This window comes from Mycolicibacterium helvum, from assembly GCF_010731895.1.
Lineage (GTDB): Bacteria > Actinomycetota > Actinomycetes > Mycobacteriales > Mycobacteriaceae > Mycobacterium > Mycobacterium helvum.
On record NZ_AP022596.1, the window covers coordinates 2,928,311 to 2,985,423 of the forward strand.

Annotated in this window: 55 protein-coding genes and 2 pseudogenes (1 of these 57 cut by a window edge); 24 read left to right on the forward strand and 33 right to left on the reverse strand. The window is 66.7% G+C overall.

Annotation, left to right across the window (positions count from 1 at the left end):
• Positions 1–383, forward strand: partial view of a GlxA family transcriptional regulator gene (locus G6N38_RS13670; RefSeq protein ID WP_163748176.1) — the final stretch only. It extends 577 nt beyond the left edge of the window; the window shows 383 of its 960 coding nt (coding positions 578–960); its start codon lies beyond the left edge, outside the window; its stop codon occupies positions 381–383.
• Here G6N38_RS13670 and G6N38_RS13675 read toward each other — a convergent pair.
• Positions 380–1,273, reverse strand: a complete 894-nt coding sequence (locus G6N38_RS13675; protein ID WP_163748179.1) for an iron-sulfur binding domain-containing protein — start codon at positions 1,271–1,273, stop codon at positions 380–382. The two genes, G6N38_RS13670 and G6N38_RS13675, sit on opposite strands and share 4 nt — an antisense overlap.
• A gap of 37 nt (positions 1,274–1,310) precedes the next feature.
• Here G6N38_RS13675 and G6N38_RS13680 point away from each other — a divergent pair, with 37 nt between their 5' ends.
• Complete coding sequence (locus G6N38_RS13680) at positions 1,311–1,928, forward strand: carbonic anhydrase (RefSeq protein ID WP_163748181.1); 618 nt, start codon at positions 1,311–1,313, stop codon at positions 1,926–1,928.
• An 80-nt stretch (positions 1,929–2,008) separates the two neighbouring features.
• The gene (locus G6N38_RS13685; RefSeq protein ID WP_163748185.1) at positions 2,009–2,794 is read left to right on the forward strand and encodes a hypothetical protein; all 786 of its coding nucleotides are present in this window, start codon (positions 2,009–2,011) and stop codon (positions 2,792–2,794) included.
• A 40-nt stretch (positions 2,795–2,834) separates the two neighbouring features.
• Here the strand turns inward: G6N38_RS13685 and disA are convergent, their stop codons facing one another.
• The 3 genes from disA to G6N38_RS13700 form a co-directional block, all read right to left on the reverse strand.
• Positions 2,835–3,935, reverse strand: coding sequence for a DNA integrity scanning diadenylate cyclase DisA (gene disA, locus G6N38_RS13690; protein ID WP_179968563.1), 1,101 nt, complete (start codon positions 3,933–3,935; stop codon positions 2,835–2,837).
• 2 nt (positions 3,936–3,937) lie between these two features.
• Entirely contained in the window at positions 3,938–5,386 is a 1,449-nt protein-coding gene (radA, locus tag G6N38_RS13695) for a DNA repair protein RadA (protein WP_163748190.1), read from the reverse strand.
• A gap of 68 nt (positions 5,387–5,454) precedes the next feature.
• Positions 5,455–6,009 (reverse strand): copper chaperone PCu(A)C domain-containing protein, encoded by a 555-nt coding sequence (locus tag G6N38_RS13700; RefSeq protein ID WP_163748193.1) that lies wholly within the window; start codon positions 6,007–6,009, stop codon positions 5,455–5,457.
• A 294-nt stretch (positions 6,010–6,303) separates the two neighbouring features.
• Between G6N38_RS13700 and carD the strand changes: the two genes are divergently transcribed.
• From carD to rlmB, 5 genes are read left to right on the forward strand one after another with little or no spacing between them, the layout of a single operon-like run.
• Positions 6,304–6,792, forward strand: coding sequence for an RNA polymerase-binding transcription factor CarD (carD, locus tag G6N38_RS13705; RefSeq protein WP_108052422.1), 489 nt, complete (start codon positions 6,304–6,306; stop codon positions 6,790–6,792).
• Between the two features lie 5 nt (positions 6,793–6,797).
• The gene (gene ispD / locus G6N38_RS13710) at positions 6,798–7,472 is read left to right on the forward strand and encodes a 2-C-methyl-D-erythritol 4-phosphate cytidylyltransferase (protein WP_407662989.1); all 675 of its coding nucleotides are present in this window, start codon (positions 6,798–6,800) and stop codon (positions 7,470–7,472) included.
• Complete coding sequence (gene ispF / locus G6N38_RS13715) at positions 7,469–7,969, forward strand: 2-C-methyl-D-erythritol 2,4-cyclodiphosphate synthase (protein ID WP_163748200.1); 501 nt, start codon at positions 7,469–7,471, stop codon at positions 7,967–7,969. Before ispD ends, ispF begins: the two co-directional genes overlap by 4 nt.
• 19 nt (positions 7,970–7,988) lie before the next feature.
• On the forward strand, positions 7,989–9,395 hold the full coding sequence (gene cysS, locus G6N38_RS13720; RefSeq protein WP_163748203.1) for a cysteine--tRNA ligase: 1,407 nt from the start codon (positions 7,989–7,991) through the stop codon (positions 9,393–9,395).
• The gene (rlmB, locus tag G6N38_RS13725) at positions 9,396–10,337 is read left to right on the forward strand and encodes a 23S rRNA (guanosine(2251)-2'-O)-methyltransferase RlmB (RefSeq protein ID WP_163748206.1); all 942 of its coding nucleotides are present in this window, start codon (positions 9,396–9,398) and stop codon (positions 10,335–10,337) included.
• A 9-nt stretch (positions 10,338–10,346) separates the two neighbouring features.
• Here the strand turns inward: rlmB and G6N38_RS13730 are convergent, their stop codons facing one another.
• From G6N38_RS13730 to G6N38_RS13755, 6 genes are all read right to left on the reverse strand, one after another.
• Complete coding sequence (locus tag G6N38_RS13730; protein WP_246227903.1) at positions 10,347–11,585, reverse strand: SLC13 family permease; 1,239 nt, start codon at positions 11,583–11,585, stop codon at positions 10,347–10,349.
• A 7-nt stretch (positions 11,586–11,592) separates the two neighbouring features.
• Positions 11,593–12,513: an MBL fold metallo-hydrolase gene (locus tag G6N38_RS13735; protein ID WP_163748211.1), complete on the reverse strand. Its 921-nt coding sequence runs from the start codon at positions 12,511–12,513 to the stop codon at positions 11,593–11,595.
• Positions 12,513–13,271: a LamB/YcsF family protein gene (locus tag G6N38_RS13740; protein ID WP_163748214.1), complete on the reverse strand. Its 759-nt coding sequence runs from the start codon at positions 13,269–13,271 to the stop codon at positions 12,513–12,515. Before G6N38_RS13740 ends, G6N38_RS13735 begins: the two co-directional genes overlap by 1 nt.
• 127 nt (positions 13,272–13,398) lie before the next feature.
• Positions 13,399–14,265 (reverse strand): metal ABC transporter permease, encoded by an 867-nt coding sequence (locus tag G6N38_RS13745; RefSeq protein ID WP_163748217.1) that lies wholly within the window; start codon positions 14,263–14,265, stop codon positions 13,399–13,401.
• The gene (locus tag G6N38_RS13750) at positions 14,258–15,073 is read right to left on the reverse strand and encodes a metal ABC transporter ATP-binding protein (RefSeq protein ID WP_163748220.1); all 816 of its coding nucleotides are present in this window, start codon (positions 15,071–15,073) and stop codon (positions 14,258–14,260) included. The genes G6N38_RS13745 and G6N38_RS13750 overlap by 8 nt, the downstream gene beginning before the upstream one ends.
• Before the next feature lie 9 nt (positions 15,074–15,082).
• The gene (locus G6N38_RS13755; RefSeq protein ID WP_163748222.1) at positions 15,083–16,000 is read right to left on the reverse strand and encodes a metal ABC transporter solute-binding protein, Zn/Mn family; all 918 of its coding nucleotides are present in this window, start codon (positions 15,998–16,000) and stop codon (positions 15,083–15,085) included.
• Between the two features lie 109 nt (positions 16,001–16,109).
• Here G6N38_RS13755 and G6N38_RS13760 point away from each other — a divergent pair, with 109 nt between their 5' ends.
• The gene (locus G6N38_RS13760) at positions 16,110–17,210 is read left to right on the forward strand and encodes an Rv3575c family transcriptional regulator (RefSeq protein ID WP_163748225.1); all 1,101 of its coding nucleotides are present in this window, start codon (positions 16,110–16,112) and stop codon (positions 17,208–17,210) included.
• On the opposite strand, the gene otsB is transcribed toward G6N38_RS13760, so the two are convergent.
• Entirely contained in the window at positions 17,207–17,965 is a 759-nt protein-coding gene (gene otsB / locus G6N38_RS13765) for a trehalose-phosphatase (RefSeq protein ID WP_163748243.1), read from the reverse strand. The two genes, G6N38_RS13760 and otsB, sit on opposite strands and share 4 nt — an antisense overlap.
• A gap of 6 nt (positions 17,966–17,971) precedes the next feature.
• Complete coding sequence (gene kstR / locus G6N38_RS13770) at positions 17,972–18,637, reverse strand: cholesterol catabolism transcriptional regulator KstR (protein WP_163748255.1); 666 nt, start codon at positions 18,635–18,637, stop codon at positions 17,972–17,974.
• Positions 18,638–18,847: 210 nt separating this feature from the next.
• On the opposite strand from kstR, the gene G6N38_RS13775 reads away from it, so the two are divergent.
• Positions 18,848–20,953: an acyl-CoA dehydrogenase family protein gene (locus G6N38_RS13775; RefSeq protein ID WP_163748258.1), complete on the forward strand. Its 2,106-nt coding sequence runs from the start codon at positions 18,848–18,850 to the stop codon at positions 20,951–20,953.
• 94 nt (positions 20,954–21,047) lie between these two features.
• Here G6N38_RS13775 and G6N38_RS13780 read toward each other — a convergent pair whose 3' ends face one another.
• Positions 21,048–22,115: a ferredoxin--NADP reductase gene (locus tag G6N38_RS13780; RefSeq protein WP_163748259.1), complete on the reverse strand. Its 1,068-nt coding sequence runs from the start codon at positions 22,113–22,115 to the stop codon at positions 21,048–21,050.
• A 146-nt stretch (positions 22,116–22,261) separates the two neighbouring features.
• On the opposite strand from G6N38_RS13780, the gene hsaA reads away from it, so the two are divergent.
• The 4 genes from hsaA to hsaB are packed head-to-tail and all read left to right on the forward strand — an operon-like array spanning position 22,262 to position 25,815.
• A complete protein-coding gene (gene hsaA / locus G6N38_RS13785) occupies positions 22,262–23,446 on the forward strand; it encodes a 3-hydroxy-9,10-secoandrosta-1,3,5(10)-triene-9,17-dione monooxygenase oxygenase subunit (RefSeq protein ID WP_163748261.1) in 1,185 nt (394 codons plus the stop codon).
• A gap of 12 nt (positions 23,447–23,458) precedes the next feature.
• Complete coding sequence (gene hsaD, locus G6N38_RS13790; RefSeq protein ID WP_163748263.1) at positions 23,459–24,349, forward strand: 4,5:9,10-diseco-3-hydroxy-5,9,17-trioxoandrosta-1(10),2-diene-4-oate hydrolase; 891 nt, start codon at positions 23,459–23,461, stop codon at positions 24,347–24,349.
• Entirely contained in the window at positions 24,346–25,245 is a 900-nt protein-coding gene (gene hsaC, locus G6N38_RS13795) for an iron-dependent extradiol dioxygenase HsaC (protein ID WP_163748265.1), read from the forward strand. Before hsaD ends, hsaC begins: the two co-directional genes overlap by 4 nt.
• Before the next feature lie 3 nt (positions 25,246–25,248).
• Complete coding sequence (gene hsaB, locus G6N38_RS13800; RefSeq protein ID WP_163748267.1) at positions 25,249–25,815, forward strand: 3-hydroxy-9,10-secoandrosta-1,3,5(10)-triene-9,17-dione monooxygenase reductase subunit; 567 nt, start codon at positions 25,249–25,251, stop codon at positions 25,813–25,815.
• A gap of 3 nt (positions 25,816–25,818) precedes the next feature.
• On the opposite strand, the gene G6N38_RS13805 is transcribed toward hsaB, so the two are convergent.
• The 9 genes and pseudogenes from G6N38_RS13805 to fadD3 form a co-directional block, all read right to left on the reverse strand.
• Positions 25,819–26,586: an alpha/beta fold hydrolase gene (locus G6N38_RS13805; RefSeq protein WP_163748270.1), complete on the reverse strand. Its 768-nt coding sequence runs from the start codon at positions 26,584–26,586 to the stop codon at positions 25,819–25,821.
• 44 nt (positions 26,587–26,630) lie between these two features.
• Positions 26,631–27,794, reverse strand: coding sequence for a pyridoxal phosphate-dependent aminotransferase (locus G6N38_RS13810; RefSeq protein ID WP_163748273.1), 1,164 nt, complete (start codon positions 27,792–27,794; stop codon positions 26,631–26,633).
• A gap of 5 nt (positions 27,795–27,799) precedes the next feature.
• The gene (locus G6N38_RS30445) at positions 27,800–28,147 is read right to left on the reverse strand and encodes a hypothetical protein (protein ID WP_197748128.1); all 348 of its coding nucleotides are present in this window, start codon (positions 28,145–28,147) and stop codon (positions 27,800–27,802) included.
• A 48-nt stretch (positions 28,148–28,195) separates the two neighbouring features.
• Positions 28,196–28,252 (reverse strand): annotated as a pseudogene (locus G6N38_RS31200) (hypothetical protein); the annotation flags it as partial.
• A gap of 140 nt (positions 28,253–28,392) precedes the next feature.
• Positions 28,393–28,686: pseudogene (locus tag G6N38_RS31205) on the reverse strand (patatin-like phospholipase family protein); the annotation flags it as partial.
• A gap of 9 nt (positions 28,687–28,695) precedes the next feature.
• Positions 28,696–29,655: an acyl-CoA dehydrogenase IpdE2 gene (gene ipdE2, locus G6N38_RS13820; RefSeq protein WP_163748276.1), complete on the reverse strand. Its 960-nt coding sequence runs from the start codon at positions 29,653–29,655 to the stop codon at positions 28,696–28,698.
• Positions 29,652–30,620 (reverse strand): acyl-CoA dehydrogenase family protein, encoded by a 969-nt coding sequence (locus G6N38_RS13825; protein ID WP_163748279.1) that lies wholly within the window; start codon positions 30,618–30,620, stop codon positions 29,652–29,654. Before G6N38_RS13825 ends, ipdE2 begins: the two co-directional genes overlap by 4 nt.
• Positions 30,617–31,771, reverse strand: a complete 1,155-nt coding sequence (locus tag G6N38_RS13830; protein WP_163748282.1) for an acyl-CoA dehydrogenase family protein — start codon at positions 31,769–31,771, stop codon at positions 30,617–30,619. The genes G6N38_RS13825 and G6N38_RS13830 overlap by 4 nt, the downstream gene beginning before the upstream one ends.
• Positions 31,771–33,369 (reverse strand): 3-((3aS,4S,7aS)-7a-methyl-1,5-dioxo-octahydro-1H-inden-4-yl)propanoate--CoA ligase FadD3, encoded by a 1,599-nt coding sequence (gene fadD3 / locus G6N38_RS13835; RefSeq protein WP_281357908.1) that lies wholly within the window; start codon positions 33,367–33,369, stop codon positions 31,771–31,773. Before fadD3 ends, G6N38_RS13830 begins: the two co-directional genes overlap by 1 nt.
• 78 nt (positions 33,370–33,447) lie before the next feature.
• On the opposite strand from fadD3, the gene ipdE1 reads away from it, so the two are divergent.
• Genes ipdE1 through fadA6 form a run of 4 tightly spaced genes read left to right on the forward strand, consistent with a single transcriptional unit; the run spans position 33,448 to position 37,169 of the window.
• Positions 33,448–34,626 (forward strand): acyl-CoA dehydrogenase IpdE1, encoded by a 1,179-nt coding sequence (gene ipdE1 / locus G6N38_RS13840; protein WP_163748286.1) that lies wholly within the window; start codon positions 33,448–33,450, stop codon positions 34,624–34,626.
• Positions 34,626–35,417: a (5R,7aS)-5-hydroxy-7a-methyl-1-oxo-2,3,5,6,7,7a-hexahydro-1H-indene-carboxyl-CoA reductase gene (ipdF, locus tag G6N38_RS13845; RefSeq protein ID WP_163748289.1), complete on the forward strand. Its 792-nt coding sequence runs from the start codon at positions 34,626–34,628 to the stop codon at positions 35,415–35,417. The genes ipdE1 and ipdF overlap by 1 nt, the downstream gene beginning before the upstream one ends.
• Positions 35,414–36,010: a TetR family transcriptional regulator KstR2 gene (kstR2, locus tag G6N38_RS13850; RefSeq protein WP_163748292.1), complete on the forward strand. Its 597-nt coding sequence runs from the start codon at positions 35,414–35,416 to the stop codon at positions 36,008–36,010. Before ipdF ends, kstR2 begins: the two co-directional genes overlap by 4 nt.
• A gap of 10 nt (positions 36,011–36,020) precedes the next feature.
• Positions 36,021–37,169 (forward strand): steroid 3-ketoacyl-CoA thiolase FadA6, encoded by a 1,149-nt coding sequence (fadA6, locus tag G6N38_RS13855; RefSeq protein ID WP_163748295.1) that lies wholly within the window; start codon positions 36,021–36,023, stop codon positions 37,167–37,169.
• A gap of 71 nt (positions 37,170–37,240) precedes the next feature.
• Here fadA6 and G6N38_RS13860 read toward each other — a convergent pair whose 3' ends face one another.
• Genes G6N38_RS13860 through G6N38_RS13870 form a run of 3 tightly spaced genes read right to left on the reverse strand, consistent with a single transcriptional unit; the run spans position 37,241 to position 41,435 of the window.
• Positions 37,241–38,812 (reverse strand): diol dehydratase reactivase ATPase-like domain-containing protein, encoded by a 1,572-nt coding sequence (locus G6N38_RS13860; RefSeq protein WP_163748297.1) that lies wholly within the window; start codon positions 38,810–38,812, stop codon positions 37,241–37,243.
• On the reverse strand, positions 38,809–39,168 hold the full coding sequence (locus G6N38_RS13865; RefSeq protein WP_163748300.1) for a diol dehydratase small subunit: 360 nt from the start codon (positions 39,166–39,168) through the stop codon (positions 38,809–38,811). Before G6N38_RS13865 ends, G6N38_RS13860 begins: the two co-directional genes overlap by 4 nt.
• Entirely contained in the window at positions 39,165–41,435 is a 2,271-nt protein-coding gene (locus G6N38_RS13870; protein WP_163748303.1) for a propanediol/glycerol family dehydratase large subunit, read from the reverse strand. Before G6N38_RS13870 ends, G6N38_RS13865 begins: the two co-directional genes overlap by 4 nt.
• Positions 41,436–41,655: 220 nt before the next feature.
• On the opposite strand from G6N38_RS13870, the gene G6N38_RS13875 reads away from it, so the two are divergent.
• Both G6N38_RS13875 and G6N38_RS13880 read left to right on the forward strand, forming a co-directional pair.
• The gene (locus G6N38_RS13875) at positions 41,656–43,098 is read left to right on the forward strand and encodes an APC family permease (protein ID WP_246227905.1); all 1,443 of its coding nucleotides are present in this window, start codon (positions 41,656–41,658) and stop codon (positions 43,096–43,098) included.
• 120 nt (positions 43,099–43,218) lie between these two features.
• On the forward strand, positions 43,219–44,289 hold the full coding sequence (locus G6N38_RS13880) for a PucR family transcriptional regulator (RefSeq protein ID WP_246227906.1): 1,071 nt from the start codon (positions 43,219–43,221) through the stop codon (positions 44,287–44,289).
• A 21-nt stretch (positions 44,290–44,310) separates the two neighbouring features.
• On the opposite strand, the gene G6N38_RS13885 is transcribed toward G6N38_RS13880, so the two are convergent.
• Genes G6N38_RS13885 through echA20 form a run of 7 tightly spaced genes read right to left on the reverse strand, consistent with a single transcriptional unit; the run spans position 44,311 to position 50,480 of the window.
• Positions 44,311–45,423: an NDMA-dependent alcohol dehydrogenase gene (locus G6N38_RS13885; RefSeq protein WP_163748306.1), complete on the reverse strand. Its 1,113-nt coding sequence runs from the start codon at positions 45,421–45,423 to the stop codon at positions 44,311–44,313.
• 49 nt (positions 45,424–45,472) lie between these two features.
• Complete coding sequence (locus tag G6N38_RS13890; RefSeq protein ID WP_163748309.1) at positions 45,473–46,327, reverse strand: hypothetical protein; 855 nt, start codon at positions 46,325–46,327, stop codon at positions 45,473–45,475.
• Entirely contained in the window at positions 46,324–46,956 is a 633-nt protein-coding gene (locus tag G6N38_RS13895; protein WP_163748312.1) for a SatD family protein, read from the reverse strand. The genes G6N38_RS13890 and G6N38_RS13895 overlap by 4 nt, the downstream gene beginning before the upstream one ends.
• A 43-nt stretch (positions 46,957–46,999) precedes the next feature.
• A complete protein-coding gene (ipdC, locus tag G6N38_RS13900) occupies positions 47,000–48,064 on the reverse strand; it encodes a (3aS,4S,5R,7aS)-5-hydroxy-7a-methyl-1-oxo-octahydro-1H-indene-4-carboxyl-CoA dehydrogenase (RefSeq protein ID WP_163748315.1) in 1,065 nt (354 codons plus the stop codon).
• A gap of 4 nt (positions 48,065–48,068) precedes the next feature.
• Positions 48,069–48,815 (reverse strand): cholesterol ring-cleaving hydrolase subunit IpdB, encoded by a 747-nt coding sequence (gene ipdB / locus G6N38_RS13905; RefSeq protein WP_163748318.1) that lies wholly within the window; start codon positions 48,813–48,815, stop codon positions 48,069–48,071.
• Complete coding sequence (gene ipdA / locus G6N38_RS13910; protein ID WP_163748320.1) at positions 48,812–49,690, reverse strand: cholesterol ring-cleaving hydrolase subunit IpdA; 879 nt, start codon at positions 49,688–49,690, stop codon at positions 48,812–48,814. Before ipdA ends, ipdB begins: the two co-directional genes overlap by 4 nt.
• Before the next feature lie 34 nt (positions 49,691–49,724).
• Positions 49,725–50,480 (reverse strand): (7aS)-7a-methyl-1,5-dioxo-2,3,5,6,7,7a-hexahydro-1H-indene-carboxyl-CoA hydrolase, encoded by a 756-nt coding sequence (gene echA20 / locus G6N38_RS13915; protein WP_163748323.1) that lies wholly within the window; start codon positions 50,478–50,480, stop codon positions 49,725–49,727.
• A gap of 68 nt (positions 50,481–50,548) precedes the next feature.
• On the opposite strand from echA20, the gene G6N38_RS13920 reads away from it, so the two are divergent.
• Complete coding sequence (locus G6N38_RS13920; RefSeq protein WP_163748326.1) at positions 50,549–51,328, forward strand: SDR family oxidoreductase; 780 nt, start codon at positions 50,549–50,551, stop codon at positions 51,326–51,328.
• A 13-nt stretch (positions 51,329–51,341) separates the two neighbouring features.
• Positions 51,342–52,247 (forward strand): SDR family oxidoreductase, encoded by a 906-nt coding sequence (locus G6N38_RS13925; RefSeq protein ID WP_163748329.1) that lies wholly within the window; start codon positions 51,342–51,344, stop codon positions 52,245–52,247.
• Positions 52,248–52,278: 31 nt separating this feature from the next.
• Here G6N38_RS13925 and G6N38_RS13930 read toward each other — a convergent pair whose 3' ends face one another.
• A complete protein-coding gene (locus G6N38_RS13930) occupies positions 52,279–53,928 on the reverse strand; it encodes an amidohydrolase (RefSeq protein ID WP_163748332.1) in 1,650 nt (549 codons plus the stop codon).
• Positions 53,929–54,164: 236 nt separating this feature from the next.
• Between G6N38_RS13930 and G6N38_RS13935 the strand changes: the two genes are divergently transcribed.
• Together G6N38_RS13935 and G6N38_RS13940 are read left to right on the forward strand one after the other, a co-directional pair.
• Entirely contained in the window at positions 54,165–55,508 is a 1,344-nt protein-coding gene (locus tag G6N38_RS13935; protein WP_246227908.1) for a purine-cytosine permease family protein, read from the forward strand.
• Positions 55,505–57,073: a GMC family oxidoreductase gene (locus G6N38_RS13940; RefSeq protein WP_163748339.1), complete on the forward strand. Its 1,569-nt coding sequence runs from the start codon at positions 55,505–55,507 to the stop codon at positions 57,071–57,073. Before G6N38_RS13935 ends, G6N38_RS13940 begins: the two co-directional genes overlap by 4 nt.
• Positions 57,074–57,113 lie beyond the last annotated feature (40 nt).

Genomic DNA, 57,113 nt, shown 5'->3' on the forward strand with positions numbered 1-57,113 from the left:
CGCAACGCGACGGCGGTCAGCGCCAGTACATCGAGCAACCGATACCAGTGCGATGTTCGGAAGGCTTTGCTCCACAACTGGATTGGATACTGTCCAATCTCGACAAGCCGCATACGGTGGCCAGCATGGCCCGGCGGGCCAACATGTCAGCGCGCACATTCGCCCGGCGCTTCGTCGAAGAGGCCGGCACCACACCGATGCAGTGGGTCACCGATCAGCGGGTGCTCTACGCCCGCCGGATGCTCGAGGAAACCGATCTGGATGTCGACCGCATCGCCGAGCGGGCCGGTTTCGGCACCGCCACGCTGCTACGGCACCATTTCCGCCGGATCGTCGGCGTCACGCCGTCGGACTACCGGCGCCGCTTCGCTCGTTCGGCCTAATCGGCGGGCCCTGCATTGTCGCCTTCGCCTGCAAGCGCGAACCGGCCGTCGGCCGTCTGCTCCACCAGCCCGTCCACCAGCAGCGAGTCCAGTGCGCGGTCCCGCTGCGCGGTGTCGGTCAGCCAGACCACATCGAGCTGTTCCCGCAGGACGGGCGAAGAACTGCCCCGCAGTACGTCGAGCAGTCGCCCGCGCACCTGCCGATCGGTACCCGCATAGCGTTGCGACGGGCGCGGCGCGGTGGTGGCTGGTGGGTATCCAGCCGCCCGCCATGCGCAGACGCTGAGCGGGCAGACGCCGCATTTGGGCGACCGAGCCGTGCACACAGTCGCGCCGAGTTCCATCAGTGCAGCGGAAAACACCGGAGCTGTTTGATCATTGGGCAACAGTGCGGCCACGTCGGCGAGGTCACGGACGGCGGACGGATTGCCGGCCTCGGCCAGTCCGTGCACCGCGCGGGCGACCACCCGGCGCACGTTGGTATCCACCACGGGCACGCTCTGTCCATAGGCGAAGCAGGCGACGGCGCGGGCGGTGTAGGCGCCGACTCCTGGCAGGGTCAGCAGGACGTCGACGTCGTCGGGCACCCGGTCGTCGTGTTCGGTGGCGATCGCGATGGCGCATTCGTGCAGCCGCTTGGCCCGGCGCGGGTAGCCCAGCTTGCCCCACGCCCGCAGCACGTCGGCAGCGCTTGCGGCGGCCGTCGCCGACGGTGTCGGCCAGCGCGCCACCCAGTCCAGCCAGATCGGTGCGACCCGGGCGACCGGGGTTTGCTGCAGCATGAACTCGCTGACCAGGATCTGCCACGCCGTCACATCGGGCTCACGCCACGGCAGGTCGCGGCGTTCGCGCTCATACCAGTCGACGAGCTCAGCACAAATGGAACTCATATCGTTTTGCGGTGAAAGAGAGTGCAGAATGTGGACCATGCCGAACACCAGTCCCGTAACCGCTTGGAAGGCACTCAAGGAGGGTAACGAGCGATTCGTCGCCGGCCGGCCCGAGCATCCGAGCCAGGGCATCGAGGACCGGGCGAGGCTGGCTGGTGAGCAGCGCCCGACGGCCGTCGTCTTCGGTTGCGCCGACAGCCGTGTTGCCGCGGAGATCATCTTCGACCAGGGCCTCGGTGACATGTTCGTGGTGCGCACCGCGGGTCATGTCATCGACTCCGCTGTGCTCGGCTCGATCGAGTACGCGGTCGGCGTGCTCAACGTGCCGTTGATCGCCGTACTCGGACACGACAGCTGTGGCGCGGTGAAAGCAACCCTGTCCGCTCTCGACGAGGGGGCGGTGCCGGGCGGCTATATCCGTGATCTGGTCGAGCGCGTCACGCCGTCGATTCTGCTGGGCCGCCGCGACGGGCTGACCCGCGTCGACGAGTTCGAGGCCCGCCATGTGATCGAGACCGGAACCCAGCTGCTGGGCCGGTCCGTCCTCATCGCCGAGCGGGTCGCGGCCGGGAGTCTGGCGATCGTCGGGCTCACGTATCACCTGGCCGACGGCAAGGTTGCGCTGCGTGATCACCTCGGCGATATCGGCGAATAACCACTTTTTCAGCTAGCGAACAAGGCGACACGCCGGGCGGGGTCGGACAACTCGCGGTGACCTGGGCTTACCGTGAGAACGTGCTGGATCTCGAACCGCGTGGACCTCTACCCTCGCAAATCTATTGGCGACGCCGTGGCCTTGCGATCGGCATCGTCGCTGTGGTCGCTGCCATCGTTGTCGGAATTGCCTTCGTGATCTTCAGCGGTGGCTCCGACTCGAAGAGCACCGTCAAGACCACCACCGCGGCGGGGTCGCAAAATCCTCAGCCGGAGAACAAGACTCCCGTCGTCGCGCCGCCGGCCCCGGCCGCTGGCCCGGTCGTGGCCGCGCCGATGGCAACTCCGACCGAGGCCGTCATGCCGCCGCCGGTTCTCAAGGAAGGCGATGACTGCCCGGATTCCAACCTGGCGGTCAAGGGCATCACCAACCAGCCGCAGTACGTCATCGGCGATCAGCCGAAGTTCACCATGGTCGTGACCAATATCGGCTTGGTGGCCTGCAAGCGTGACGTGGGCGCGGCCGTGCTGGCCGCCTACGTCTACTCGCTGGACGGCCACCGGCTCTGGTCCAACCTGGACTGCGCGCCGTCCAACGAGACGCTGGTCAAGACCTTCAACCCGGGCGAGCAGGTGACCACCGAGGTCACTTGGACCGGGATGGGCTCGGCACCGCAATGCCCGCTTCCGCGCCAGCCGATCGGTCCGGGCACCTACAACCTGATGGTTCAGTTGGGCAATCTGCGGTCGGCGACGGTGCCGTTCATCCTCGCCGACGCGCCCGCACCCGGTGCCGCGCCGGCTGCCGGTGAGCAGCCGCCTGCTGGGGCTCCTGGCGAGGCGCCGCCACCCGCTCCCGCCGGGTAGACAGCTCCACGCCTGTCACGTTGAGTTCGCCTTCAGTGCGTTAGACCAGGCGATCGGCGATCGTCGACTCGGCCAGCTGCGACAAACCCTCGCGAACGTGCCGTGCCCACATGGCACCGATGCCCTCGACGGACTGCAGGTCGGTGGCGCTGGCGGCCAGCAAGCCCTGTAGCGAGCCGAAGCGCCGCACCAGAAGATCGACATGGGCGAACTGCAAACGTGGGATGCCGGCCATCGCCCGATAGCCACGCGCACTCAGCGCGGAGTCCTGCGCATCAGCAGTCGAGGGGTACCCGAACACCCGCGACAGCGCGGTGAAGTCCAGCAGCTCGGTGTCCGACAGCGAGTCCAGTTCGGCCAGCGTCGAGGCCACCTGAGACTTGGACGGCGGGTCGGGGTTGGCGTGATAGTCGCGCATGATCAGCTCGCGAGCTGTGTCGTTGCCGCCGAGCAACTCCTCGAGCTGCAGTCGCAACTGCCGACCGTCAGTCCCGAGTTCGACTGCGTCATAATCGATTTCGAGTCCGATGCGGCGCACCATCTCCAGCCGCTGCACCACCGTCATGACGTCACGCAGGGTGACGAAGTCCTCGATCTCGGCGGTGGACAGCTGCCGGGACACCTCGTCGAGGCGGGCCTTGTAGCGTTCCAGCGTCGCGATCGCCTGGTTGGCTCGCGACAGGATGGTGGCCGAGTCGGCGACGACGTGACGCTCCCCGGACACATAGACGGTGACGATGTTCATCGAGTGGCTGACCGAGACCACCGGGTAGCCGGTCTGGATCGCGGCGCGCTCGGCTGAGCGGTGCCGGGTTCCGGATTCGTCGGTGGGGATGGTCGGATCCGGGACCAGCTGTACGTTGGCCCGCACGATCCGGCTGCCGTCGGTGGACAGCACGACGGCGCCATCCATCTTGGACAGCTCACGCAGCCGGGTCGGGGCGAACCGCACGTCCAGCGAAAACCCACCGTCGCAGATCGCTTCGACCCGCTCGTCGTAGCCGAGCAGGATGAGCGCGCCGGTGCGACCGCGCAGGATCCGCTCCAAGCCATCGCGCAGGGCGGTGCCCGGCGCTAGCCGCCCGATCGTCTCGCGCAGCGTGGCGCCAGTCGGCTGGGCCGAGCCGTTGCGGTTGGCGATGCTCACAGCCACTTATTGTCCACGTCGCCGAGGTCGTTACTCGACCCCTCCCGCCTAAGCTGCGTCACGACCTTGTCATAAGGCCGCTTGGCGATCGTCAGCATCGTGCGCAACGCGTCCCCGATGGTGGCCGACTCGATGGCTTTGAAGCCCTTGGGTACCGCGCCACATCCGGCCGGCACCAGGGCCTCGGTGAAGCCAAGGCGTGCCGCCTCGGCAAGCCTGCGGTCCATACCCGTGACCCGTCGCAGATCACCGGCTAGACCCACCTCGCCGATCACCACGGTCGTGGCGGGCAGTGGAAGGTCGGCATAGGCCGACGCCATCGCCATCGCGACCGCCAGATCCGACGACGGATCCATCAGTCGCATCCCACCGACGGTGGACAGGTAGATATCAGTCGCGCTGACTTTCAGGTTCGCTCGGCGCTCGAGCACGGCGGCGATCATCGCCGCGCGTGAACTGTCCACGCCGCTGACCGCGCGCCGCTGCGGCGCGTTCTCGGGGCGGTAGGCCAGCAGGGCCTGGATCTCGCCGATCAGTGGGCGCTTACCGTCTAGCGCCACCGTCACCGCGGTGCCGGGAACTGGGTTGGGGCGGTCGTCGAGGAACAACCCGGAAGGATCGGAGACGCATTGAATACCGTTGTCGTGCAACAGGAAACAACCGACCTCGTCGGAGGCGCCGAACCGGTTCTTGACACCGCGGACCATCCGGAGACTCGTATTGCGGTCGCCTTCGAAGTGCAAGACCACGTCCACCAGGTGTTCCAGCGAACGGGGTCCGGCGATCGCGCCATCCTTGGTGACGTGGCCGACCAACACCAGCGCCACTGACGTGGACTTGGCCACCGCGGTCAGCGCCGTCGTCACCGCCCGCACCTGGGTCACCCCGCCCACCACACCGTCGGTGTCGCCGGCCGTCATCGTCTGCACCGAGTCGACCACCACGAGGCTGGGTTGCACCGCCTCGATATGACCGAGCACTGTCCCGATGTCGGATTCGGCGGCCAGGAACACCTCGTCGTGGGTGCAGCCGGTGCGTTCGGCGCGCATCCGGATCTGGCCGGCCGACTCCTCACCGGACACGTACAGCGCGCGGCGTCCCGATTGCGCCCATCGGTGTACCACCTCGAGCAGCAAGGTGGACTTCCCGACCCCGGGATCGCCGGCCAGCAGGCTCACCGAGCCGGGCACCACCCCGCCGCCGAGTACCCGGTCGAGCTCGTCCACTCCGGTGGGGAAGTGGCGGGTGCGGTCCGGATTGATGGAACTGATCGGTACGGCGGGTGAGGACGGCACCACCGTGCGCTGCGCTGCGCCGCCGGCGCTAGCCGAACCGGCGACCTCGTCGACGGTTCCCCAGGTCCCGCACTCTGGGCAGCGGCCGACCCACTTGGTCATGACATGGCGGCACTCTGAACAGCGGTACTGCGAACGTGCCTTGGCCACGCGGTGACGCTATCGGGTGGGTATGACAGATCGGCGGATTAACTGGGTTAAACCGGCCGTGTCAGTGCCTAGTGATGGCCGCCGACGGGATCGCCGTCTTGTCGCTCTGCGCCGCCGGCCGAGATCGGCACCGCGACGGTGGTCTGGCCGGCCTTCTCGAAGTCGAACGTGAACTGGTAAGTCAGCCCGTTGGTGATCGGCTGGCTGAGCGTTACTTCGGCCTTGGTCGGCTCCGTGCTACCCAGCGGAGTGGCGTCGGCCTGGCCGTCGGCGCTGCCCACGATCAGGGAGCCGCCCGCCGGAATGGCGGTGGCGCCGGTGACCGCGACCGTGCCCACCTCGGAGCTGATGTTGACCAGCTTGTCGTTGGTGTCCGGGGAGATGTTTGCCGCCGCGAAGATCAACTCGACCGTGCGACCGGGCTTGAGGGCGTCACCGGTCTGCACTGCCTGGATATGGATATTGCGCAGGGCAATGTTGGCGACATTGGCAGTGGAGCCGTTGACGGCCGACTCTTGGTCGGCGGTCTGCGAGATCTGACCCGAACCACAGCCCGTCAGAATCAGGCCGCAGGCGGCAAGGCCAGCGGATGCAGCCACGAGGCGCTTCTTCAAGCGGTTCACAACAGCCTCCTGCTCGGCCTGTGTTGGCGGCGCAGGCGCGCCGCCGCGGTTCGACTATGCACAGTAGTAGGTAGCGTCGCCGCGCGGTAGCTGAGGGTTCGTGGTGCGGTGGCCGAAGTCGGTGACAGGGCTCGGGACGGGGTGTGCTGGGGGCCCAAAAAGGCCCGCGTGTTGCACGCTTTCGTCACCCTGTCAACCCCCACTCTTCACCTATGGTGCCCCTGACCTGCATCGTTGTTCCGCGCGCTGTCGGCCTCCGTGCTAACATTGCAGTGTGAAAGGGGCTCGAAACTGATGATTTTCAAGGTCGGAGACACCGTTGTCTATCCACACCACGGTGCTGCATTGATCGAAGCGATCGAAACCCGGACCATCAAGGGCGAACAGAAAGAATACCTCGTCTTGAAGGTCGCCCAGGGAGACCTGACCGTTCGAGTTCCAGCGGAAAACGCCGAATACGTCGGTGTCCGTGACGTTGTCGGGCAGGAGGGCCTGGACAAGGTCTTCCAGGTCTTGCGCGCCCCGCACACCGAGGAGCCGACCAACTGGTCGCGCCGCTACAAGGCCAACCTCGAGAAACTGGCATCCGGCGACGTCAACAAGGTCGCGGAGGTTGTCCGCGACCTGTGGCGCCGGGATCAGGAGCGCGGTCTGTCCGCTGGCGAGAAGCGCATGCTGGCCAAGGCTCGGCAGATCCTCGTGGGCGAACTCGCCCTGGCCGAGAACACTGATGACGCCAAGGCCGAGATCATCCTCGATGAGGTTCTCGCCGCCGCGTCCTGACTGCCCTGAGGGGTTCGGTGTCGGACACGGTCGCGGTCGTCACGGCCGCCGGTTCCGGTGAACGGCTGGGTGCGGGTATTCCGAAAGCATTCGTGGATCTCGATGGTCAAACCATGCTCGAACGCGCTGTCGACGGATTGCTGAGATCCGGCGTCGTCGACCGCGTGGTCGTCGCCGCTCCCGCCGATCGGGTAGATGAAACCAAACTGATGCTCGACGGTCGTGCGACGGTCGTCGAGGGGGGCCCTGAGCGCCCGGAAACCGTGCGTCGTGCGTTGGACGCCATCGGGGATCCGGAATTCGTTCTCGTCCACGACGCTGCCCGGCCGCTGACACCCGTCGAACAGATCCAGCGGGTGGTCGCCGCCCTGCGGGATGGCCTGCGTGCGGTCATCCCCGTGCTGCCGGTCACCGACACCATCAAAGCCGTCGATGCCAACGGCGTGGTGCTCGGCACCCCCGAGCGATCAGGTCTGCGCGCCGTCCAGACCCCGCAGGGATTCGAGACCGCACTGCTGCGCCGCGCCTACGAACGGTCAGGCGGCGCCACCGTTACCGACGACGCCTCCCTGGTGGAGTACCTGGGCACCCCGGTGTACACCGTCGACGGCGACACCATGGCCTTCAAGATCACCACGCCGCTGGATCTCCAGCTGGCGCTGGCTCTGCTGCACGCATGATGATCCCTCGTGTCGGGCTGGGTACCGACGTCCATCCGATCGAGCCCGGCCGGCCGTGCTGGCTGCTGGCCCTGTTGTTCGACGGCGCCGACGGCTGCTCAGGACACTCCGATGGCGACGTCGCGGTCCATGCGCTGTGCGACGCGCTGCTCTCCGCCGCCGGTCTGGGCGACCTGGGGACGGTGTTCGGGGTGGACCAGCCGCAGTGGCGCGGCGCGACCGGCGCGAAGATGCTGGACCACGTCCGCGATCTGCTCGCTGCCGCCGACTACACGGTGGGCAACGCGACCGTCCAGGTCATCGCCAACCGGCCGAAGGTCGGCCCGCGCAGGGAAGAGGCTCAGCGCGTGCTCTCCGAGCTGCTGGGCGCGCCGGTATCGGTGTCGGCGACCACGACTGATGGTCTCGGGTTGACCGGTCGCGGCGAGGGAATGGCGGCGATTGCCACCGCATTGGTAGTCCCTGGATCAGCCTCGGTGCCAAATAACCCCGAATAGGCCGGTAAGCTGGCGCGTCGTGACCTCAACCGGCCTGCGGCTCCACGACACCTACAGCGGTGCCGTGCGCGAATTCGTGCCGCTGCGCCCCGGCCACGCCTCGATCTATCTCTGCGGTGCCACGGTGCAAGGCTTGCCGCACATCGGCCATGTGCGCAGTGGCGTCGCCTTCGACGTGCTGCGCCGCTGGTTGATGGCCAAGGGGTTCGACGTCGCATTTATCCGCAACGTCACCGACATCGACGACAAGATCCTCACCAAGGCTGCGGACGCCGGCCGGCCGTGGTGGGAGTGGGCGGCGACCCATGAGCGCGAGTTCAGCGCGGCTTACGACGCACTGGGTGTACTGCCGCCTTCGGCGGAGCCCCGCGCGACCGGTCACATCACCCAGATCGTCGACTTGATCGAGCGCCTGGTGGACAACGGCCATGCCTACACCGGATCCGGCGATGTCTACTTCGACGTCCTGAGTTTCCCGGACTACGGCAAGCTTTCCGGGCACAAGATCGACGACGTACACCAGGGTGAGGGTGCAGGCACCGGCAAGAGAGACCAGCGTGACTTCACCCTGTGGAAAGGCGCCAAGCCCGGCGAGCCGTCCTGGCCAACGCCGTGGGGGCGCGGCCGGCCGGGATGGCACTCCGAATGTGTGGCGATGGCCCACGAGTACCTCGGTGCCGATTTCGACATTCACTGCGGTGGAATGGATTTGGTGTTCCCGCACCATGAGAACGAGATCGCCCAGGCGCGTGCCGCCGGTGACGGCTTTGCCCAGTACTGGCTGCACAATGGCTGGGTCACCATGGGTGGCGAGAAGATGAGCAAGTCTCTGGGCAATGTTCTGTCGATACCAGCGGTGCTGCAACGGGTTCGGCCCGCCGAGTTGCGCTATTACCTGGGCAGCGCGCATTACCGGTCGATGCTGGAATTCTCCGAGAACGCCCTGCAGGATGCGGTGAAGGCCTACACCGGGATCGAGGAATTCCTGCACCGGGTGCGCACTCGGGTCGGAGCTGTGCTGCCGAGCACCTGGACCGAGAAGTTCGCCGCCGCACTCGACGACGACCTGGCCGTGCCGGCCGCACTGGCCGAGGTGCACGCGGCGCGCGCCGACGGCAACCGGGCACTGGAGTCGGGTGACCACGAGACGGCGCTGGCCAAGGCCGGCGAGATCCGTTCCATGATGGGCATTCTCGGCTGCGATCCGCTCGACGAGCGCTGGCAGACCCGCGACGAGACGTCGGCGGCACTGGGTGCCGTGGACGTGCTGGTGCGTGCGGAGCTGAACCGCCGCGACGGGGCTCGCCAGACTCGAGACTGGGCTCTGGCGGACGAGATCCGTGACCGGCTCAAGGAAGCCGGCGTCGAGGTCACCGATACCTCCGACGGACCACAATGGGCGCTACGCGACGAAAGCAGCAAGTAAATGGCTGGAAACTCCAAGCGCCGTGGTGCAATCCGCAAGGAAGGCACCAAGAAGGGCCCGACAGTCGGCTCCGGTGGCCAACGCAGGCGAGGCGTGGAAGGCCGCGGCGCCACCCCGCCGGCCCACATGCGGACCAACCATCCGGCGGCCCGACGCGCCGCCTTGGCCGCCAAGCACGCGCGTAAACCCAGCAAGCCCACCGACGAGACCGAGATGGTCCTCGGTCGTAACCCCGTGCTGGAGTGCCTGCGCGCGCACGCCCCGGCCAACGCGTTGTACGTGGTGCTGGGTGCCGAGGCCGACGAGCGGATGACCGAGTCGGTCACGCTGGCCGCTGACCGCGGCATCGCGATCCTCGAAGTACCGCGCAGTGACCTGGACCGATTGAGCGCCAACGGTTTACACCAGGGCATCGCCCTGCAGGTGCCGCCATACGACTACGCCCATCCCGATGATCTGCTGGCCTCTGCCACGTCCGATATCGAGCCGGCGTTGCTGGTCGCGTTGGACAACATCTCCGACCCGCGCAATCTGGGCGCGATCATCCGGTCGGTGGCGGCCTTTGCCGGCCACGGTGTACTGATCCCGCAGCGGCGCTCGGCGTCGGTGACGGCCGTGGCGTGGCGCACCAGTGCCGGCGCGGCTGCCCGTGTTCGGGTAGCACGCGCGACCAACCTGAATCGCACGCTCAAGGAATGGGCCGACGCTGGTCTGCAGATCGTCGGACTCGACGCCGAAGGTGATACCACGATCGACGAGTTCGACGCGTCCGGGCCGCTGGTGGTCGTCGTCGGCTCGGAGGGCAAGGGGCTCTCGCGGCTGGTGCGGCAGAATTGCGATGCGGTGCTGTCGATTCCGATGGCTGGACCCACCGAATCGTTGAATGCGTCGGTGGCTGCCGGCGTCGTGCTGGCTGAAGTCGCCCGCCAGCGCCGGCACTGATCACGCCGGCTATACGCCGATCAGCTCGACCCCGGCCCATAACGCGACTACGGCAACCACCAGGCAGGCGGGAACCGTCAGCGCACCCAGCCAGGTGAATTCGCGCGCGCTGGTCGGCTCACCCTGCCCAAGCAGCACTCGGCGCCACAACAAATTGGACAGTGACCCGACGTAGGTCAGGTTCGGCCCGATGTTGACCCCGATCAGCACCGCAAGTACCGCGGCCGGCCCGGAGCCGGCGACCAGCGGAAGCAGCACCAGCACGGCGGGCAGATTGTTGACGAGGTTGGACAACAGTGCGGCCACCGCCGCGATGCCGAGCAGGGCGGCCAGCCCGCCGCCGGCGGGCAAGACGTCCGCGGCGGCGTGGTCGAGGCCGTTGACCATCACCGCCTTGACGACTACGGCCAGCGCCAATACGAAGAGCAGAAACGGCAGGTGCAGCGAGCGGGTGATCACGCCAATTGTGCTGCGCCGCCGGACCAATGACCGCACGCCGAGCACCACCGCACCGGCCAGCGCTGCCCACGCAGGTGACAATCCGAGGAACGATGTCACCGCGAACCCGACCAGCGTCAGCCCAAGCACGACGAGAACGAACACCGGCCGTTCCGCCGCCGGGGGCGGGGTTTCGGCCCGCACGTCGGTGAGGTCGCGCCGAAACACCAGTCGCAGCACCAGGTATTCGACCGCGACCGCGGCCACCCACGGTGCGGCCATCAACACGCTGAACCGGGTGAACGACAGCCCGGCGGCGCTGAACGCCAGAAGATTGGTCAGGTTGGACACCGGCAGCAGCAACGAGGCGGAGTTGGACAGGTGCGCGGTGGCGTACAGATGCGGGCGGGCCGGCACCCGCATCGTCCGCGCGGTGGCCAGTACCACCGGGGTCAGCAGCACGACCGTCGCGTCCAGACTCAGGATCGCCGTCGTCGCGGCCGCGATCAGGAACACCTGACCGAGTAAGCGGCGCGGTTTACCGTTGCTGCCCCGGGCCATCCATGTGCCCGCCGCCTGGAACAGTCCCTCGTCGTCGCAGAGGCGGGCCAGCACCAGCACCGCGGCCAGGAACCCGACCACCGGAAGCATCCGGGTCACTTCGGCAATCGCGTCAGCGTTGGACACCGCACCGACGCCGACGACCACGGCGGCCGCCGGAACGGCGATCACCGCCTCCGACCAGCCCGCTGGCCGGACGACCGCGGAGACCAGCACGACCGCCAATGCGACCAGAGCGACGATTAGCACGAGGCGATCAGATCCACGGGTCGGCGCGTTGCCACACCGTCGGCAGGTGCAGGCCGACCCCGTCGCGCTCGCCCAGCCTCGACAACACGCGCATCGACACGTCGAGGTCGTCGCCCGCATACGGCAGCGCAACCATCGGTTCGGTGAGCGGGCGGAAGAAGTCGTCCCAGTGGATGAGCACCACCTGGCGCGCGCCGACGGCGGCCACCGTCTGCTCCCAGTAGTGCTCGATGTAGTCCTGCGGCTGTACACCGAGCTGACCGATGCCGAGGTAGACGATGTCGGCCCGGCTGCCATCGAGGGCGCCGGGCAGGAAGCCCGCACTGCCCTGGATCAACAGCCGGCGATCACTGGGGGTGTGCTGGATCAGCGTCGACCATGCCTCACCACAGCGGAATGCCGAGGCCTTCACCGGGGGGACGACCGGTGCGGTGATCGAGCCGGGGAAGCGGTCAGGCGGGCAGTGGTGCGATTCGATCAGCGTCACGCCGAACGGCCCCAGCGTCAGCTCCTCACCCGAGGTTACGACGACGATCTGGTCAGACGAAAGTCCTTGGCCGCGAGCGATGTTGGCAGCCGACTCGCCGCCGATCAGCCGCGCTCCGGTGCGGGCGGCGACAAGCGGAGAGTCCATGGCGTGGTCGTAATGGGTGTGCACCGGTAGCACCGCGGCGAGCCGGTTGATCTTGGCCCGGTTCAGGCAGTAGTCGATGCGCGATTCCGACGGGGTCAACCGCCGCAGCCCGACGTCGAGCAGTGTGGGGCGGGAGAAGAAGCCGTCGGTCAGCAGCGCCGAGGTGCCGTCGTCGACCAGCAGTGTCGATACTCCGAGCCAGGTGATCGACAGTGCAGTGTCCTGGTCGGCGTCGGGCAGATCGAAATGGTTGCGGTAGTTGGCGATATCGGGTCTGCCGAATTTGAGCCGCATCAGGCGAATGCCGTCAGTTCGATGCCGTCTCGCAGCAAGCGGTCGCGGACCGCTGTGGCGATCTCCACCGCGCCCGGCGAATCTCCGTGTACACAAATCGATTCCACTCGAACGTCAATGCTCGATCCGTCGACCGCCGGTACCTGTCCGCTCTGCACCATCCGGCCCACCCGCTCGGCGATCTGCTCGGGGTCGCGCAGCACGGCTCCTGCTTCGTGGCGGGGCACCAGCGTCCCGTCCGGGCGATAGGCGCGGTCGGCGAACGCCTCGGCGACGGTGCGTAATCCCAGTCGTTGGGCTTCTTCGAAGAACACCGAACCGGCCAGGTTCAGCACCGGCAGACCGGGGTCGACGGCATGCACCGCCTCAGCGACCGCGCGGGCTTGCTCGCGGTGGGTGACGACAGTGTTGTACAGCGCGCCATGGGGTTTGACGTAGCCGACGTCGGATCCGGCGACGCGGGCCAGGGCCTGTAGCGCACCGATCTGGTAGATCACCTCGGCGGTCAACTCGGCCGGCGCGACATCGATGAAGCGGCGGCCGAACCCGGCGAGGTCGCGGTAGCTCACCTGAGCGCCGATGCGCACACCGCGCTCGGCGGCGGCTCGGGAGGTGCGTGCCAGGCCAGCGGGATCTCCGGCGTGGAATCCGCAGGCCAGGTTGGCGCTGGTCACGATGTCGAGCATGGCGGTGTCGTCACCGAGTTCCCACACCCCGAAGCCTTCGCCCAGGTCTGCGTTCAAGTCGACTGACGGCACGCGTCCAGCCTAGGCGAGTCGACCGATGCCGCCGAGGGACGAGGCGGAGGAGGAGCGAGCGGTCCAGCCTAGGCGAGTCGACCGATGCCGCCGAGGGACGAGGCGGAGGAGGAGCGAGCGGTCCAGCCTAGGCGGCGGCGGGGTCGTGGTGGCGGCGGCTGACGGCCCAACACACCAGATAGATCACGAACGAGATCGTCGTGACGAACACCGACACCGGCACCCCGGGTGCCAGTGAGAGCACGATGCCGAGCACCGCGGACAACTCGGCGAAGACCACCGACGCCGCGATCACCGCGACCGGTGAACTGAACACCCGGGCCGCCGCGGCGGCCGGGGTGATGAGCAGCGACATCACCAGCAGCGCCCCCACGATCTGTACGCCCTGTGCGGCCACCACGCCGACCAGCGCCGCGAACACGATGCCCAGCGCCCGCACCGGAACCCCGCGCGCGGCGGCCACTTCCGGGTCGGCGGTGGCGAACAGCAGCGGCCGATAACTGACGGCCAGGACGCCGGTCACCAGCACCGTCACCGCCACCAGCAGCGCCAGTCCCGAATAGCCGACGCCGACGATCTGACCGGTCAGCAGGGCGAAGCTGGTGCCGGCGCGGCCCGGATACAGGTGGATGAACAGCACGGCCAAGCCCAGCCCAAATGCCAGCACGACGCCGATCGCCGAATCACGTTCCCGGGCCCGCTGGCCCAGGATGCCGAACAGGACCGCGGCCAGCGCGCTGCCGACCAGCCCGCCGAGCCCGACGTTGAACCCGGCCAGCAGGGCGAACGCCGCGCCGGTCAGCGACAACTCGCTGGAGCCGTGGACGGCGAACGACATCTGACGCATCACGATGAACGGCCCGATCAGCCCGGCCACCAGGGCCAGTAGTGCGGCCGCGATCAGGGCCTGCTGCACGAACCCCCGCCCCAGCAGATCGGCGGTGATGTCGAAGGCGAACAGATGATCCAGCAGGTGGGCGAATCGGTCATTCATGGGTGTGTCCATAGGGGTGGCCGGAGTGGTCGAGGTGCTCGCCGACCACCACGTAGCGATCGCCGACCTGCACCACCTGGATGTCGGCCTGGTAGAGCTCCGACAGGGTCTCCGAGGTCATCACCTCAGCGACGGTGCCGATCCGGAATCGCCCGTTGACCAGGTAGAGCACCCGGTCGACGTATGGCACCACCGGATTGATCTCGTGCGTCACGAACATCACCGCCGTGCCTGCTTGGCGGCGCCGGTCGATCAGCTGGGCGACCAACCGGGCGCTGGCCGGATCGAGGTTGAGCAGCGGTTCGTCGCACAGCAGCAACGACGGATCGCTGGCCAGTGCCTGGGCGATGCGCAGGCGCTGCAACTCGCCGCCCGACATCACGCCGATCGGGACTTTGGCCAGCTTGGTTGCCCGCACCTGAGCCAGCGCCCGCTCGACGATCTCGCGGCGGCGATTCCGCTCTTTTCGGGTCAGCGGCGCGATGCCCCAGTGATGGCCATCCACGCCGAGGCGCACGAGGTCGCGGCCGCGCAGGCTCAGCCCCCGGTCGACCGATCGATGCTGGGGCACGTAGCCGATACGCTCGCTGCCCGCCTCGATCGGGCGGCCCTCGATGGTGGCGGTGCCCGCACTCAGCGGCAGCTGCCCGAGCAGCACCTTGAACAGGGACGTTTTACCGGTTCCGTTGGGGCCGAGGATGGCGATGAACTCACCGGGGGCCACCTTCAGGTCGAGGTGGTCCCACAGGACCCGGTCCCCGAAGGCGAGCCGGGCACTCGACAAACACACGATCTCGTCGGCACCCACAAGCAGTGATTATCGGTTCTGCTGGAGTGCGACGGTCAACCGGTCGGCGGTATCGCGCTGCCAGGCCAGATAGTCCTCGCCCTCGGGCAGTGTCTCGGTGACGCCGACGACCGGGATTCCGGCGCTCTGGGCGGCCGCCTGGACCTGCTTGGTCACTTCGGTGACGGTCTGTTCGTTGAAGACCACCGCGGCGACTTGCCGGGCCTTGATGAGGTCCAGCATCGCGGCCACGTCGACGGGGGCGGGGTCGGTGTCCTGTTCGGCGGCGCTGGCGAACCCCGCCGGTGTCTTGTCTGTCAGACCGGCTGCCACCAGCAGGTAGTGGGCGACGGGCTCGGTGGCAACCACGGCGGCGCCAGGATGGCTGGTGCGGATGGCCTTCTCGGTCTGGGCGATGGCGTCGGCGTTGCGATTGAACGTCTCGGCGTTCGTGTGGAAGTCCGCGGCGTGTGCAGGGTCGTCCTGGGCCAGTTTGTCGGCGATCTTGGCGGCCACGGCCTTAGCGGTGTCCAGGTCGTAGAAGACGTGTTCATTGGCCGGCTGCGATTCGCCGGGGGGCGCCTGCAGCAGGGAGTAGGCGTCGACCGAGGCCACCCCTTGGTGGCTGGCCAGGACGTCGTCGACCCAATGGTCGTAACCACCGCCGTTGAAGACGACCAGCGACGCGTCGGCGATGGCCGCCGCGTTCGCGGGGCTGGCTTCGAAGGAGTGCGGGTCGGCTGAGGCGCTGGTGATGATTGAGGTCACCTTGGCGTGGTCACCGGCGACGGCTTGCGCGACGCTGCCCCAGACGTCGGTGGAGGCCACCACGGTCGGGGTTTGGCCTTGTGTACCCCCGGGCGACTTGTCGCCACCGCAGGCGGTGAGTCCCGCCGTCAGCGCCAGCACCGACACACCGATGACCGTCCGGATCGCAGCAGTACGCACGATCTCTCCTCTTCAACTCAGGTGACCTAATACAAATGAAAACCGTTTCCAATAACTCTATGTCATCAGTACCCGTCGAACGCAAGTCGATGCGCTAGCCTCACGTTGCATGTCCCGAAGTCCCGCGCCGCGGCGGCGGGCGACCCTGGCCTCATTGGCCGCCGAGCTCAAGGTTTCGCGGACCACGATCTCGAACGCCTACAACCGCCCGGATCAGTTGTCGGCCGATTTGCGAGAGCGGGTGCTCGCCACCGCCAAGCGGCTGGGGTACGCCGGCCCCGATCCGGTGGCCCGCTCACTGCGCACGCGCAGGGCCGGTGCGGTCGGGTTGGTGATCACCGAGCCGTTGACGTACGCGTTCAGTGATCCGGCAGCGCTGAATTTCGTTGCCGGACTTGCTGAGTCGTGCGAGGAAGTCGGCCAGGGCCTGCTATTGGTGGCGGCCGGACCGGACCGGAGCTTGTCGGACGGAACGAATGCGGTGCTGGGTGCGGGAGTCGACGGATTCGTGGTGTATGCCGCGTCTGACGATGACCCCTACCTGCAAACCGTGCTGCAGCGCCATGTACCGATCGTCGTGGTCGACCAGCCCGAGGATGTGCCGGGTGCGTCCCGGGTATGCATCGACGACCGCGCTGCCACAAGGGAACTCGCTGATTACGTCATCGGTCTGGGGCACCACGAGATCGGCCTGCTGACCATGCGTCTGGGGACCGAACGGCGCGTGGGCGATCAGACAGCCGGCGTGGTGACCGCAGAACGTCTGCAAAGTTCTAACTTTCACGCACAGAGCGAGCGGATCGCCGGCGTGCGGGACGCGATGACCGGTGCCGGGCTGGATCCGGAAACCCTGACGATCGTCGAGAGTTATGAGCACCGACCTGCCTCCGGCGGGGTGGCCGCTGAGTTGGCTCTGCAGACCAATCCGCGGATCACCGCATTGATGTGCACCGCCGACGTGCTGGCCATCTCGGCGATGGATTACCTACGAGCACATGGTATTTATGTGCCAGGCCAGATGACGGTCACGGGGTTCGACGGGATTCCCGAGGCGCTGAGCCGGGGCTTGACGACGGTGTCGCAACCCAGCCTGGAGAAAGGGAAGCGCGCCGGTCGGCTGCTGCACAGCCCACCGCGCGATGGCCTGCCGGTCATCGACGTGCTGCCCACCGAACTGGTGCGCGGGCGCACGGCAGGCCCGCCGGCCTAACCCCGTCTGGCGTGCAGTAGAACCCGCAGCGCGGTGGCAACGTCGTCGGGGGAGTCGACGCGGTAGCGCGCGAGGGTCTGACCCGGCCCGACCTTCACGCCGATATCGGTATCGGTCAGCCGGGCGAACGCCTTCTCGTCGGTGACGTCGTCGCCGAAGAACACCACCGCGCTGGCGTCGCTCGATTGGCGTAGCTGTTCCAACGCCTCGCCCTTGTCGGTGTCGATGACCGCGAATTCGCGGACCGCCTTGCCTTCGGTGACGTGAATATCCCAGTCCCGCACCGCATTCAGTGCATCATCGAGCGCCTGCTTGGCGTGCTCAGGGGCCGCGTTGCGGACGTGGAATGCCACACTGACCGGTTTGATCTCGACTGTCGCGCCCGGATATCGCGCGGTCAGTGCGGTCATCGTCTGCTCGAGCTCCGCCAGCAGTGCCTTGGCCTGTTCGTCGATCGCCTCAAGGAAGCCGGCGTCGAACTCCGAGCCGTGGCTGCCGACCAGGTGCACGTCGGCAGGTGCGCCGGACAGCACCCGCAGATCGCGCAGCGCCCGCCCTGAGATCAGCGCCGCACTGGTCGACGGCAACGTCGCGAGCGCGGCCAAAGCCTCGGCGGCGGCCGGAATCGGCCTGGCGTCGGCCGGGACGGACACGATCGGCGCGATGGTGCCGTCGAAGTCGGAGGCCACCAGCAGTCGCGGGACGCGGGTGACGTCGGTCAGCGCGCGGTGCAGATCCTCACCGAAGCCAGGCACGGGGTCCTAGGACTCGCCTTCGTCGCCGATCAGCAGGCGCACCGCAAGATCGAGTCGTTTGCTGACGTCGGTCGCTGAGGCCCTCCGGGTAAGCCAGGCCAGCAGGTTGGACAGCCACACATCGGAGATGACGCGGGCGATGTGGTACTGGTCTTCGGTCGGCTCGCCGTCGCTCATGGCCCGGGCGAACATGCTGTCGATGATCTTCTCGACGTGATCAACCTCACCAGCCGCCGAGGCGTCGGCGAACACGTAGGCCCGGGTCATCGCCTCGGTCAGCAGCGGGTTGCGCTGCATCGCCCGGTTCAGCTTGCTGACCATGAAGTTCAGCCGCTGGAACGGCGATCCGCCGGCAACCACCGACCGGTCGGTCTTGGAATCGATGCGTTCGAACTCCCGCGCCAGGGCCGAGACCAGCAGGTGCACCTTCGACGGGAAATAGCGGTACAGGGTGCCGACTGCCACGTCAGCACGGTCGGCCACCGCGCGCATCTGCACGGCCTCGTACCCCCCCTTGGAGGCGATGGCCATGGTGGCGTCGAGGATGCGCTTGCGGCGCTCGCGCTGGGCTTCTGAGCCGAGTTCTGATTCGGCGAGAACTGACACCGGCAGCACCTCGCGTGGCTGCGAACCCGCCCCACCGGCCGACGATTTCTGCGCTGGCGATGACATGGGCTCGGTCAGCTCCTTCCAAGGGCCGTTTCTGGAGGAAACGATACGCATGGATAGATTGCGTCGCGTATCTCTGCGTCCCCCGGACAGCCGCGTGTCCTGCTGCGATGCTGGTCGACTTGACTGTTGATCGCTTGCACTATTAGAACACGTTCTAGTGGGCCTACGAGATTTTCAGCGGCCTCTCTTTGTGAAACCTAGGAGCCGACGTTGTCTGCGACCATCACCGACGAACAGTTTGCCGCCCGGGAGTTGGTCCGCAGCTGGGCCGCATCGTCTGGCGCCCTTGCCGCGGTGCGCGACGTCGAACACGGCACGCCGGACGCCTGGCGTCCGGTTTATCGCGGCCTGGCCGAGCTGGGACTCTTCGGTGTCGCGGTGGCCGAGGACGCCGGCGGGGCCGGGGGGTCCGTGCAGGACCTGTGCGCCATGGTCGAGGAGGCGGCGCGGGCGCTGATCCCGGGGCCGGTTGCGACGACGGCGGTGGCGACACTGCTGGTCACCGATCCCGAGCTGCTCGAAGCACTGGCTTCCGGCGAGGCAACGGCCGGGCTGGCGCTGGCTGCGGACCTGACGCTGGACGGCGACCGGGTGTCGGGCACCGCCCAATATGTGCTCGGCGCGGATACCTCCGGCGTGCTGCTGTTACCGCTGGGCGATGACGTCGTCGTTGTCGACGCCGCCGCCGACGGCGTCACGGTCGAGCTGCTGGCGGCCACCGACTTCTCCCGCCCGTTGGCGACGGTGAGGCTGAACGCCGTCCCGGCTGCCACGCTTGCGGTGTCGCGACGCCGGTTCGAAGACCTGACCGCCACCGTGCTGGCCGCCGAAACCGCCGGCCTGGCCCGCTGGGCGCTGGACACCGCCGTCGAGTACGCCAAGGTGCGCGAGCAGTTCGGTAAGCCGATCGGCAGCTTCCAGGCCATCAAGCACATGTGCGCCGAGATGCTGTTGCGCTCCCAGCAGGCCGCGGTCGCCGCTGCCGATGCGGCCGTGGCCGCCTCCGCGCAGGACGCCGAGCAGCTGTCGATCGCCGCGGCCATCGCCGCTGCTATCGGTATCGAGTCGGCTCAGGTCAACGCCAAGGACTGCATCCAGGTGCTCGGCGGTATCGGCATCACCTGGGAACACGACGCCCACCTCTACCTGCGCCGCGCCTACAGCATCGGCCAGATCCTCGGTGGCCGGCCGGCGTGGCTGCGCCGCGTTGGCGCGCTGACGTTGGACGGGGTGCGCCGCGAACTGCACATCGATCTGGACTCTGTGGCGCACTTGCAGCCCGAGATCGCGGCCGCCGCTGCCGAAGTCGCCGCCCTGCCGGCCGACAAGCGTCAGCCCGCGCTGGCCGAGACCGGACTGCTGGCACCGCACTGGCCCAAACCGTACGGGCGGGAGGCCTCGCCTGCCGAGCAGCTGCTCATCGATTCCGAACTGGCCAAGGTTGATGTGCAGCGCCCCGATCTGGTGATCGGCTGGTGGGCGGTGCCGACGATCCTCGAGGGTGGCACACCCGAGCAGATCGAACGCTTCGTGCCGGCCACTCTGCGCGGCGACATCATCTGGTGCCAGCTGTTTTCCGAGCCCGGTGCCGGCTCGGATCTGGCCGCCCTGCGCACCAAAGCCGTTCGCGCCGAAGGTGGTTGGAAGCTCACCGGGCAGAAGGTGTGGACATCGGCCGCGCAGAAGGCGCACTGGGGTGTGTGCTTGGCCCGCACCGACCCCGACGCTCCTAAGCACAAGGGCATCACCTATTTCCTCATCGACATGCGCTCGCCGGGCCTGCTGGTTCGGCCGCTGCGCGAGATCACCGGCGACGAGCTGTTCAACGAGGTGTTCTTCGACGACGTCTTCGTACCCGACGACATGGTGGTCGGCACGGTCAACGACGGCTGGCGGCTGGCCCGCACCACCCTGGCCAACGAACGGGTCGCGATGGCGCAGGGCACCGCGCTGGGCAATCCGGTCGAGGAGATGCTGCGTATGGTCGCCGAGCGAGAGCTCGACACCGCGCTGGCCGACCAGATGGGCAAGCTGATCCTATCCGCGCAGGCGGGCTCGCTGCTCGATCAGCGGATCGCCCAGCTGGCCGTCGGGGGACACGACACCAGCGCAGAAGCCAGTGCGCGCAAGCTGATTGGCGTGCGCCACCGGCAGGCGCTGGCCGAGTTCCGCCAGGAGCTGTGTGAGTCGGGCGGGCTCGTCATCGATGGATTCGTGCACGACTTCCTCAACACCCGGTGCCTGACTATTGCCGGTGGTACCGAGCAGATCCTGCTCACCCTGGCGGGCGAGCGCCTGCTCGGCCTGCCGCGCTGATACTTCCCGCGAGCGTGCGGTTTTTCGTCCACAACACGCCGCCGTCGGCGGATGAGGACGCACACTCGTGCAAGGAAGCGCTGGGAGAACCGAACTACTCGTCGTAAGTGACCTCTACCGAATCGGAATTCGGCCGGGCTTGGCAGCTCAGGATCAACCCCTCGGCGATGTCGCTGGGCTCGAGGACGTCGTTGATGTCCATCTCGACCTCGCCGCTGCGTTTGACCACCGCGCATGCGCCACAGTGCCCCTCCCGGCAGGAGAACGGCACGTCGAGTCCCTTGTCGAGAAGCACGTCGAGCAGTTTGGCGCTGCGTGGCCACGACACGGTATGGGTCTGCCCGTCGAGCTCGACGACGGCGGTGGCCGGCGGCTCGTCACCGTCGTCGGTGATCTTCACCGCGGCGAACGGATCGGTGTCCAGCGAGCGGAACACCTCGATGTGTACCTGCTTGGCCGGCACCTTCAATGACTCCAACGCCTCTTCGGCAGCCTTCATGAAGGGGCCGGGTCCGCAGATGAATGCCTGGCGGTCGGTGTAGGGCGCCATCAGCTGGCTCAGTGCCGGGACACTCGGCAGGCCCTGCACCGATTCCAGCCAGTGCACAACCGCCAGTCGGTCGGGGTACTTGGCGGCCAGGTCACGCAGCGTGCTGCCGAAGATGACCGAATGCTCGTCGCGGTTGGCGTAGACCAGCGTCACCTGGCCGCTGCCCTGCGCGAGTGCCGACTTGCAGATGGCCAGCATCGGGGTGATCCCGCTGCCGGCGGCGATGAGCAGGAAGTCGGCGTCGAGAGTTTTGGGGACGAAGGTGCCTGACGGCGCCAGCACGTGGATCTTCATGCCTCGGTGCGCGTGATCGCACAGCCAATTCGAGGCGTAGCCGTCGACGGTGCGTTTGACGGTGACGGCCAGGGCGTCGTCGGTAAACGGTGAACTGCACAGCGAGTAGCAGCGGGCCACCGAGCCGGTGCGGTCGCTCGGGATGCGCAGCGTCAGGAACTGTCCGGGCGCGTAGCGCAGACGGTCGGCCGGGATGTCCGCGCCGGCGGGCACGCCGAACACCAGCGACCGCGAGTCGTCGGTCTCCTCGACAACGTCGGTCACTTCCAATTCGAGTACGTGGCTACCCAGTGGCTCGTCCGGTGGAACCTGCGTCACGTTGCTTAGCCTTCCCTCCAGCCCAACTAGAACAGGTTACAGAAATCGGTTTGCATATCGCTACCAGCCGCAGGCTCGCGCTGCTCGACACAAATCGTAACGTGTTCTAGTCTTGGTCGGAGTAACGCACTTCCGGGAGGCATGCAGTGACGTCCATTCAACAGCGTGACGCGGAGTCGGTTCTCACCGGCATCGACGAACTGCTGCCAAAGCTGCGCGAGCGCGCCCAGGCGACCGAAGACCTGCGCCGTATCCCCGACGCCACGATCGCCGAACTCGACGAGGTGGGCTTCTTCAAGCTGCTCCAGCCCGAGCAATGGGGCGGCCTGCAGAGCGACCCGACGGTGTTCTACGAGGCCGTTCGCCGGCTGGCCAGTGCCTGCGGGTCGACCGGCTGGGTGGCCGGCATCCTCGGCGTGCACAACTGGCACCTGGCGCACTTCGACCAGCAGGCCCAGGAAGACGTCTGGAGCGCGGATCCGACCGTGCGGATCTCGTCGTCCTACGCCCCGATGGGTGCCGGTGTCGTCACCGACGGTGGTTATCTGGTCAATGGCGCCTGGCACTGGTCGTCGGGATGCGACCACGCCACCTGGACGTTCGTCGGTGGCCCGGTCATCAAGGACGGCAGGCCGGTGGACTTCGGCAGCTTCCTGGTGCCGATCAGCGATTACCTCATCGAGGACGACTGGCACGTGGTGGGTCTGAAGGGCACCGGCTCCAACACCCTGGTGATGAAGGACGTGTTCGTGCCGCGGCACCGGTTCACCTCCTTCAAGGCGATGGGTGACCTGGCTTCGCCTGGGCTGCAGACCAACACCGCGCCGGTGTACAAGATGCCTTGGGGCACCATGCATCCCACCACCATCTCGACGCCGATCGTGGGAATGGCCTACGGCGCCTACGATGCTCACGTCGAGCATCAGGGCAAGCGCGTGCGTGCCGCCTACGCCGGCGAGAAGGCCAAGGACGATCCGTTCGCCAAGGTCCGCATCGCGGAGGCTTCCAGCGACATCGACGCGGCCTGGGGCCAGCTCTCGGGCAACCTGGCCGCCGAGTACGCATTGCTGTTGGCGGGCAAAGGCATTCCGCTGGAGCTGCGCGCAAAGGCCCGCCGTGACCAGGTGCGCGCCACCCAGCGCTCCATCGCGGCCGTCGACCGGCTTTTCGAGAGCGCCGGGGCCACCGCTCTTGGCACCGATACACCGCTGCAACGGTTCTGGCGTGACGCACACGCCGGCCGGGTGCATGCCGCCAACGACGCCGAGCGCGCCTACGTGATGTTCGGTAATCAGGCATTCGGGCTGCCGCTCGGCGACACGATGGTTTAACGGGCCAACCTGATGACGTCGTTTATCCAGGAAGTGGAGGCCCAGCAGGAGCTGACCTTCGCGTCCACCTCCCGCTATGCGCAGGTCCGTGACGACATGCGGCTGCACTTCCACGAGGCGGGCGTCGGCAATCCACGGACTGTGGTGCTGCTGCACGGCGGCGGGCCCGGTGCATCCAGCTGGTCGAACTTCTCACGCAACATCGGCGTACTCGCCAAGTACTTCCACGTGCTTGCCGTCGACCAGCCCGGTTACGGCCACTCGGACAAGCACGCCGAGCACGAGCAGTACAACCGTTACAGCGCAACGGCTTTGCTGAATCTATTCGATCATCTCAAGATCGAGCGCGCTGACCTGATCGGCAACTCACTTGGCGGTGGAACCGCGGTGCGGTTCGCTCTGGACAACCCCAAGCGCGCGGGCCGACTGGTGCTGATGGGCCCTGGCGGGCTGTCGGTCAACTTGTTCGCGCCCGACCCCACCGAGGGTGTCAAGCTGCTGGGCCGGTTCACCGCGGACCCGACGCGCGAGAACATGGAGAAGTTCCTGCGCATCATGGTCTACGACCAGAAGCTGATCACCGAGGAGCTGATCGAGGAGCGCTTCGCGATCGCGAGCACTCCCGAGTCGTTGGCAGCAGCTCGGGCGATGGGAAAGTCGTTCGCGGGAGCCGATTTCGAGCTCGGCATGATGTGGCGTGACGTCTACAAGCTGCGCCAGCGGGTGCTGCTGATCTGGGGCCGCGAGGATCGGGTCAACCCGCTCGACGGCGCGCTGGTGGCGGTAAAACAGATTCCGCGCGTGCAGCTGCATGTTTTCGGGCAATGTGGACATTGGGCTCAGTTGGAGAAATTCGACGAGTTCAACAAGCTCACTGTTGATTTCCTCGGAGGTGGGGCATGACGCTAAAGGCGCTCGGCTACATGCGAATCGAGGCCACCGATGTGGCGGCCTGGCGAGAGTTCGGGCTCAAGGTGCTCGGCATGGTGGAGGGTGACGGGGCTGTCCCAGGTGCGCTCTATCTACGCATGGATGAATTCGCCGCCCGCCTGGTGATCGTGCCCGGCGATCGGGACCGGCTGTTGATCTCCGGCTGGGAGGTCGCCGATGCGCCTGCGCTGCAGGGCCTGCGCGAGACGCTGGCCAAGGCGGGCGTCGACTTTGTCGAAGGCAACCGCGAGGAGAAGTCCGAGCGGCGAGTCGAGGGTCTGATTCGGTTCTCCGATCCCGCCGGCAACGTTCTCGAGGCGTTCCATGGTGCGCAGTACCTGGGCCGCCGGTTCGTCAGCCCCTACGGCCACAAGTTCGTCACCGCCGAACAGGGCCTCGGGCACGTCGTCCTCACCTGTGACGACGACGCTGCCGCACAGGCGTTCTATCAGGATGTGCTGGGCTTCCGGCTGCGCGACTCGATGAGCCTGCCCCCGCAGATTGCCGGCCGTCCGGCCGACGGCGATCCGGTCTGGCTGCGGTTCTACGGCTGCAATCCGCGTCACCACGCGCTGGCCTTCATGCCGATGCCCAACCCGACCGGCATCGTGCACCTGATGGTCGAGGTGGAGAACTCCGATGACGTCGGTCTGTGCCTGGACCGCGCTAATCGTCGCAAGGTGAAAATGTCAGCAACGCTCGGCCGGCACACCAACGACAAGATGCTGTCGTTCTACATGAAGACCCCCGGCGGCTTCGATGTCGAATTCGGTTGTGAAGGACTCGAAGTCGAAGATGACGGCTGGATCGCTCGGGAGAGCACCGCGGTCAGTCTGTGGGGCCACGACTTCTCCGTCGGGTTCAAGTAACCGATGTCCGCAGCCGAGATCGACCCTCGCACATTCCGCCATGTGCTGGGCCAGTTCTGCACCGGCATCACAATCATCACGACGGTTCACAACGACGCTCCAGTCGGATTCGCCTGTCAGTCGTTCGCTGCGCTGTCGCTCGATCCACCGTTGGTGCTGTTCTGTCCCACAAAGCTGTCGCGGTCCTGGGCGGCCATCGAGGCCAGCGGACAGTTCTGCGTCAACGTCCTGCATGAGAAGCAGCAGGATGTATCCGCTCGGTTCGGATCGAGGGAGCCAGACAAGTTCGCCGGAATCGATTGGAGCCCAAGTGCGCTCGGCTCACCGGTGATCGACGGCACACTGGCTCACATCGACTGCACGGTGCATTCGGTGCATGACGGCGGCGACCACTTCGTGGTGTTCGGTGCGGTGCACTCGCTGTCGGAGGTGCCGAAGAAGAAGCCACGGCCGCTGCTGTTCTATCGCGGCGAGTACACCGGCATCGAGCCGGACAAGAACACCCCGGCGCAGTGGCGTGACGACCTCGACGCCTTCCTCACCGCCACGACTTCTGACACCTGGCTGTAGTTCTCAGGCCTGCTCGCCAACGAACTCGAGGATCGCCGCAGCCACCTCGCGGTGCACGGTCTCGTTGAGGATGTCGTGATGCGCGCCGGGGAATTCCAGTAACCGCAGCGCGTCGATCTGCTCGGCGTAGGCCCGCAGCGCGCTCACCGGGGCGATGGGGTCGAGTTCGCCGTGGATGGCCAGCGTCGGCACCGTCAGCTTCGGCAGCTCGTTGCCGAAGCGGTCCCACGCCCGATCGAGCTCACGCGCCAGCGGCACGCTGTCGGCCTCGACGAACGCCAGGGGATCGTTCTCCATGGCGTCGAGGTAGAACGGATCGTCGGACAGCCAGTGCGGGTCGAGGTCGAGTGAAGTATCGGTGTCGAGCAGTTCGGGCACCGGGACCACCGGCGCGCCGGAGATGACCCCGGCGCGATAGCGCTGCGGCTGGTCGAGGAGCCGGAACAACGTCACCACCGCCCCGTACGAATGTCCCTGTGCAATAAGGGGAATCCCCGGTGTTGCTTCCTCGGCCAACGCGGTGAGACGCTCGGCGAGCGCGGAGCTGTCTTCGATCCTGCCGAAGTCTCCGCGCGCGCCGGGGGAGAGGCCGTGACCGAACTGATCGACGGCCCACAGATCGACCCCGGCGGCATTGAGGGCGAAACCCAGCCGGTGGTAGACGCCGGTGTGTTCACCGAACCCGTGCAGGAAGATGACGGCGGCACGGGGCTCCAGTGCGGCCCAGTGCCGGTAGTAGGCGCGGCCAAGCTCATGGTCGATGAAAGGCATGGCATGAGCCCACCAGCTGCGACGGCCACGCGCAATATTTACGCTCAGCGCGACAGCCAGGGCCCGAGCCGTCGCAGCGCGTCGTCGATATCGCTGGACGGTCCGGCGAACGACAGCCGCACGAACGACCCGCCGCGGTCGGGGTCGAAGTCGATACCGGGCGCGATCGCCAATCCGGTATCGGCCAGAAGCTTTTCGCAGAACGTCAACGAGTCCGAGGTGAAGTCCGAGACATCGGCGTAGACGTAGAACGCCCCGTCGGTGGGCGCCAGGCGGGTGACCCCGATCTGGCGCAGACCGGCCAGCAGCGTCTCCCGGTTGGCCGCGTAGTGCTGCAGGTGGCCTTCGGCCTCGGCTATCGCTTCGGGTGTGAACGCCGCCACACCCGCGAACTGCGGGAGCACCGGTGGGCAGATGGTGAAGTTTCCGGTCAGACAGTCCACCGCGCGCCGCAGTTCCCTTGGCACCAGCAGCCAGCCCAGCCGCCAACCTGTCATCGCGAAGTACTTCGAAAAACTATTCGCCACAACGGTATTGCGTGAGGTTTGCCAGGCGCACGAGGTTTCCGGCGCGCCCGGGTAGACCAGCCCGTGATACACCTCGTCGCTGATCAGCCGGGCCCCGGTCGCATCGCACCAGGATGCGATCGCGGCGAGTTCTTCCGGTGGGATCACCGTGCCGGTGGGGTTGGCCGGGCTCGCCACGATCACGCCCTGTACCGGTGGATCGAGTTCGGCCAGCATCTGCACCGTCGGCTGAAAGCGGGTTTCGGGCCCGCAGGGGATCTCCACGACCTCACAACCCAGCGCGGACAGGATGTTGCGGTAGCAGGGATAGCCGGGGCTGGCGATGGCGACCCGGTCACCGGCGTCGAAGCAGGCCAGGAACGCCAGCAGGAAGCCGCCCGAGGAACCGGTGGTCACCACCACGTCGTCGGCGCTGACATCCAGACCGTAGCGGCCGGCGTAGGACCCGGCGATCGCCTCCCGCAGCTCGGGGATGCCGAGCGCGACGGTGTACCCGAGCTGATTGGCTTCCAGCGCCGACGCCGCGGCCGCGCGCACCGGTTCGGGGGCGCCGACACTGGGCTGGCCCGCCGAGAGGTTGACCAGGTCGCCGTGGGTGCGCTGGCGCTCAGCGGCGGCCAGCCACACGTCCATCACATAGAACGGCGGTATCCCGGCTCGCAGCGCAACGCGATTGTTCACTCCAGTCAGGCTAGAGCACCTGCCCCGGGCGGCAGCTGATGGTACAGCCCGGGGCCGATGATCCGGACGTCCTCCAGGAACCGTCGCGCGGAGATATACGCCTCCGCGATCAGATCGGTGGTGTGGGTGAAATCGAGCGGCGAGACCAGTTTGGGTGCCGGCCCAGGCAGATACACCACCGGCATCGTCTCGGCGACGAGGGTGGCCTCGGCCACCGCCTGCGAGCGCATGGTGACCAGCGCGGTGTAGAGCAGGATGTCAGCGAGGGTGTCGGTTGAGCCGGGCAGCTGGCCGGGAAAGAAGCAGTCGAGAACGATCAACGAGCGTGCGCCCATCTCGACGGCCTGGCGCATGGGGACATTGGCCACCACGCCGCCGTCGTACAGATGCAGGCCGTCATGGTCGACGGGCGGATAGATACCTGGGATGGCGGCGCTGGCCAGTAGCGCCGGCAGCAGCGGCCCCGCCGTATCACGTGCGGTCGTGCAGTCGCGACGTCCATGGTGACTGCCGCGAACGGCACCGTCAGATCGGCGAAATCAGTTGTGGGGCCGAGGAAGTCGACAATCATCTCGGCCAGTCCGGTGTTGGGGAACAGGTGGGTCTTGGCTCGCTGCAACAGCAGTGCCTGCGCGATGAGGTTCCCCGGGAATACCTTCGCCCTCGTCAACCGGGCCCATACGTGGGACAGCCGGTTGGCTGCTCCCAGGGGATCCGATGCCAGTACCGCCCCGTTGATCGATCCCACCGAGGTTCCTGCCACCAGGTCGGGCTGGACGTCCCGTTCGCTGAGCGCCTGCAGCATGCCGACCTGGACCGCTCCCAGGCTGCCGCCCCCGCCGAGCACATACCCGATCGGCCGTGGCAGGCCTTCGACGGTGTCGGTGTGCATACGAGCAGGCTAGAGCACCTGCGATTCGAGCTGACGGAGTTGATCGGACACCGAACCCAGCAACTGGGCGCTGCCGTGCGCCCGCTTGAAGTACAGCTGGATGTCGTGTTCCCAGGTGATCGCGATGCCGCCGTGCATTTGGATCGCCTCGCCGGCCACCTTGGTGAACGCCTCGGTGGCCGCCAGGCGTGCCAGGGCAGCCGACACCGGCGTGGGATCTGCGATCGCATCGCCGACGACGGCCCGCGCGGACTGCACCGCAACGTACAGGTCGGCCATCCGGTGCTTGAGCGCCTGGAAGCTGCCGATCGGCCGGCCGAATTGCACGCGTTCCTTGGTGTACTCGACGGTCAGTTCCAGACACCGCGCGGCGGCACCGATCTGCTCGGCCGCGAGCAGGATCGCCGCGGTATCGGCCAGTCCGGGATCGGCGCCGATCGTCGTGGTGGAGCCGGGAGTGAGCCGGGCCAGCCTGCGGGTCGGGTCCATGGCCTGCACCGACTCGGCGGTGACATCGCTCCACAAGACGAGGCGGCCGTCAGCCCCGATTCCCTCAACAGCGACCACCACGTCGGCGATATCGCCGTTCACCACATAACCGGCATCGAACACCACCGCGCCGATGGCCTCGCCCGCGGCCAGCTGTTCGAGTGCATCGGTATCGGGCTCGTCGCTGGCGAGGAGCGCCAGCTCGGCGAGTGTTGTGCCGAGCAGGGGTGTCGGGACCAGGCCGCGGCCCAGCTCCTCGAGAACTGCTGCAGCGTCGGCCAACTCGCCGCCGGCGCCACCGAGTTCTTCAGGCACCACCAGGGCGGCGACGCCGACCTGCTCGCACAGCTTCGTCCACAGCGATTCGTCGTAGCCGCGTGGTGACTCCATCGCTTCGCGCACGGCGGCCGGGGAGGCGTGCTTGTCGATCAGCGCCGCGACGGTGTCGCGCAGCATCTGCCGTTCTTCAGAGGATGTCATGCCAGCGCCTCCAGCACTCGACGTCGATGACTGGTCGGATCGCCCCACGCTGAGTGCAGTGCCTGTACCCGCAGAAGCCACAGTGAGAGATCGTGTTCGGAGGTGAACCCGATGGCGCCGTGTGTCTGCAGCGAGGCCCGCGCCGCCAGCAGTGCGGCGTCCGAGGCGGCGGCCTTGGCGGCACTGACATCCCGTGCGGTATCGGGGGATCCGTCGGCCAGCGACAGCGCCGCGCCGTAGACGAGCGGACGGGCCAGCTCCACCGCGATGTGGACGTCGGCGAGCTTGTGCTTGAGCGCCTGGTAGCTGCCGATGACGCGGCCGAATTGGCTGCGCTGCTTGGCGTATTCGACCGACATGTCCAGCATCGCCTGGCCTGCCCCGATCAGCTGGGCGGCGGTGGCCAGTGCACCGAATTCGTAGGCTCGTGCGATGTCGGCGTTGCGGGCGTCGCCGGTGGCGGTGACGTCGAACAGCCGGCGGCTGGGGTCGACGGATTCGTGCCCGTCGCCGATCTCGGCATCGCTAACTTGGCCGTCTTGCGCCAGCAGAGTCAGGCCGGCGAAGTCGGCGTTGACTGCCCGCCGCATGGCCGGCGGCAGCGCCACCGTAGCGATCAGTTCGCCGGCGGCCAACGAAGCGGACCGATCAGCCCAGTCTTCCTGGCTGGCGAGCAGAATCGGTGCCACGGCAATGGATTCGGCGACCGGGCCGGGCACATTCCAGCGGCCCAGCCGCTCGAGGGCGACCACCAGGTCGACGGGGTGGGCCTCGATGCCGTCGTACTTCTCGGGCACGGCCAGGGCGGTGACACCGAGGTCGGTCAGTGCCGACCACACCTTGCGGGCTGCAGTGGTATCGCCCTGCGCCCAGGCCCGGACGGCGCCGGGTACGTCGGCAGCGCCCAGTGCGGCGTCGATACTGGCGGCGAAGTCACGCTGCTGTTCGTCGAGTGCGAATTTCATTTCTTCGCTCCTGCGCTCGCTGAGCTTTCTCGGGGCAGCCCGAGCAACCGCTCGGCGATGATATTGCGCTGAATCTCGTTGGTGCCGGCGTAGATCGGTCCGCCGAGTGCGAAGAGCAGACCGTCGGTCCAGCCGTCGGTGAGTTCGGCATCGACGCCACGAAGCTCCAATGCAGTCTGGTGCAGGGCGACGTCGAGATCGGACCAGAACACCTTGGTCACCGACGACTCGGCGCCCAGTTCACCGCCGGCGGCTACGCGGGTCACGGTGCCGAAAGTGTGCAGCCGGTAGGCCTGGGCCTTGATCCAGGCGTCGGCCACCCGATCCGTGAACGCCGGGTCGGCGCCCCGGTCATGCCACTGCGACACCAGCCGCTCGGCGGGCGCCAGGAAGCGGGCCGGGCTGCGCAGCGACATGCCTCGCTCGTTGCTCGACGTACTCATCGCCGCGCGCCAGCCGTCGTGCACGCCGCCGATGACGTCGGTATCGGGCACAAAGACGTTGTCGAAGAAGATCTCGCCGAACCCGGTATCACCGCCGAGCTGGGCGATCGGGCGGACCGTCACACCGTCGGTCTTGAGGTCGAACATGAAGTAGGTCAAACCCTTGTGACGCTCAGCGGCCGGGTCGGACCGGAACAAGCCGAAGGCCCGGTCGCCGAACACCGCCCGTGAGCTCCAGATCTTCTGACCGTTAAGCAACCAGCCGCCGTCGGTCGCGGTCGCTGTCGACCGCAGGGAGGCAAGGTCGCTGCCGGACTCCGGCTCCGACCAGGCTTGAGCCCAGATCTCTTCGCCGCTGGCCATTTTCGGCAGGACTCGGTCGAGCTGCTCGTCGGTGCCGTGGGCGAACAACGTCGGCGCCAGCATCGAGGTGCCGTTCGCGCTGGCCCGTCCCGGCGCCCCGGCGCGGAAGTACTCCTCCTCGTAGACCACCCACTGCAGCAGGCTGGCGTCGCGGCCGCCGTACTTCTCCGGCCAGGTGATCACCGACAGGCCGGCATCGAACAGGACGCGGTCCCAGACCCGATGCTGCTGGAAGCCCTCGGCGGTGTCGTAGGACTTCGTCGGGAACGAATCCTTGTTAGCCGCAAGGAAGGTGCGCACCTCATTGCGGAACTTTTCGGTGGCGTCGTCGTAGCTGAGATCCATCAAACCATCTCTCGCAGTGTGGGTTTGACCACTTTGCCGCCGGGGTTTCGTGGCAGGGTCGCCACGAAGACCACCGAGCGCGGGGTCTTGAAATTGGCCAGGTGCTTTTTGGTGTAGTCGATGACAGCCTGTTCGTCGAGCTCGCTGCCGTCGCGGCGCACGACGAACGCCCGCCCGACTTCGCCGAGGCGTTCGTCGGGTACGCCGATCACCGCGGTGTCGGCGACTCCGTCGAGGCGGGCCAGTACCTGCTCGATCTCGGCGGGGTAGACGTTGAAACCGCCGCAGATGTACATGTCCTTGAGCCGGTCGGTGATGCGCAGATTCCCCGCCTCGTCGACGGTGCCGACATCGCCGGTGTGCAGCCAGCCGTCAGCGTCGATCGCGGCCGCGGTGGCGGCTGGGTCGTCGAGGTAGCCCAGCATGACGTTCGGCCCGCGCAACAGCACCTCTCCGGCGACCGCATCCGATGTCGCCGACCCCGCGGCTCCGGAAGGGGAGTCGATCCGCAGTTCGAAGTCGGCGATCGGGCGCCCACAGGTGGTGGCGACGGTGACGGCGTCGTCGTCGGCGCGGCACATGGTGCCGAAGCCGTTGGCTTCGGTGAGCCCATAGGCGGTGAGCACGATGTCGAAGTCGAGCTCGGCCTGCATCCGTTCGATCAGTACGACGGGCACGGTCGCCGCACCGGTCACCGCGAAGCGCAGCGAGCTCAGGTCGTAGTTCTTGCGGGCCGGGTGGTCCAGCAGCGTCTGGAAGATCGTCGGCGGGCCGGGCAGCACGGTGATGCGCTGTTCGGCGATCACCCGCATCGCCTGCTCAGGGTCGAAGGTGAGCTGGGGGATGAGGGTGGCCCCGGTCTGCAGGCAGGCCAGGATGCCGGCCTTGTAGCCGAAGTTGTGGAAGAACGGGTTGATGCACAGGTAGCGGTCAGCGCTGGTGAGCTGGCCACACTCGGCCCAGGCCGCCGGCGCCGCCAGTGACTGCCGGTGCGCGCACAACACGCCTTTGCTGCGCCCGGTCGTGCCCGAGGTGAACAGGACATCGGACGGGTCGTCGGGACGCACCGCCGTCCCGCGAGCGTCGACCTCCGACAGCTCTGCTCGCGGGCCGGCCAGGAACTCGTCCCAGGTGCCGTCGTCTTCGTCGATGGGGATGCGGATGATGTGCCGCAGCGCGGGCAGCTCGGCGCGGTCGAGGTCGGCCACCCGGTCGGCGCCGAGGAAGCGGCCCATCCCGAATAGCAGGGGCGCCTCGGTGCGGGCCAGGATGTCGGCGGCCTCGGCGGCGGTGTAGCGGGTGTTCAACGGCACCATTACGCCACCGGCGTATTGGATGGCCAGGCAGGCGATCGCCCAGTGCCAGGTGTTCGGCGACCAAATCGCGACGCGGTCGCCCGCGTTGACGCCGAGGCCGATGAGCGCCGCCGCGGCGCGGCGAACCTCGTCGCGCAGTTCGGCGAAGGTGAGGGTGCGCTCGGCGGTGACCAGGGCGTCGTGGTCGGCGAAGTCGAGTGCCATCCGGTCCAACACCGCGGGTGTGGTGCGCGACTGTGACATTCCCGGGTCGCTGCGCTCCTGCCCTCCGTACCTCGTCATCGAGACTCCTTGGGGCTTGATGCCCGCGGATGGTCCCCGGGCTAACAAAGCAAGTGCTTGGTAGGTTAGCCTACAAGGGTGATCACGGTCGAGGAGTTCCGGGCGGAGGTACGCCAGTGGCTGGCCGACAATCTCGTCGGTGAATATGCCGCGCTCAAGGGCCTCGGTGGCCCGGGCCGCGAGCATGAAGCTTACGAAGAGCGGCTGGCCTGGAACAGGCATCTGGCGGCGGCGGGGCTGACCTGCCTGGGCTGGCCGGTAGAACACGGCGGTCGCGGCCTTTCGGTTGCGCACCGGGTGGCGTTCTACGAGGAGTACGCCAAGGCGAACGCTCCCGACAAGGTCAACCATTTCGGCGAAGAACTGCTCGGGCCCACGCTGATTGCCTTCGGTACCCCCGAACAGCAGCAGCGGTTCCTGCCCCGGATCCTCGATGTCACCGAGCTGTGGTCCCAGGGCTACTCGGAGCCTGGTGCGGGCAGCGATCTGGCCAACGTCGCCACGTCTGCGGTTCTGGACGGTGACGAGTGGGTTATCAACGGCCAGAAGGTGTGGACGTCGCTGGCGCACTGGGCGCAGTGGTGCTTCGTGGTGGCCCGCACCGAGAAGGGCTCCAAGCGGCACGCCGGGCTGTCCTATCTGCTGGTGCCGCTGGATCAACCGGGTGTGGAGATCCGCCCGATCATCCAGCTGACCGGCGACTCGGAATTCAACGAGGTGTTCTTCACTGACGCCCGCACCGATGCCGGCCTGGTGGTCGGCGAGCCGGGCGACGGCTGGCGGGTGGCGATGGGAACGCTGACCTTCGAACGCGGCGTTTCCACGCTGGGCCAGCAGATCCGTTATGCCCGTGAGCTTTCCGGCATCGCCGAGCTTGCCAAGACCACCGGCGCGATCGACGATCCGCTGATCCGGGAGCGGCTGGCCCGATCCTGGGCGGGCCTGCAGACGATGCGGTCCTACGCCTTGGCGACGATGGACGTTGAGCAACGCGGGAGCCGCTGGGCCAGCGACATCGGTGGAGGCCAGGACAATGTGTCGAAGCTGTTGTGGGCCAACTGGCACCGCGATCTGGGCGAGCTGGCCATGGACATCAAAGGCAAGTCCGGCTTGCTGCTGGCCGACGGTGAATTCGACGAATGGCAGCGGCTGTTCCTGTTCTCCCGCTCGGACACGATTTACGGCGGCTCCAACGAGATTCAGCGCAACATTATCGCCGAGCGGGTGCTCGGCCTACCTCGAGAGGTGAAGGGCTAGTGGCGCCATTGTCGGAGGTCCCCAAAGAGGTTGAGGGCCACGGTCTGCTGGCTGGCAAGGTCGTGGTGGTGACCGCGGCGGCGGGAACCGGCATCGGATCGGCCACCGCACGGCGCGCGCTGCTCGAAGGTGCCGACGTCGTCGTCTCCGATCACCACGAACGTCGTCTCGGCGAAACCCGGGACCAGCTGGCCGAATTGGGCCTCGGCCGGGTCGAGAGCGTGGTCTGCGATGTCACATCCACCGCACAGGTCGACGCGCTGATCGCCAGTTCCGTGGCCGCCCTGGGTCGTCTTGATGTACTGGTGAACAACGCCGGCCTCGGCGGGGAAACCCCCGTCATCGACATGACCGACGACGACTGGGACCGGGTGCTCAACGTGACCCTGACGTCGGTGATGCGAGCCACGCGCGCGGCGCTGCGGTACTTCCGTGATGCCGGCCACGGCGGCGTGATCGTGAACAATGCCAGCGTCCTGGGCTGGCGAGCACAGCACTCGCAGTCGCATTACGCGGCCGCAAAGGCCGGTGTGATGGCGCTGACCCGTTGCAGCGCAATCGAAGCCGTCGAACAGGGGGTGCGCATCAACGCCGTTTCACCGAGCATCGCGCGGCATAAGTTTCTGGAGAAGGTCAGCTCGACCGACCTGCTCGACCGGCTCTCCGAAGGAGAAGCGTTCGGCCGTGCAGCCGAGCCGTGGGAAGTCGCCGCCACTATCGCGTTCCTGGCCAGCGACTACTCGAGTTACCTGACCGGCGAAGTCATTTCGGTGTCGAGCCAACGCGCATGACCGAGCAGCCGGTCAGTCGTCGTGACGAGCTCCTGGTGCTCGCCGCGACGATGTTCGCCGAACGCGGTCTGCGCGCGACCACCGTGCGCGACATCGCCGACTCGGCGGGCATTCTGTCCGGCAGCCTGTATCACCACTTCAAGAGCAAGGAGCAGATGGTCGAGGAGGTCCTACGGGACTTCCTGGACTGGCTGTTCGAGCGCTACCAGCAGATCATCGCCACCGAGCCCAACCCGCTCGAGCGGCTCAAGGGCTTGTTCATGACGTCGTTCGAAGCGATCGAAGACCGGCACGCGCAGGTGGTGATCTACCAGGACGAGGCCAAGCGGCTGTCGTCGCTGCCGCAGTTCGAATTCGTCGAGGTTCGTAACAAAGAACAACGCAAGATGTGGCTTGACCTGCTCAACGAGGGTGTCAAGCAGGGGTACTTCCGCCCGGATATCGACGTCGACGTGGTGTACCGGTTCATCCGGGATACCACGTGGGTGTCCGTGCGTTGGTATCAACCAGGCGGACCGCTGACAGCCGAGGAAGTCGGCCGCCAATACCTCGCCATCGTCCTGGGCGGCATAGCCGCGCCCAACAACCGATAAGGAGATCGACATGCCTGAGGCCTACGTTATCGACGCCGTGCGGACCGCGGTGGGCAAGCGCAACGGATCGCTGGCCGGCGTGCACCCGATCGACCTGGCTGCCGCCGCCTGGCAGGGACTGCTGGGCCGCCACGATGTCGACCCGGACGCCGTTGATGACGTGATCGCCGGCTGCGTGGACGCGATCGGTGGCCAGGCAGGCAACATCGGGCGGCTGTCCTGGCTGGCCGCCGGCTATTCGGAAGCCGTGCCCGGGGTGACCGTGGACCGTCAGTGCGGGTCCAGCCAGCAAGCGATTTCGTTCGGGGCGCAGGCCATCATGGCCGGCACCGCGGATCTCATCGTGGCCGGCGGTGTACAGAACATGAGCCAGATCCCCATCTCCTCGGCGATGACCGTCGGCGAGCAGTTCGGTTTCACCTCGCCCACCAACGAGTCCAAGGGCTGGCTGAAACGCTATGGTGACCAAGAGGTTTCGCAGTTCCGCGGCGCAGAGATGATCGCCGAACGGTGGGGGATCACTCGCGAGGAGATGGAACAGTTCGCGTTGACCAGCAATGAGCGCGCGTTCGCTGCGATCCGTGCCGGGCACTTCGACAACGAGATCCTGCCGATCGACGGATTCGCCGTCGACGAGTGCCCGCGCGAAACCACCCTGGAGAAGATGGCCGGGCTCAAAACCCTGGTCGAGGGCGGCCGGTTGACGGCCGCGATGGCCAGCCAGATCTGCGACGGCGCGAGCGCGGTGTTGCTGGCCTCAGAAAGCGCAGTGCAAGCGCACAACCTGACCCCGCGGGCCCGCATCCACCACATCAGCGCCCGCGGCGACGACCCGGTGATCATGCTGACCGGTCCGATTCCGGCGACGAAGTACGCGCTGGACAAGGCCGGCCTGACCATCGACGACATCGACGTCGTCGAGATCAACGAGGCCTTTGCGTCGGTCGTCCTTGCCTGGCTGAAGGAGACCAAGGCCGACCCGGCGAAGGTCAACCCCAACGGGGGCGGGATCGCCCTGGGTCATCCACTGGGCGCCACCGGCGCCAAACTGTTCACCACCATGCTCAACGAGTTGGAGCGCACCGGCGGTCGCTATGGCCTGCAGACGATGTGTGAGGGTGGCGGCACCGCGAACGTCACCATCGTCGAACGGCTCTAGTCCTGCCTCGAATGTGGTCCTTATGCACGCAATTCAGTGAAAACCTGTGCATAAGGCCCACGCTCGTCGCCTCAGCCAGCGGCAGCCATAGCGACGAGGCCGTAGGCCACTGCGTAGCGCTGGCCTAGTCTGCGGCAGACGTTGCCGCGCCCGACTGCTACCCCGCCGAGCTGTTCGCTGACGGCGCGGACGAGTTCGTCGTCACCCGCTCCGCCGCCGACCAGAACGAGCCCGCGAGCATCCGGTGCCACCTGGGCGAGTCCACGGAGCACGTTGGCGCCGATAACGAGTCGTTTGGCCGCCAGGCGCCAGTTGCGCCATTCGGAACCGGATAATCGCGACGTAAAGGGCAGCAGCCCGTTTGGCGCCGATGCCAGCAGCCAGCCGGTACAGCGGCCGTCGATCGGGCTGTCGAGGAAGTGTCGGCGCCCATGCTCGTCCTCGACGAGTTGGACGGTGACCGCGCTGAGCGCCTCGGCGCGTTTCGCGTATTCGGCTGTGCTACGCGAAATATCCAGGGCAGCCGATGTCGCGGTCGTGAGCAGTTGGCCGGCGCCGGGCAGGACGACTCGTGCCGTTGCGGTCACCACGTCGACGGTGCCGCCGCCGACGTCGACGACCACCATGTCCTCGGTGACGCCGGGGGTGGTCAGCGCGCCCACCCTGGCGGCAGCGGCCTCGGAGTCGATCCGTATCACGGGTACCCCCAACGCCTCGCTCAGCGCATCAGCACCGGCGGGCGGCTGGTGCACGTCGTCGCCCATCGTCGCTCGCACCACACTGTCGGTTGCCACCGAACCGCGACGCGAATTCGCCTGCGCCGCAATGTCAGCAAGATGTACTGCGTGCGTGCGCTCGTCTTTGTCGGGGTCAGCGACCGGCTCGGTAGGTCGGATGTCCTCGGGGGCGACGTCGTGAAGGCACACCACCGCGCAGGCGCTGTCGTAGAGCTGGTCGGCGACCAGTGTCGCGTCAGGGCGCTCGTCGTCGCGGAGGCTGAACGCGTCGACGAGCCAATACGGGTCGGTGAGTCGCTGTAGTGATGAGAAACCTTGCCGCACTTCGACGGCGACCAGCGCGGCCGACAACAGCTCTGCCACTTCGACGCCGTCGACCACGGGCAATGCCGTAAGCAGCCGGTTGGATACCAGAACAGCCTCATCATTGGTCGTAACCACGGCTGCTACGTCGCGGCCGGAATCGATTGCCGCGTTGACCAATCCCGCTACGTCGCGGTAGTCGTGGTCGCGGGTCGCGCAGGCGACGACCGGCTGGTGGCGGTCCACTTCCTGGAGGCGTCCGACTGGTACCGGTACCCCAACCCCGACGGCGTCACCGGCGGTCGTGGGTGCCGAACGGGTGGCAATGTACAGTCGTCCGGTTCGCCTGGTCTGAAGCTGGATTTGTTCAGTCACCGATGTCACCGGCGGCGTCGGAGCGAACGCGGCCCGATCGACTACGAGGCCGTGAGTAGCGCTCAATTGGCGAACCAGTTGCGCGGCAGCGTCAATGGCGCGCAGCGATCCCTTCCCACCTCGAGTCGGGACACGTGCGCTGCACAACACGTCTAAATCACCGATCCCGCTGCACAGGACCACTTCGGTGGTGGCGTTGCCGATGTCGACACCGGCCCACACCGTCATCGCAACAGGCCGCGACGCTGATACGCCGCTGCGGCCTCCCGGACGAGTTGCGCGCACGCGTGTGCTTCGTGTGCAGCGAGTCGCGCTGCCAATTCCTGCAATTCATCGAACGTGGAGCGGTTGGGGCGCAGCGCCTCGTAGGCAGCCAGCATGTCGGACGCCGAAAGCACCGTCATCTCGGCCGCCCGGCGCAAGTTCATGCCGAGCTGTGCCGAGCCGGACCGCTCAGCGGTCTCCGCCTGGCTCAGAAGCGTATCCCGGCTGATGCGAATGTCGTCCAGATCGAGCTGACCGGCTCGCGCGGCTTGGACGGTGATCTCGTCGAGAGCACGGCCGGAGTGGGCGGAGATGGTCATCGAAGGAACTCCAATTCAACGTTGGGCCCGGTGCGGGCGGCGATTTCGGCTCGCTCGATCGCGACCATCGACACCACCTTCGTGTGGTAGCGGGCGGTGATGGCCTCGTCGGTGTAGGCGTTGCGCATCGGGGCTGGGGTCGCGCCCTTCGCATGTCTACCGGCATTGATACCGATCAGTCGGTACATATCGGGAGCGATCAGCGGTGCGACACTGAGCAATTCGAGGTTAGCCAGCGGTGGCAGGTCCCGGCGGTGGATCAGCGTGGTGCCCTTGGCCTGCAGGCCGACGCTAACTCCCGAGCCGGACAGTCCGGCCGCGGTCTTCCCGATCGATCCCAGATCCACGGTGTTGGTGATGCGAACCAGCCGCGGCACGCACTGCTCTTCTTCCAGGCCGGCGAGGATCTGCTCGAGCGCGTCGTAGATCGTCATGCCCGACAGCGTGCGGAACAGCTTGGTGGCGAAGGCGGGAGAGACGCCGACCACGACCTCCCGCGGATCGGTGCCGGGTAAGGCTGGCCCCAGCTCCACCACCCGGCCGGGCTGGCAATAGTTGGCCTGTTCCTTGACCAGGTCGGTCACCGAGCGTGCCTGTCGTACGGAGTCGATCTGAGCCTGGCGCTCCGGCGACGGCCGGTATCCGGTTCCCGGTCCGCAGTAGTCGTTAGGATCCTGCAGTGCCGAGAGCACATTCATCTGCTCGTCGAAAATCGCAGCGGTCTGCAGATAGTCACCGGTGACGCGGGCTTTGGCCATGCCCAGCACGCGGTCGGCGACATCGGTGAACCCGGTCTCGGCGAGCGCAGCGACGACGTCGAGGACCGTCAGTCCGGATTGTTCGATCATCCGGGCAGCGTTCAATACGGTCACTCCGTCGGTGTCCGGGAGGTCCTTGGAACCCTCGGCCTGCACGACAGCTTCGACGTGCTCGTCGTCGAAGTCCGCCAGCCCGAGGTATTCGAATACCGCCCGGGTCGCTTCGGCGGCCTGCCGTCGCATCGCCTCCAGCGTGGTCGGGTCAACCGAACGCAATCCGCCGTCGACACCCCAGTCGCGCTGCAGCACCAGATAGTCGTCGAGGTCGGCGGCATTGAAGTTGGACGGGCCAAACATGTTGTCGTAGGACACGATCGAGCCGAAGCCGGAGAAGATGAAGTCCGACCCCGACAGCAGCGTCGGCAACGTCCGACTGGTGCGGCGCATGGTCGATTCACTCATCAGCGAGTCGTTTCCACTGCATGATTCGAGCCCGCGCAGCATCACCATCAGATTCTCGGCGATGAGTTCCTTGACGCCACCGGGCACCGAGGCGGTGATCGCCGCCCCGTCGACGCCGCCGTTCTGAACACCCTGTGCCCCGATTCCCTTGGCCAGGGCGACGCAGCGGGACTCCAGATAGTTCATCGACTTTCGTTCGGCCTGGCCCATCAGCACCTCGGAGCCGGCCCCGCTGGACAGCCGCATCTTGATCCCGCGTGAGGCGTAGGCCGAGGTCAGAAACGCCTTGGACCACGGAGTGTCGTCGCCGTCGGTGAAGACCTGCTCGGTTCCGTAGACCGACACCGTCTCGGCGTAGGACACCAGCCCGCGGACTCCGAGCTCGAGTTCTCGGGCTTCCTCTACCGAGCACTGTGTCAGCGCGCCGGCCGCCGGCACCTGGGAGCCGATGAGCAGAGCCATCGCGACGGCGGGAGCGTCGTCGAGCACCGGCACCGTCGCCTCCAGTTCGCGGAAGCCATAGACCACCGCGGTCGCCGCGTCCGCAGCGATCAACAGTGGGTCGTCGAGCCGGTTGGTGACGTGGGCCTGATTGGCCGGGGTGCGGCGCGCGCGCATCTTCATCATCGCCATCTGGATCTCCACCGGCTGCAGCATCGCGACGACCCTGGCCATCTTCGCCGGGGTCAGGCCCGAGCAGACCCGAAGTACCTCGTCGCGCGGCACGCTGGAATCCACGATCAGCCGAGCCAGCTCGACCTCACTCATGGCCATCGACGCCCACGCCTGGGAATGGTCGATCGCATACCGCACAACGAATTCATCGATCGTGTCGAAGTCGGCGGCCGGCTTGGAGTCCATCTCGACCACAGTGCCGTCGTCGGCCACGCGCCAGGACGGCTCGGGGTCATAAGGCGACAGGTGTGAGATCATGCCGAGTTCTGGATCGGGTGCGGCGAACCCGTCCAGGTTGACTGTCTGCTGGTCCAACAGTCGGATGCGGCCCAGCCGGTGGTCATGGCCGGCCTCGTCACTATTCGGGTGCATGGCACACAGCATTGGGGTATCTGCCATGGCAGGCAAGAACGCACCCAGAACTTCCAACAACGTGTCTGATCTGTTCGGTAGCACCGCCTCTGGACGATCTGCTCTACCACAACGTGTTGGAAAGCGGCCGACGTTTCTGGCGAGCGGGCAGCCCTTCTCGCACAATGACCGGACGTCGGAGTGGTCCAGCTGTCGCTCCGTGGTGAGAAGAGGAGTAACAGTGACCGAGGTTCTCGATACCAGCGGCGGGTCAGGCCGTGACACTTCCCAGACCACGGCGGCCGCGAAACTGCGCGGCCACCTCGGTGTCCCCGCCATTGTGCTGATGGTGGTGGCCGCTGCGGCGCCGCTTTCCACGATCGGCGGCAACGTGCCGATCGCGATGGTGCTGGGAGAGACCACTGGTATCCCGGTCTCGTTCATCGTCGCGGGTCTGGTGTTCCTTCTCTTCGCGGCGAGTTTCGTCGCCATGTCGAAATACGTCACGGACGCCGGCGCCTTCTATGCCTACATCCGCACGTCGCTCGGTCGTGCGGCCGGGACCGGCGCGGCCGTTCTCGCCTTACCGGCCTACATGGCGACCCTGCTGGCCGTGGCCGCCTACGACGGCGTCATCCTCAACGGCCTCATCACCCGCTTCGGCGGACCGGATATTCCGTGGTGGCTGCTGACCGGCGGGGTGCTCGCCGTCGTCGCCTGGCTCGGATATCGCGACATCGACCTCAGCGCCAAGGTGCTAGGTGTGTTCCTGGTGTCCGAAGTCGCCATCCTGCTGGTCTTGGATTTCGTCATCGTGCTGCGTGGCGGTGAGCACGGTTTGACCGGCGACTCGTTCACGCCGCAGGGGATAGCCGGAGGGTTCGGGATCGCGTTGCTCTACGCACTGTGGGGCTTCGTCGGTGTCGAGGCGACGGTGGTGTTTCGAGACGAGGCCCGCGACCCCGATCGCACGGTGCCGCGCGCGACGTTCTGGGCAGTGGGCATCGTGGCCAGCTTTTACGCATTCTCCAGCTGGGCACTCATCGAAGGCAATGGAGGACCGGATGCCATTGCGGCCGCCAAGGACGACCCCGATAACTTCATGGTCAACACCGCCCAGCAGTACCTCGGTATGGTTGGGCGCGACCTGACCACTGCCCTGTGGTTCATCAGCGTTTTCGCCTGCACCCTGGCATTCCATAACATCAGTTCGCGTTACGCGTTCGTGCTGGGGCAAAGCGGTGTCTTCTCGACCAAGATCGGCCAGGTGCATTCCCGTCACGGTTCGCCGGCGGTGGCGTCGCTGGTCATCACCGCGGCGTCGGTCGTGATCATGGCGATCTTCGTTGCGTTCGGGCTCGATCCGGTGCTGCAGATCTTCGGCCCGCTGGGTGGGCTGGGAATCCTCGCATTGGCGATCCTGTGGTTGTTGACGACGATCTCCGTGGTGATGTTCTTCGTGCGTCGTGGTGGCTCGACGGGCACCGTGGTGCTCGCGGTGGCCGCGACACTGGTGCTGGCCGCGGCCCTGGTTCTGGTGGTGTCCAACCTGACTCTCATCGTTGGGGGCAACCCCACCCTTGCGGCCGTCTTCGGCGTGATGCCGTTGGCGTTCTTCGGAGTGGGCATGCTGCTGAGCCGGCGATCCAAGGGTGAGCTGGCGTCGATTTCGTCGGTGTCCTGACCCCGACGGGCCGGCCAACGAACTGATCAGAGCAGCATGGGCGCTGGTACCGTCGGATTTCGGGAGTACCAGCGCCCATCTGCGGTTCTCGGCGCTGAATCGGCGCGGAGAGTGGATCAGGTGAGTGAAGCGGGCATGTCCGGGGAGTCGTCTCTGAGCGTTGCGGCGGTCCTGATGGTTCCGCCCCTCGATCATGGTTCTGTCGTCGCGGGCCGCCGCGGGTTGACCCGCGAGGTTCGCTGGGTCGATATCATCCACGCCCCGGCCGAGGATTTCGTCCGTGCCGGTGACCTGGTGCTTACCACGGGTGCCGATATCAGTCAGCCGGGCGTCCGCGATTTCCTCGTCTCGCTATTCGCCTCTGCAGCGGCCGGAGTGGTGTTGAGCCCTCCACCCGAGGTTGCCGTCGACGAACTGCTCGAGCTGCTGATCCCGCTCGCCGAGCAGCATGCGTGCCCGTTCGTGTTGTTACCGTGGGAGATCGCGTTCGCTGATGTGCAGAAGAGTCTGCTCCCGCTGCTGAGCCTGTCACCGTCGGACCAGCGGTTCCGCATGGCCGTCGGTCGCAGTGAATGTGCCGGCAACGGTTGGACGGATCTGGCCGGCGCGTTCGCCGATTCACTGCAGGCGTTGGCACGGTCCGCCGACATCGCCGTGCGGTCGTCAGTCACTGACGACCTTGTGATGAGTCATTTCGCCTCAGCGCCAACGGCTTCCACTATCACCGAGCTGGTGGCGTGCGCCCAGCAGCTCAGCGGGCTGTCCGATGACCTGGTCAGCTGGGCACTGCTCCCCGCCGCTTACGGGCCATCTCCTGCCCCGCCTGCGACGGGGTCGTCGGTTGCCGTCGACAGCACCGTGGGCGCGCGACAGTTCGCCGACGTGTTGCGGCACCACCCGCGCAGTATGGCGATGGTGCTGCAGACATTGCAGCCACTGATCGATTACGACACCACGCGGCGAGGGCAACTCGTGCACACCTTGGAGATCGTGCTCAACGAAGCGACGAACACCAGCGCGGCTGCCAGAGCGCTCTACCTGAATCGCCACTCGTTGTTGTACCGGATCAAACTCATCGAGGAGCTCACCGGCTTGTCGCTGAAGAATCCCGCCGACCGCTTCCAGTTGGAGGTCAGCGTTCGGGTCCACCAGATCAACGAAGCTCGGGCCGACGGTATGCGCCGTGGGTGAGCCCAGTTCGCGGGAGAAGCGTCAGGTGTCGTGCAGGACGACTCCGCGGATGTTGCGGCCGGCGAGCATGTCGTCGTAGGCGTCGTTGATCTCGCCCAACTTGTATTCGTGGGTGACGGTCTCGTCGAGCAGTAGCTTGCCCTCGCGGTAGAGGCTGAGCAGTTTCGGGATGTCGGCGCGCGGGTTGGCTTGTCCGTACAGGCTGCCGAGCAGACGCTTCTGGAAGAGCGTGAACATCGTCATCGGCAGGATCGGCGTCACGTCCGTCATCGCGGCCAGTGCGGTCAGCACCACGGTGCCACCCTTGCTGACGAGTTCCAGCGCGTCGTTGATCATCGGGCCTTTGACCAGCCCGACGGTCAGCAGCGCGGAATCGGCCATCACGCCTCGGGTCAGCTCACGAACCAGTTCGGTGCCTTCCTCAATAGATGTCGCGAAGTGGGTCGCGCCGAAGAGAAACGCCTTGTCCCGCTTGCTTTCCACGATGTCGATCACGACGATCTTCTCCGCGCCGGCCAGCCGGGCGCCCTGGATGGCTCCGCTGCCGATCCCGCCGCAGCCGATCACCACCACGGTGTCGCCGGGACGCACGTCGGCGGTGTTGACCGCCGAACCCCAGCCGGTGGTCACACCGCAGCCGAGCAAGCAGGCCCGGGTCAGCGGGATGTCGTCGTCGATCTTCACCAGCGACGCCTCCGGCACTGTGCCGTAGGGCGCGAACGTGCCCAAACCGATTGCGGCGTAGATATCTTGGCCGCGGGCGTGCCGTCGGAATGTGCCGTCGGGCTGTAGGCCCATCAGGATCTCGGCACCCATATCGCACAGATTCGACTTGCCGGTCGCACACCAGCGGCAGCGCCCGCAGGCGGGCAGGAATGCGGCAACGATGTGATCGCCGACCTTCAGGTCGCGCACTCCTGGACCGACTTCCCGCACGATGCCCGCACCCTCGTGCCCGCCGATCAACGGGATCGGCGCCACCAGGTCACCGTCGCGAATGTGGTGATCGGAGTGGCACAGGCCGGTGGCCTCGAACGAGACGAGAACCTCACCCTCCTTTGGAGGATCGAGCTCGACTTCTTCGACGCTCCAGTCTCGCCCGTACTCCCACAGGATGGCGGCATTCATTTTCATGATGCCCAAGGTATGACGCCGCCGCCGTCCACCGATGACGAATTGGGAACTAGCCCGCCATCGTGAGTGCCAGGCCGCCAAGCGCGACGATCCAGCTCGCAAAGCTGCCCACCAAGAAGTACTCGGTGACATCGTCGATGCCTATTCCCGGGTCGCTACGCTCCTGCCCGCCGAGGCTTATTCCCGGGTCGCTACGCTCCTGCCCGCCGAGGCTTATTCCCGGGTCGCTACGCTCCTGCCCGCCGAGGCCGATACCGCCGTTCTCCCGGGCCTTTTGGGCGTTGATCTCCGGGAACCGGATGATGCTCTTGGCCGCTACCACCGCCGTCGCGGCGGCCGGCTGCCCGGCCAGGCCCAGCCCGAAGATCAGCAGCCGTTCCATCGGGCCCAGCAGACGCCCGCCTTTGAGTCGATCCGACGGCTGCGGTTCGCCGGCCGGTTTGACCGATCCCACCGCCCCGAGCAGCAGCCGGACCAGCTGGTTGCCCGTCGTGACTTGAAGCAGAATCACCCCGGCCACCAACATGATTCGGGTCGGGTCGGTTGTCGCGAGCCCGGTCACCGGGGCCCAGCCAGCCCAGGCCTTGACCAGCCCGGCACACGGTGAGCCCAATCCGGACAGCACGATCATCATCGCGAGGACGGCGGCGAACAACACCAGGGGTGTGACCTGACCACGGCCCCCGACCCGCTCGGCGTGGTTGCACGACAGTTCCCACGCCACAGCCGCCGCCGCGGCAATAACGACCAGCAGCAGATCACCGGGACGCCAGAGTCCGCACAGCGCGGCGATCGCGACCGCGACCATCGGACCGGTGACCACCGCCGGCCAGAGCCGGGTGGCCAAGCGCCGCATGATGTCGGCGCAGCCGATGGCGATCAGCAGCACAGCGACGCCACTCACCGAACGGCCCCCAATTGCTCGCAGGCCAGCACCAGCAGGTCCAGCCCGTCGCGCGCGGTCCGCTGCGACACCGCTGAGGCGCTGATCCCTTCCATCGCCGCTAATTCCTTCTTCGTCTTGTGGTCGAGTAGCCCCCGCAGCAGTCGCACGGACCGGGCATCCACCGATCCAAGCAGGTGGTCCCGACATAACAGCGCGGCGTTGACGGCGGCGGGATCCGGCCCGGTGTCGCCGTGGCGGCGGTATGCCGTGCGCACGGTCGCCAATGCTGGCTGTTGTTGGGCGGAAGCGGTCCATTCGATCGCTTCTCGTGCCGACCACCAGCCTGGCCCGTCCTGAATGCCGGTGCCGGCGTCGAGCACGGTCACCTCACCCCAGCCGATGCCGAACCGCACATCGATCTCGGGCGCCACGGCCAGCCGCACCGTTAGGGCGGCGTGGATCGCGTCGCCGACCGTCGGATAGCTGCCCTGGAACTCGTCACCGACGGTGAACGCCAGGGGAGTGCCGGTGAGCGCTTCGGTGATGCGGCGGTGCAAGTGGCCGCGGTCGGACGCGTGCCGCGAGTCCACGACATCGCCGATCAGTGCAGCACGCTCCGATGAAGCGCTACGCTTCACTCCAGCCATATGAAGAGTATAGCTTCATTTCGTCAAAATGAAGTAAATAGCTTTATTGGACGAACGCGGCGGCTGCCCGCAGGTGCTCGATGGCGTCGGCGACGATGGTGGGGACCAATTCGGCGCACGTCGGCAGGTTCTCGATGATCCCGGCGACCTGTCCGGAGGCCAGCACACCCGCTTCGGTATTGCCTTCGACCAGTCCGGCTTTCAGCAGCATCGGGGTATTGGCGGCCATCAGCACCTGCGACCAGGTGAGGTCCTTACCGTGCCGCATCGCCAGGCCGTCGCGGATCATTCCGGACCAGGTCATCTGCGACATCTTCTTGAACTTGGCCGCGTTGCGCACCGCTGCGGTGAAACCTCGGATCGGTGAGCCGCTTTCGAGCTTCTCGACGAGCTCGGTGCGCAGGACGCGGTGCGGCATGCCGTCCACTCGGGTGGAGACGACAGTGCCGTCGAGTGCGGCCTTGAGGTAACGCTGCTTGACGTCCTCGGGCACGGTCGAATCCGAGGTCAGCAGGAACCGGGTGCCCATCGCCACGCCGGCAGCGCCGTAGGACAACGCGGCAGCCAGGCCGCGGCCGTCGAAGAAGCCGCCCGCGGCGATCACCGGGATGTCGACCGCGTCGAGGACTGAGGGCAGTAACAGAGTGGTCGCTACCGGACCGGTATGACCGCCGCCCTCGCCGCCCTGCACGATCACGGCGTCGGCGCCCCAGCTCGCAACCTTGCGGGCATGCTTGGCCGCGCCCACCGACGGAATCACCACCGAGCCGGCTTCTTTGAGCTTCGCGATCAGTTCCTGCTTGGGGGCCAGCGCGAAGGACGCTACCTTGACGCCCTCGCGGATCATCAGGTCGACGCGATCACCGGCATCGGCGCCGTCGGCACGGATGTTGACGCCGAACGGCCGATCGGTAGAGGCCTTCACCTTCTTGATCGCGGTGGCCAGTTCATCGATGGTCATCGTCGCCGAGGCCAGGATGCCCAGGCCCCCGGCGTTGGACGTGGCCGACACCAGCCGGGCGCCCGCGACCCAGCCCATCCCCGTCTGGACGACCGGATGTTCGATGCCGATCAGTTCGGTCAGCGGGGTCTTCAACGAAGCGGACATCTCCCTACTTCACCTCTCGGTCCCTAAGGCCTTTTGGATCGATGACCTCTTGGATCAGCTTCTGCTCGTCGCCGGATGGCAGGCGGCTGGTCTCGGCTTCACCCAGGCCGTGCACCTCGAACGAGGTGTTCTCGGCGACCTCTTCGGGGCTCACGCCGGGGTGCAGCGACACCGCCCGCATCTGATGGTCGGGCCCGTTGAAGTCGAAGACGCCGAGGTTGGTCACCACGCGGAAGACGTTGACGAAGCGGTACGCCGGGTTGTTCGGATCGACCTTGTCCCAGCCGATTCCGGAGACGATGTCGACTCCCGTCCCGAACACCCGCTTGGAATGGTTGCCGACCCAGTAGCTGGTGGCGTGGTTGATGGTGTTGCCCGGTGCGCCGCGCACGCCGAACATCTGTCGGGTCGGATGCTGCAATGGGCCGAAGGCTGAGAGGTTCTGGTTACCGTAGCGGTCGATCTGGTTGGCGCCCATCACCACATGGCGTCGGCCCCAGGCGAGCGTCTCGAAGACGCGGCCGAACGGCATCCAGCCTTCGATGGCTCCGGTGGCGCCCATCGCCGGGGTGTCGGCGAAGATGCGAGCCTCGCCGTCGGTCAGCAGGATGTCGGGAGCGAAGGTCAGGCGTGCCAGGCGGGCGCCGATCGACACCATATTGGCCATTGGGCTGACCATGATCTCGCCTGCGTCGCGGAACAACTCGGCACAGGCGACGGCGCACACCTCGGCGCGGGTCGCGGAGATCATGCTTGTTCCTCCTTGAACTTCCGCACGGCGGCTTGGTAATCGGCTTCGCTGCCCGACAGGTAGGTCGAGACGAACTCGGCCCAGGTCTCGTCGGATGCCGCGGCTTCTGCGTAGTGGCGCTGGAACTTCTCGTCGCGGCGGTAATCGGGCTCCGCGGTGGTGAAGTGCGCACCGTTCGGTGCCTCGACGACGCTGTCGACCATCATCCGGTTGATCAGGAGTGCCTGCACCGGAACGGATTTCACCAGCTCTTCGGTGGATACCACCTTTTCCACCGACAAGAGGCGCTTCTGCGCCGACATCAGGAACAGGTCGTCGAAGTACGGGTCGATGCCGGTGTAGGCGGCATTGCCCTGTTCGTCACCGAGATTCAGGTGGACCAACGCCACATCGAGGTTCAGTGCGGGCATCGCAACGAGTTCTTCATAGGCAGAACCCGTCGGGTAGGGAGACTTGACGGTCTTGAGTTCGTCACCCCAGAACGCCCTGACGTCACTGCCGAGGCCGGCGCGGATCGGCAGGAACGGCAGCCGCTGTGCAGCGGCCTGCAGCCCGCAGCGCAGCATGCCCTCGTCCATCTCGCGCGATTCGATCGCGCCCGTGGTGCGGGCCTTGGCGAACCACGGATCGTAGAACGGCGGCGAGTCCAAGGACACGAAGCCGTAGTAGACGCGCTTGACCTTGCCTGCCGAGCAGAGCAGTCCGAGGTCGGGTCCGCCGTAGGTGACGACGGTGAGATCGGTGACGTCGGTGCGCAATAGCGCCCGCACGAAGGCCATCGGCTTGCGCCGGGAACCCCAGCCACCGAGGCCGATCGTCATCCCGCTTTCGACGACCGAGACGGCCTCGTCGAGGGTTGTTCTCTTATCGGCCATTATTTCCCCGCTCGCTTCGCTCGTGCCCGCCGGATCATTTCGCCCCTTTCTCCGTGCCCGCGAACGCGTCGCGGTGCTCATCGGAGACGCCGGCCAGGTTCAGCTCGAACGTGAAGCCCTGCTCCATGCGGTATCTCGCATTGACCGGCTGGATGTCGATGAAGTTCAGCGCCTCCTTGGCCGCCCGGATCACCCGGGTGTCCTTGGAAGCGATATCGCGTGCGACGCGCAATGCGGCCTCGTCGAGATCGGCACGCGGAACTACCTCGTGCACCGATCCGAAGTGGTGCAGTGTCTCAGCACTCACTGTCGCGGCGGTGAAGAACAGCCGGCGCATCATGTGCTGGGGCACCAACCGGGACAGGTGGGTGGCCGCGCCAAGGGCGCCGCGCTCCACCTCGGGCAGGCCGAACTTGGCGTCGTCGGATGCGACGATCACGTCGGCGTTGCCGACCAGACCGATGCCGCCGCCGACACAGAATCCGTTGACTGCCGCGACCACCGGCACCTCGCACTCATACACCGCGCGGAACGCGTGGAAGCACCCGCGGTTCGCGTCGATCAATGCGGTGAAGCCCTCGGTGTTCTGCATCTCCTTGATGTCGACACCGGCGTTGAATCCGCGGCCTTCGGCGCGCAGGATCACCACGTGGGTGGACCGGTCGCGGCCTGCGGCGGTGATGGCGTCGCCGAGCTCGAACCAGCCGCGGGAGGGGATGGCATTGACGGGCGGATAGTTCACCGTGACGGCGACAATGCCCGGTTCGACGGTGCTGGTGGTGATGGTCATCGGAATACCTGAGCCGCTTCCTGACGGGGTGGATACCTAAGCAAGCACTTGCTTGGTACGCTAGCACAGTGACCGACGCGGCTGACATTGGCATCAATCTGCAACTGAGTGGTCGAGTCGTCCTCGTGACCGGTGGTGTGCGCGGTGTCGGCGCCGGAATCAGCGCAGTCTTCGCCGCGCAGGGCGCCACCGTCATCACCTGCGCCCGCCGTCCCGTCGAGGGATCCCCGTACGAGTTTCGCGCCTGCGACATTCGCGACGACGAGGCCGTGAAGGCGCTCATCGACGGCATCGTCGCCGACCACGGCCGCCTCGATGTCGTGGTGAACAACGCGGGCGGCTCACCGTATGTCCTCGCCGCCGACGCGTCGGCGAAGTTCAGCACCAAGATCATCGAGCTCAACCTGCTTGGCGCACTGTCGGTTTCGCAACATGCCAACGCCGTGATGCAGTCTCAGGACTCCGGTGGGTCGATCATCAACATCACCAGCGTGAGCGGTAGGCGCCCGACCCCGGGCACCGCCGCCTACGGCGCGGCCAAGGCCGGTATGGAGAACATGACCACCACGCTCGCGGTGGAATGGGCCCCCAAGGTCCGGGTCAACTCCGTCGTCGTCGGCATGGTCGAGACCGAGCAATCCGAACTCTTCTACGGTGACGCCGATTCGATCGCGGCGATATCGGCGAACGTGCCGCTGGGCAGGCTGGCCAAACCCGAGGACATCGGTTGGGCCACAGCATTTCTCGCTTCTCCCGCGGCGTCCTATATCAGTGGTGCGTCGCTGGAGGTGCACGGCGGCGGGGAACCGCCGCACTACCTGTCGACCACGACTGCCGACATCAAATAAGGAGACAAGACAAATGGGACTTCTCGACGGTCGCGTGGTCATCGTGACGGGTGCGGGCGGCGGCCTCGGGCGGGCGCACGCGCTGGCGTTCGCCGCCGAGGGTGCGCGCGTGGTGGTCAACGATATCGGCGTCGGCCTTGACGGCTCGCCGGCCGGCGGTGGTAGCGCCGCCCAAGGCGTCGTCGACGAAATCACCGCGGCCGGGGGGGAAGCCGTCGCCAACGGATCCAACGTCGCCGACTGGACGCAGTCGGCTGAGCTGATCCAGACCGCGATTGACAATTTCGGTGGACTCGACGTCCTGGTGAACAACGCCGGCATCGTCCGGGACCGGATGTTCGTCAACGCCACCGAAGACGAGTTCGATGCCGTCACCGCCGTGCACCTCAAGGGGCACTTCGCCACCATGAAGCACGCCGGTGCGTACTGGCGGGCGCAGTCCAAGGCCGGCAATGCCGTTGACGCCCGGATCATCAACACCAGCTCGGGTGCCGGCCTGCAGGGCAGCGTCGGGCAGGCGACCTACAGTGCCGCCAAGGCCGGTATCGCCGCGCTGACGTTGGTGGCCGCCGCCGAGATGGGCCGCTTCGGTGTGACCGTCAATGCCATCGCACCGTCCGCGCGCACCCGGATGACCGAGACGGTCTTCGCCGACATGATGGCCACGCAGGACAGCGATTTCGACGCCATGGCGCCGGAGAATGTCTCGCCGCTGCTGGTGTGGCTCGGCAGCGTCGAGTCCAAGGACGTCACCGGCCGGGTGTTCGAGGTCGAAGGCGGCATCATCCGGGTGGCTGAAGGCTGGAACCGCGGCGGGACCATTGACAAGGGCGCCCGCTGGGATCCCGTCGAGCTCGGCCCGGTCGTCAACGATCTACTGGCCAAGTCGCGCACCCCGCTGCCGGTGTTCGGCGCCTAGCCAGCTTCCCCGCCCCCGGTGCCCTGAGCATTCAGCCCGTGCGGTGCACAACCTCACCGCCGACCATCGTCAGCGCCGCCTGGACGGTCCCGATGTCCTCGGCGCGGAATACGTCGCAGTCCAGGGCGACCAGATCGGCGACCTTGCCTACGGCGATGGTGCCGCGGTCCTCGTCGTGGTTGGCGTACGCCGAGCCGGCGGTGTACGCCGTCAAGGCGGTGCGTAGGTCGAGCGTCTCCTGCGCCTGAAGTGGCGTGTCGAAGACGTTTGCGCCGACCGCGTGGGGGTCGGCGCGCGTACCCGTGCGGTGGACGGCGGTGTGGATGGCCCACATCGGATTCGGATCGGTGACGGGCCAGTCACTGCCCATCGCCAGGCGAGCGCCGTGCCGCTGCAGTGATCCGAATGGGAAGTGCCATAGTTCCCGGTCGGGTCCCAGCAGCGGTAGCTTGCGCTCGACGATCTCGGTATCTCTACGTGCCCAGAGCGCCTGGATGTTGGCAATCACACCGAGCGCGCCGAACCGCGGGATGTCGCTCGGGTCGACGACATCGAGGTGGGCGATGTGGTGTCGCCCGTCGAACTGCGGCGTCGATCGGATCGCGACTTCCAGTGCGTCAAGACACTCGCGCACGGCGCGGTCGCCGACTGCATGCATGTGGATCTGAAAGCGTTCGGCAGCAAGGCGAGTCGCGATTTCGGTGAGCTCGCTCGTGTCGATGAACGACATCCCGGTCAGTGCATCACCCGAGGTGCCCTGATAGGGCGCAAGCATCGCTGCCGTGCAGTTCTCGCAGATGCCGTCCTGCATGATCTTGACGGTCGAGGCACTGAACCGGCCTTGCCCAGCAGCGGCGCGGCGGGCCAGGAGCTCGTCCAACTGGGGAAGTCCGGCGTCAGCGGTCCACCACAGCGCCCCGACCACACGCGCAGTCAGCTCACCCGCGGCGTCTGCGTCGAGGTAGGTGGAAAGGATGTCGGTGAGTCCGAACGCCGGAATGCCGACACCGGCGTCCTGCCAACTTGTCACGCCGACAGAGTGCAACCGTCGTTGTGCTTCGAGCAGGGCACGCCGGAGGAACTTCGGCGTGACCTCCGGGATCAGGCGGTTGAGTGGTTCGGCCGCGCTTTCGAAGATCATCCCCGTCGGCTTGCCGTCTGGGTCACGCACGATGCATCCCCCCGGCGGATCGGGCGTGGTGGCGTCGACTCCAGCGAGGGTGAGGGCGCGGCTGTTCACCCACACGCCGTGGCCGTCGTGGCTCGACAACACCACGGGTCGGTCGGCGATCACGTCGTCGATGTCGGCTGCGGTCGGGAATCCACCGTCGAAGGCGTCGCCGTACCACCCGCTTCCCGCGACCACGTCGTCCTCGGGATGGGCCGCAGCGTAGCCGGCTATCGCCGTCCGATAGCCGGCCCGGTCGTGCGGAAGAATCGACAGATCGCAACGGAGAGCTTGCATACCGGCAGCGACGGGATGCACGTGGGCATCGATGAAGCCCGGCAGCAGCGTCGCGCCGCCGAGGTCGACCACTTCTGTGCCGGCGCCGATCAGGTCGCGGTCGACACCGTGGCCGACGGCGACGATGCGCCCGTCCAACACGGCGACGCTGTCGGCGGGACGGCTGCCGTCGGGGCGGAAGACCGACGCGTTGGCGAAGACGTAGTCGACGTGCACCGGGAGATCGTCACGCCGTTCCGGTACGCGGTCAACGTGGACTTCTCGCTGCGCTACATCGATGAAACAGATCTAGCAATCCGATTCTTTGTGATTTATCCGTTTCAATCCTGGCCGAATACTGATAGCGATCGCGGTCACAGCCGCGGAAACGTCGTATGTGAAGGCCGGTGTCCATGACCGCACCCAGCTCCAGACCGGAATCCGTCGAACGCCGGACGATCGACCATGTACCAGTGGACGAACGTCATGGTCGCGCGCGTGATCTGTTCACCGTGTGGTTCGGCTCCAACATCATGTTGTTGACGATCATCACGGGGGCGTTGTCCACCACGGTGTTCGGTCTGCCGTGGTGGGCCGGCGCGCTCGCGGTGGTGCTCGGCAACGTCGTCGGTGCAGTCGTGATGGCATTGCACGCGGCGCAGGGTCCGCAGATGGGCGTGCCCCAGATGCTGCAGACCCGGGCCCAGTTCGGGTCGTACGGGAGCCTGCTCGTGGTGGTCCTGGTGGTGTTCATGTACCTGGGCTTCTTCGCCTCCAACGCGGTGTTGGGCGGCCAGGCGCTCTCGCACGTCACTGGCCTGCCCACCAACTGGTCCATCGTCATCATCGGGCTGATCAGTGTGGTCGCGACGATCGTCGGCTACCGACTGATTCATCGGGTGACGGCGGTGTTGTCGGTGGTGGCCGGCGGTGCGCTGATCGTGGCATTCGTGTGGATCATCGGTGTCAATGGCGTGCCCGCTGGGACATGGCACACCGACGGATTCAGCTGGGCCGGCTTCATGGCCACGCTCTCGGTGGCCGCCCTATGGCAGATCGCTTATGCCCCATATGTTTCCGACTACACCAGGTACATGCCCAAGGACACCGGCCAGCGGGCCGCGTTCTGGGGCACGTACGCGGGGTGTGTGCTCGGTTCGGTGCTGCCCATGTTGCTGGGTGTGCTGGTGGGTGCCGCGCTACCCAACGCCGAGACGCTCGATGGGCTTTCGACGCTGACGCATGGCGTGACCACCGGGGTGTTCGCGATCTTCGCGATCGGTATCACCGCCACCAATGCGATGAACCTGTACTGCGGGACGTTGTCGACCATCACCATCGGACAGAACATCGTTCCGCGGTGGAATCCTCAGGCCGGCAGCCGAGCGGCGGTCGCGATCGCCCTGTTCGTTCTGACGCTGATTCCCGCGCTCATCAGCGCTGACGACTTCTTGGCCAACTACGCCAACTTCCTCGCGCTCCTGTTGTGCGTGTTGATCCCGTGGACAGCGGTCAACCTGGTCGACTACTACCTGTTGCGGCACGGGCACTACGACATCGACGCACTCTTCGAACGTGACGGCGGTATCTACGGCCGCTTCAACTGGGTCGCCATCGGCTGCTATTTCGCCGGCATTCTGGTGCAGATCCCGTTCCTGTCGACAACGTTGTTCACCGGGTTCGCGGCCGAGGCGATCAACAAGGTGGATGTGTCCTGGATCGTCGGCCTCGCCGTCATCTGTCCGCTGTATTACGTGCTGATGCGACCGCGGGTGGTCGCTGCATCCCTCGCCAGCGCGGCACCGAGTGCAGCGTGAGTCGCTGCGAGTATCTCGTCGTCGGCGGGGGAACGGCGGGATGCATTGTCGCCGGCCGTCTTTCGGAAGACCCCGATGTCCGGGTCACGCTCATCGAGCCGGGACCCTCCGACGTGAACGAACCACGCGCTCTGGACATTCGGCGGTGGCCCGAGATGGTGGAGAGCGAGTACGACCTCGACTACCGCAGCATCGCGCAGCAGCGGGGCAACTCCAACATCCGTCAGGCGCGGATGCGCATCCTGGGTGGTTGTTCCACGGCCAACACGATGATCAGCTGGCGACCGTTGGCGGCCGATCTGCAGGAGTGGGCGGCACTCGGCGTCGAGGGCTGGGACCCAGAGACGGTCGACACGTGCTTCGACAGGCTGGCGACACCGATCGTTCCGATACCTGCCGAGCATCAGAACCCCTACGTCGCCGACGTCGTTGCGTCGGCAATTCGGGCGCTCGGCCTGCCCGCGCGCTCGAACTGGAACAGCGATGCGGACTTCGCCCGTAGCGGCGTGGGAGCGGGCTTCTTCGAGATCGGTTACACGCCCGAGAGCCATCTGCGCTCGTCGACATCGGTGTACTACCTGCACGACGTCATGGGCTCGCGGGACAACCTCACCGTCCGGCACGGGCTGCGGAGCGTGCGGATCCTGCTCGAGGACGGGGCCGCTGTCGGTGTGCTCGCTGTCGACGAGCACGGACTCGAGCACGAGATCCGCGCGTCCCGTGAAGTGATCGTGTGCTGTGGTGCCATCGACTCGCCGAAACTGTTGCAACTCTCCGGGATCGGACCACGGGCGGTCTTGTCGGCCGCTGGTGTGGATACTGTCGTGGACAGCCCCGGGGTCGGGGAGAACCTGATGGATCACGCCGAGGGCCTGATCGTCTGGGAGGCTCGTCGCGAGGTTCCCGACACGTGTGCCACCGGCTGGGACGCCGGCGCTGCGGTACGGCTGCGCACCGACGGTCCGGTGCGGCCCGACGTTCTCATGCACTTTCCGGTGGAGGCCGTCGCCGATCATGCGGTGGCCTACGGCGCCGAGCTCCCCGATCGGATTGTGGCGCTGGCGCCTAACGTCGCCAAACCGGCGAGCCGCGGCCGCGTGTGGATCACCACTGCGGATCCGGACGCGCCGCCCAGCATCGACTACGGGTATTTCACCGACGCCGGCGGCGTCGATGAGGCGACGTTGATCGCCGGCATCCGGCTGGCTCGACGGATCGCCGCAACGGCACCGATGTCCGAGTGGATCGGCGACGAAGTGTTCCCCGGTGCGGATCTGACCACCGACGACGAGCTGTCGCCCGCGCTGCGCGCAACCCACCAGACCGTTTACCACGTGTCCGGCACGTGCCGAATGGGTGCATCCGAAGACCCACTAGCGGTGTGTGATTCGCGGTTGCGGGTTCGTGGCGTTCGTGGGTTGAGGGTCGTCGACGCCTCGGTCCTTCCGACCATCCCCTCGGTCAATCCCGTCGGGACCATCATGGCCATCGCCGAGCGTGCCAGCGACTTGATCACCGAGGACAATGTGGTGGCGGCCCCGCTAGGCGGCCATTCCTTGCGATGATGCGCAGATTATTCGACTGACCGGTGGAGTGTGCGAGCCT

Coding starts and splice junctions, on each gene's coding strand:
- G6N38_RS13745 (WP_163748217.1), bottom strand. CDS start 14,265: ATGAATGACCGATTCGCCCACCTGCTGGATCATCTGTTCGCCTTCGAC.
- hsaB (WP_163748267.1), top strand. CDS start 25,249: ATGTCCGCAGCCGAGATCGACCCTCGCACATTCCGCCATGTGCTGGGC.
- G6N38_RS30445 (WP_197748128.1), bottom strand. CDS start 28,147: ATGCGCCAGGCCGTCGAGATGGGCGCACGCTCGTTGATCGTTCTCGAC.
- G6N38_RS13830 (WP_163748282.1), bottom strand. CDS start 31,771: ATGGATCTCAGCTACGACGACGCCACCGAAAAGTTCCGCAATGAGGTG.
- G6N38_RS13675 (WP_163748179.1), bottom strand. CDS start 1,273: ATGAGTTCCATTTGTGCTGAGCTCGTCGACTGGTATGAGCGCGAACGC.
- kstR (WP_163748255.1), bottom strand. CDS start 18,637: ATGTCATCGCCAGCGCAGAAATCGTCGGCCGGTGGGGCGGGTTCGCAG.
- ipdC (WP_163748315.1), bottom strand. CDS start 48,064: ATGTCCGCTTCGTTGAAGACCCCGCTGACCGAACTGATCGGCATCGAA.
- G6N38_RS13680 (WP_163748181.1), top strand. CDS start 1,311: ATGCCGAACACCAGTCCCGTAACCGCTTGGAAGGCACTCAAGGAGGGT.
- G6N38_RS13895 (WP_163748312.1), bottom strand. CDS start 46,956: ATGGCTGGAGTGAAGCGTAGCGCTTCATCGGAGCGTGCTGCACTGATC.
- kstR2 (WP_163748292.1), top strand. CDS start 35,414: ATGACCGAGCAGCCGGTCAGTCGTCGTGACGAGCTCCTGGTGCTCGCC.
- rlmB (WP_163748206.1), top strand. CDS start 9,396: ATGGCTGGAAACTCCAAGCGCCGTGGTGCAATCCGCAAGGAAGGCACC.
- G6N38_RS13870 (WP_163748303.1), bottom strand. CDS start 41,435: ATGCACCCGAATAGTGACGAGGCCGGCCATGACCACCGGCTGGGCCGC.
- ipdE2 (WP_163748276.1), bottom strand. CDS start 29,655: ATGACATCCTCTGAAGAACGGCAGATGCTGCGCGACACCGTCGCGGCG.
- ispF (WP_163748200.1), top strand. CDS start 7,469: ATGATGATCCCTCGTGTCGGGCTGGGTACCGACGTCCATCCGATCGAG.
- G6N38_RS13925 (WP_163748329.1), top strand. CDS start 51,342: ATGGGACTTCTCGACGGTCGCGTGGTCATCGTGACGGGTGCGGGCGGC.
- G6N38_RS13885 (WP_163748306.1), bottom strand. CDS start 45,423: ATGAAAATGAATGCCGCCATCCTGTGGGAGTACGGGCGAGACTGGAGC.
- G6N38_RS13860 (WP_163748297.1), bottom strand. CDS start 38,812: ATGACGGTGTGGGCCGGTGTCGACATCGGCAACGCCACCACCGAAGTG.
- ipdB (WP_163748318.1), bottom strand. CDS start 48,815: ATGATCTCCGCGACCCGCGCCGAGGTGTGCGCCGTCGCCTGTGCCGAG.
- G6N38_RS13805 (WP_163748270.1), bottom strand. CDS start 26,586: ATGCCTTTCATCGACCATGAGCTTGGCCGCGCCTACTACCGGCACTGG.
- fadA6 (WP_163748295.1), top strand. CDS start 36,021: ATGCCTGAGGCCTACGTTATCGACGCCGTGCGGACCGCGGTGGGCAAG.
- G6N38_RS13735 (WP_163748211.1), bottom strand. CDS start 12,513: ATGCGGCTCAAATTCGGCAGACCCGATATCGCCAACTACCGCAACCAT.
- carD (WP_108052422.1), top strand. CDS start 6,304: ATGATTTTCAAGGTCGGAGACACCGTTGTCTATCCACACCACGGTGCT.
- fadD3 (WP_281357908.1), bottom strand. CDS start 33,369: ATGACGAGGTACGGAGGGCAGGAGCGCAGCGACCCGGGAATGTCACAG.
- G6N38_RS13865 (WP_163748300.1), bottom strand. CDS start 39,168: ATGACCATCTCCGCCCACTCCGGCCGTGCTCTCGACGAGATCACCGTC.
- ipdA (WP_163748320.1), bottom strand. CDS start 49,690: ATGGCCGATAAGAGAACAACCCTCGACGAGGCCGTCTCGGTCGTCGAA.
- hsaD (WP_163748263.1), top strand. CDS start 23,459: ATGACGTCGTTTATCCAGGAAGTGGAGGCCCAGCAGGAGCTGACCTTC.
- G6N38_RS13825 (WP_163748279.1), bottom strand. CDS start 30,620: ATGAAATTCGCACTCGACGAACAGCAGCGTGACTTCGCCGCCAGTATC.
- G6N38_RS13760 (WP_163748225.1), top strand. CDS start 16,110: ATGTCCCGAAGTCCCGCGCCGCGGCGGCGGGCGACCCTGGCCTCATTG.
- echA20 (WP_163748323.1), bottom strand. CDS start 50,480: ATGACCATCACCACCAGCACCGTCGAACCGGGCATTGTCGCCGTCACG.
- hsaC (WP_163748265.1), top strand. CDS start 24,346: ATGACGCTAAAGGCGCTCGGCTACATGCGAATCGAGGCCACCGATGTG.